The 57,671-nt window shown below is 62.2% G+C and carries 39 protein-coding genes (2 of these 39 only partly in view); 21 read left to right on the top strand and 18 right to left on the bottom strand.

What is annotated here, in order from left to right; genetic code table 11:
* Both ubiA and ACOY6C_RS07920 read right to left on the bottom strand, forming a co-directional pair.
* Positions 1-704, bottom strand: the 5' portion of a protein-coding gene (gene ubiA, locus ACOY6C_RS07925) for a 4-hydroxybenzoate octaprenyltransferase (RefSeq protein ID WP_420904938.1). It extends 169 nt beyond the left edge of the window; 704 of the gene's 873 nt are visible here — the first part of the coding sequence; its start codon is at positions 702-704; the stop codon falls past the left edge of the window.
* Positions 701-1,276: a chorismate--pyruvate lyase family protein gene (locus tag ACOY6C_RS07920; RefSeq protein WP_420904937.1), complete on the bottom strand. Its 576-nt coding sequence runs from the start codon at positions 1,274-1,276 to the stop codon at positions 701-703. The genes ubiA and ACOY6C_RS07920 overlap by 4 nt, the downstream gene beginning before the upstream one ends.
* A 294-nt stretch (positions 1,277-1,570) precedes the next feature.
* Here ACOY6C_RS07920 and ACOY6C_RS07915 point away from each other — a divergent pair, with 294 nt between their 5' ends.
* The 4 genes from ACOY6C_RS07915 to typA all read left to right on the top strand — a co-directional run bounded on the left by ACOY6C_RS07915 (position 1,571) and on the right by typA (position 5,711).
* Positions 1,571-2,308, top strand: coding sequence for an RsmE family RNA methyltransferase (locus ACOY6C_RS07915; protein WP_420904936.1), 738 nt, complete (start codon positions 1,571-1,573; stop codon positions 2,306-2,308).
* On the top strand, positions 2,305-3,336 hold the full coding sequence (locus ACOY6C_RS07910; protein ID WP_420904935.1) for an FAD:protein FMN transferase: 1,032 nt from the start codon (positions 2,305-2,307) through the stop codon (positions 3,334-3,336). The genes ACOY6C_RS07915 and ACOY6C_RS07910 overlap by 4 nt, the downstream gene beginning before the upstream one ends.
* Positions 3,333-3,737 carry a NusG domain II-containing protein gene (locus ACOY6C_RS07905; RefSeq protein WP_420904934.1) on the top strand — a complete coding sequence of 135 codons (405 nt, stop codon included), beginning with the start codon at positions 3,333-3,335 and terminating at the stop codon, positions 3,735-3,737. Before ACOY6C_RS07910 ends, ACOY6C_RS07905 begins: the two co-directional genes overlap by 4 nt.
* 159 nt (positions 3,738-3,896) lie before the next feature.
* On the top strand, positions 3,897-5,711 hold the full coding sequence (gene typA / locus ACOY6C_RS07900) for a translational GTPase TypA (protein WP_420904933.1): 1,815 nt from the start codon (positions 3,897-3,899) through the stop codon (positions 5,709-5,711).
* Between the two features lie 288 nt (positions 5,712-5,999).
* Here the strand turns inward: typA and ACOY6C_RS07895 are convergent, their stop codons facing one another.
* On the bottom strand, positions 6,000-6,311 hold the full coding sequence (locus tag ACOY6C_RS07895; RefSeq protein WP_420904932.1) for a PilZ domain-containing protein: 312 nt from the start codon (positions 6,309-6,311) through the stop codon (positions 6,000-6,002).
* A 333-nt stretch (positions 6,312-6,644) separates the two neighbouring features.
* Here ACOY6C_RS07895 and ACOY6C_RS07890 point away from each other — a divergent pair, with 333 nt between their 5' ends.
* Complete coding sequence (locus tag ACOY6C_RS07890; RefSeq protein ID WP_420904931.1) at positions 6,645-8,720, top strand: TolC family outer membrane protein; 2,076 nt, start codon at positions 6,645-6,647, stop codon at positions 8,718-8,720.
* On the opposite strand, the gene ACOY6C_RS07885 is transcribed toward ACOY6C_RS07890, so the two are convergent.
* Genes ACOY6C_RS07885 through ACOY6C_RS07875 form a run of 3 tightly spaced genes read right to left on the bottom strand, consistent with a single transcriptional unit; the run spans position 8,695 to position 14,735 of the window.
* Positions 8,695-10,044: an HlyD family type I secretion periplasmic adaptor subunit gene (locus ACOY6C_RS07885; RefSeq protein ID WP_420904930.1), complete on the bottom strand. Its 1,350-nt coding sequence runs from the start codon at positions 10,042-10,044 to the stop codon at positions 8,695-8,697. The two genes, ACOY6C_RS07890 and ACOY6C_RS07885, sit on opposite strands and share 26 nt — an antisense overlap.
* A gap of 21 nt (positions 10,045-10,065) precedes the next feature.
* Positions 10,066-12,207 (bottom strand): peptidase domain-containing ABC transporter, encoded by a 2,142-nt coding sequence (locus ACOY6C_RS07880; protein ID WP_420904929.1) that lies wholly within the window; start codon positions 12,205-12,207, stop codon positions 10,066-10,068.
* On the bottom strand, positions 12,204-14,735 hold the full coding sequence (locus tag ACOY6C_RS07875; RefSeq protein WP_420904928.1) for an ATP-binding cassette domain-containing protein: 2,532 nt from the start codon (positions 14,733-14,735) through the stop codon (positions 12,204-12,206). Before ACOY6C_RS07875 ends, ACOY6C_RS07880 begins: the two co-directional genes overlap by 4 nt.
* Positions 14,736-15,111: 376 nt before the next feature.
* Here ACOY6C_RS07875 and ACOY6C_RS07870 point away from each other — a divergent pair, with 376 nt between their 5' ends.
* Both ACOY6C_RS07870 and ACOY6C_RS07865 read left to right on the top strand, forming a co-directional pair.
* On the top strand, positions 15,112-33,552 hold the full coding sequence (locus ACOY6C_RS07870; protein ID WP_420904927.1) for a hypothetical protein: 18,441 nt from the start codon (positions 15,112-15,114) through the stop codon (positions 33,550-33,552).
* Between the two features lie 460 nt (positions 33,553-34,012).
* The gene (locus ACOY6C_RS07865) at positions 34,013-34,804 is read left to right on the top strand and encodes a hypothetical protein (RefSeq protein WP_420904926.1); all 792 of its coding nucleotides are present in this window, start codon (positions 34,013-34,015) and stop codon (positions 34,802-34,804) included.
* A 68-nt stretch (positions 34,805-34,872) separates the two neighbouring features.
* Here ACOY6C_RS07865 and ACOY6C_RS07860 read toward each other — a convergent pair whose 3' ends face one another.
* Positions 34,873-35,568, bottom strand: a complete 696-nt coding sequence (locus ACOY6C_RS07860) for a carbonic anhydrase (RefSeq protein WP_420904925.1) — start codon at positions 35,566-35,568, stop codon at positions 34,873-34,875.
* Between the two features lie 393 nt (positions 35,569-35,961).
* Between ACOY6C_RS07860 and rfbA the strand changes: the two genes are divergently transcribed.
* Both rfbA and ACOY6C_RS07850 read left to right on the top strand, forming a co-directional pair.
* On the top strand, positions 35,962-36,831 hold the full coding sequence (rfbA, locus tag ACOY6C_RS07855) for a glucose-1-phosphate thymidylyltransferase RfbA (RefSeq protein WP_420906105.1): 870 nt from the start codon (positions 35,962-35,964) through the stop codon (positions 36,829-36,831).
* 10 nt (positions 36,832-36,841) lie between these two features.
* Entirely contained in the window at positions 36,842-37,300 is a 459-nt protein-coding gene (locus ACOY6C_RS07850; protein ID WP_420904924.1) for a dTDP-4-dehydrorhamnose 3,5-epimerase family protein, read from the top strand.
* Between the two features lie 6 nt (positions 37,301-37,306).
* Here ACOY6C_RS07850 and ACOY6C_RS07845 read toward each other — a convergent pair whose 3' ends face one another.
* From ACOY6C_RS07845 to ACOY6C_RS07820, 6 genes are all read right to left on the bottom strand, one after another.
* Positions 37,307-37,651 (bottom strand): hypothetical protein, encoded by a 345-nt coding sequence (locus ACOY6C_RS07845; protein WP_420904923.1) that lies wholly within the window; start codon positions 37,649-37,651, stop codon positions 37,307-37,309.
* A gap of 212 nt (positions 37,652-37,863) precedes the next feature.
* Positions 37,864-38,250, bottom strand: coding sequence for a hypothetical protein (locus ACOY6C_RS07840; protein WP_420904922.1), 387 nt, complete (start codon positions 38,248-38,250; stop codon positions 37,864-37,866).
* 158 nt (positions 38,251-38,408) lie between these two features.
* Positions 38,409-38,675 (bottom strand): hypothetical protein, encoded by a 267-nt coding sequence (locus ACOY6C_RS07835; RefSeq protein WP_420904921.1) that lies wholly within the window; start codon positions 38,673-38,675, stop codon positions 38,409-38,411.
* Between the two features lie 304 nt (positions 38,676-38,979).
* Positions 38,980-39,579 carry a hypothetical protein gene (locus ACOY6C_RS07830; protein ID WP_420904920.1) on the bottom strand — a complete coding sequence of 200 codons (600 nt, stop codon included), beginning with the start codon at positions 39,577-39,579 and terminating at the stop codon, positions 38,980-38,982.
* Positions 39,576-40,028, bottom strand: a complete 453-nt coding sequence (locus tag ACOY6C_RS07825) for a CopD family protein (RefSeq protein ID WP_420904919.1) — start codon at positions 40,026-40,028, stop codon at positions 39,576-39,578. The genes ACOY6C_RS07830 and ACOY6C_RS07825 overlap by 4 nt, the downstream gene beginning before the upstream one ends.
* A 191-nt stretch (positions 40,029-40,219) precedes the next feature.
* On the bottom strand, positions 40,220-40,813 hold the full coding sequence (locus ACOY6C_RS07820; RefSeq protein WP_420904918.1) for an NUDIX domain-containing protein: 594 nt from the start codon (positions 40,811-40,813) through the stop codon (positions 40,220-40,222).
* 832 nt (positions 40,814-41,645) lie between these two features.
* Here ACOY6C_RS07820 and ACOY6C_RS07815 point away from each other — a divergent pair.
* The 9 genes from ACOY6C_RS07815 (at position 41,646) to lnt (ending at position 50,794) form a co-directional block, all read left to right on the top strand.
* A complete protein-coding gene (locus tag ACOY6C_RS07815) occupies positions 41,646-42,341 on the top strand; it encodes a cyclic nucleotide-binding domain-containing protein (RefSeq protein WP_420904917.1) in 696 nt (231 codons plus the stop codon).
* Complete coding sequence (locus tag ACOY6C_RS07810) at positions 42,338-42,856, top strand: 2-thiouracil desulfurase family protein (RefSeq protein WP_420904916.1); 519 nt, start codon at positions 42,338-42,340, stop codon at positions 42,854-42,856. Before ACOY6C_RS07815 ends, ACOY6C_RS07810 begins: the two co-directional genes overlap by 4 nt.
* Positions 42,850-43,458, top strand: a complete 609-nt coding sequence (rsmD, locus tag ACOY6C_RS07805; RefSeq protein WP_420904915.1) for a 16S rRNA (guanine(966)-N(2))-methyltransferase RsmD — start codon at positions 42,850-42,852, stop codon at positions 43,456-43,458. Before ACOY6C_RS07810 ends, rsmD begins: the two co-directional genes overlap by 7 nt.
* Positions 43,455-43,958: a pantetheine-phosphate adenylyltransferase gene (gene coaD / locus ACOY6C_RS07800; protein WP_420904914.1), complete on the top strand. Its 504-nt coding sequence runs from the start codon at positions 43,455-43,457 to the stop codon at positions 43,956-43,958. Before rsmD ends, coaD begins: the two co-directional genes overlap by 4 nt.
* Positions 43,955-45,271, top strand: coding sequence for a tRNA (N6-isopentenyl adenosine(37)-C2)-methylthiotransferase MiaB (miaB, locus tag ACOY6C_RS07795; RefSeq protein WP_420904913.1), 1,317 nt, complete (start codon positions 43,955-43,957; stop codon positions 45,269-45,271). Before coaD ends, miaB begins: the two co-directional genes overlap by 4 nt.
* A 123-nt stretch (positions 45,272-45,394) precedes the next feature.
* Entirely contained in the window at positions 45,395-46,423 is a 1,029-nt protein-coding gene (locus ACOY6C_RS07790; RefSeq protein ID WP_420904912.1) for a PhoH family protein, read from the top strand.
* An 82-nt stretch (positions 46,424-46,505) separates the two neighbouring features.
* Positions 46,506-48,785, top strand: a complete 2,280-nt coding sequence (locus ACOY6C_RS07785; protein WP_420904911.1) for an HD family phosphohydrolase — start codon at positions 46,506-46,508, stop codon at positions 48,783-48,785.
* A complete protein-coding gene (ybeY, locus tag ACOY6C_RS07780; protein WP_420904910.1) occupies positions 48,730-49,209 on the top strand; it encodes an rRNA maturation RNase YbeY in 480 nt (159 codons plus the stop codon). Before ACOY6C_RS07785 ends, ybeY begins: the two co-directional genes overlap by 56 nt.
* Positions 49,199-50,794, top strand: a complete 1,596-nt coding sequence (lnt, locus tag ACOY6C_RS07775) for an apolipoprotein N-acyltransferase (protein WP_420904909.1) — start codon at positions 49,199-49,201, stop codon at positions 50,792-50,794. The genes ybeY and lnt overlap by 11 nt, the downstream gene beginning before the upstream one ends.
* Positions 50,795-50,846: 52 nt before the next feature.
* Here lnt and ACOY6C_RS07770 read toward each other — a convergent pair whose 3' ends face one another.
* Complete coding sequence (locus ACOY6C_RS07770; protein ID WP_420904908.1) at positions 50,847-52,172, bottom strand: hypothetical protein; 1,326 nt, start codon at positions 52,170-52,172, stop codon at positions 50,847-50,849.
* A gap of 296 nt (positions 52,173-52,468) precedes the next feature.
* Between ACOY6C_RS07770 and ACOY6C_RS07765 the strand changes: the two genes are divergently transcribed.
* Together ACOY6C_RS07765 and ACOY6C_RS07760 are read left to right on the top strand one after the other, a co-directional pair.
* Entirely contained in the window at positions 52,469-52,663 is a 195-nt protein-coding gene (locus ACOY6C_RS07765; RefSeq protein WP_420904907.1) for a hypothetical protein, read from the top strand.
* A gap of 253 nt (positions 52,664-52,916) precedes the next feature.
* A complete protein-coding gene (locus ACOY6C_RS07760; RefSeq protein ID WP_420904906.1) occupies positions 52,917-53,387 on the top strand; it encodes a hypothetical protein in 471 nt (156 codons plus the stop codon).
* Between the two features lie 89 nt (positions 53,388-53,476).
* Here ACOY6C_RS07760 and ppnP read toward each other — a convergent pair whose 3' ends face one another.
* Together ppnP and ACOY6C_RS07750 are read right to left on the bottom strand one after the other, a co-directional pair.
* Positions 53,477-53,761: a pyrimidine/purine nucleoside phosphorylase gene (gene ppnP / locus ACOY6C_RS07755; RefSeq protein WP_420904905.1), complete on the bottom strand. Its 285-nt coding sequence runs from the start codon at positions 53,759-53,761 to the stop codon at positions 53,477-53,479.
* 52 nt (positions 53,762-53,813) lie between these two features.
* A complete protein-coding gene (locus ACOY6C_RS07750) occupies positions 53,814-54,605 on the bottom strand; it encodes an OmpA family protein (RefSeq protein WP_420904904.1) in 792 nt (263 codons plus the stop codon).
* Between the two features lie 619 nt (positions 54,606-55,224).
* Between ACOY6C_RS07750 and ACOY6C_RS07745 the strand changes: the two genes are divergently transcribed.
* Complete coding sequence (locus tag ACOY6C_RS07745; RefSeq protein WP_420904903.1) at positions 55,225-56,307, top strand: N-acetylmuramoyl-L-alanine amidase; 1,083 nt, start codon at positions 55,225-55,227, stop codon at positions 56,305-56,307.
* A 187-nt stretch (positions 56,308-56,494) separates the two neighbouring features.
* On the opposite strand, the gene ACOY6C_RS07740 is transcribed toward ACOY6C_RS07745, so the two are convergent.
* Together ACOY6C_RS07740 and ACOY6C_RS07735 are read right to left on the bottom strand one after the other, a co-directional pair.
* Positions 56,495-56,914, bottom strand: coding sequence for a response regulator (locus ACOY6C_RS07740; protein ID WP_420904902.1), 420 nt, complete (start codon positions 56,912-56,914; stop codon positions 56,495-56,497).
* A 171-nt stretch (positions 56,915-57,085) separates the two neighbouring features.
* Positions 57,086-57,671: the 3' portion of an RnfABCDGE type electron transport complex subunit E gene (locus ACOY6C_RS07735; protein ID WP_420904901.1), read on the bottom strand. Its footprint extends 26 nt past the window's final position; the window shows 586 of its 612 coding nt (coding positions 27-612); its start codon lies beyond the right edge, outside the window; its stop codon occupies positions 57,086-57,088.

The raw sequence follows: 57,671 nt of genomic DNA, 5'->3' as shown, positions 1-57,671 counted from the left end.
CGCAACCCGACCTCGACCAGCAGACCAAGGGTCACCACGAACAGCAGGCCGGTGGCGGCGATGTCGTATCGGCCGAAAAAGATGGCCGTGGAGTTGACGCCGATTTTCAGATCGTCCTCCCGATCCATCATGGCGTAGATGGTGTCGAAGGCGATGGTCCAGGTCATGGCGGCCCCGAACAGCAGCCAGGTGGTGGGTTCCAGCGTGTGGGCCACGGTCACCCAGGCGATCGGCACCCCCCAGGCGAAGGCGATGCCCAGATAGAGTTGCGGCACCGGGACGAGCCGTTTGGCGAAGGGGTAGGTGACCGCGAGGATCGCGCCGACGAAACAGAGTTGCCATGCCTGGACAGGCAGGGTGAGTCCCAGCAGCAGGGCGATGACCAGCAGTGCGAACAGCAACCGTTTGGCGAGGGTCGGGGTGACGCGTCGGGCGGCCAGGGGGCGGTTGCGGGTGCGGGCGACCAGGGGATCGATGTCGCGATCGGTCAGGTCGTTGGCCACGCAGCCGGCAGAGCGCATCACGAAGGCTCCCAGCGAGAAGATGACCAGCCACCCCGGATGGATCGTGCCGGAGCCGGCGGCGATCACCCCCCACAAGGCAGGCCAGAGCAAAAGCCAGGTGCCGATGGGACGATCGACGCGCATCAGGAGCAGGCATTCGCGCATCCACGGTTTGGGCAGGCGGGCGATCAGACGATTCATCGGGAGAGATCCGTCAGGAAAAGCTCCAGGATGCGACCGCGCGGCTGGCCGGCCACCAGAAACAGGGAGCGACGCAGGATGAAGGGCAGGTCGGCATTCCGACCGAGCCGTTCGGCCAAGGCAGGGGCGCGACAGGCGGACAGTTGCAGATGGCGGCGTTCCACCTGTTCGTCGCGGGCCAGAAAGAGGGATCCCAAGGGTTGATCCCCCACCTCGATGGCCTGTTGGACGTGCGGGTCCATACCGGCCAGGGAGAGCCGCGAGTGGGCGAAGACCATCTCCAGCTCGCCGAGCCGCAGCCAGGCGGCGCGGATCAGAAAGGGCGCGGACCCGGTGGCGAGCCAGTCGGGATCCCAGGGTTCTCCGGATTCGGCGCCGGTCGTGGATCGGGTCTGCTCTTCGAGGCGTACCCGGGATGGCAGACCGGTGAGATTCTCCAGACGCCGCGTCAACGAGTCGGTGCTGGCGAGCAGTTCCCGGTAGCGTGGCGCGATCACCAGGTCAGCCAGCTCCGGAAACGGATCGGGGGGATGCCAGGGCGTCAGAGGCAGCAGTGGAAAGGGCAACGTCATGGAATGGTTTCGATCGGCGCGCAATAAACAAGAATCCAAGAATCCAGGTGGATGAGACCCGCGATGCGTGGTAGTTTAACCCCTGGGGCTTCCTGACGGGCGTTCCCTGGCCCGCCCAATGGCGAAGCCATCGATTCAAGCACGTTTCGAACCGCACTTTCGAAACCGTGCGCATTGAGGGATCCCATTCCCGGAATCCCCCAATACCTTCTAAAAAGTATCCCGGAATGGGTCCGTGGGCAATGTGTCCTCGGTGGAATTGACCCCAAAAATTCGCGATTTTTTGATAACACCATGATCCCGCGACTGTTCGTCCCACACTTTCCGCGCCTCGGCGAACGCATGGCCCTCGACGAGGCCGAGCGGAATCGTCTGCTGCGCACCCTGCGTCTGACACGCGGCGACACGGTGATCCTTTTTTGTGGCGAACCCGGCGAGTGGCGCGCCACGATCGTGGAGACCGGTCCCACGCTGTGGGTCGAACCGGTCGAGTTCGTGCCCGCCTTGAAGGACTCCCCTCTGCGCATCACCCTGATTCTCGGGTTGACCAAAAGCGGCGCGATCGAACTGGCGGTGCAAAAGGCGGTCGAGGCCGGGGTGGATCGCCTGATCCCCCTGATCAGCCGTTATGGGGTCTGCCGTCCGGATGCACGTCAGAGCGACAACAAATCCCGTCGTCTCAAGCGCATCGCCATCGAGGCGGCCCAGCAGTGCGGACGCACCCGCGTTCCGGAGCTTTGCGATCCGGTGGGTTGGTCGGAGCTGCCAGCCTTGCTCACGGAAGGGCCGCGTCTGCTGTTTTGGGAGTCTGCCGGAGAACGGGGAGAGCGGTTGCGCGTGTTGCCCCATCCTGGATCGGCGGTGACCCTGCTGATCGGACCCGAGGGGGGGTTGAGCGCCGAGGAGGTGCGTGTGGCCCGCGAGGAGTTGGGTTTTGTCATCGTCTCCCTGGGTCCGCGGGTGCTGCGCGCCGAAACCGCCGCCATGGCCACGGTGGTGGCCTGCCAGGTGCTGTGGGGGGACATGGGATGAGCAGACGGTTGATCATCGCGGGGATCGTTGGCGCGTTGCTGATCGTGGCCCTGGTCCGCGCCCTGCTCGCCCCCGCTCCGCGCGGCGTTCAGACCGATACCCGTCTGTTGATGGGCACCCTGGTGACCATCTCCGCCTGGGGGGTGGAGAAGGGACGGGCCCAACCGGCCATGAACGCCGCCTTCGCGGAGATGGCGCGCATCGAGGCCCGGATGAGCCGATTCGTGGACACCAGCGAGGTCGCCGGTCTGAACGCGGCGGAACGGGGCACCTGGCAGCCGCTCTCCGAAGAACTGGAGCGGGTGGTGACCTTGGGGATGGAGATCGACGGGTTGTCGGGGGGTGCCTTCGACATCGGCCTGGGTCCGCTTTCGGATCTTTGGGGGTTCTCCCGCGAGCCCCCTCCCGAGACCCCTCCCGAGGCCGCCAGGATCGAGGCGTGGCGTGCCGGACGCGCCACCCTGACGGGTCCGGGCATCGAGATCGACGCCCATCGCCTGCGTCTGGCCAATACGTCGGTGGCTCTCGATCTGGGTGGAATCGCCAAGGGGTATGCCGTGGATCGGGCCATGGAGATCCTGGAACGGGAGGGGGTGGCCCATGCGTTGATCAACGCCGGCGGCGACATGCGCATCGTCGGCGACAAGGGCGGCAAACCCTGGCACATCGGTCTGCGCGATCCCAGGCAGGCCGAGGGCGTGGTGGCGGTGATGGATCTCAAGGGTTCCATCGCCATCTCCACCTCGGGCGACTACGAACGGTTTTTCCTCCACGACGGGGTGCGTCATCACCATATCCTCGATCCGGCCACCGGCCAGTCGGCCCGCTCCGGGTTGATCTCGGTCTCGATCCAGGCCCCCAGTTCGTTCCTGGCCGACTCCTTGAGCACCGCGCTGTTCGTGCTCGGCGAAACCAAAGGGCTGGCCCTGCTGGAGAAATTTCCGGATTGCGCGGCCCTGCTGATCCGCGCGGACGGCAGCCGCATCCAGACCCCTGGCTTCATCGCCGCACCCCCGACCACCCCATGACGCCGCTCGATTTGTTCCGGCGCGCCGTTACGCCTGCGGATCGCTGGCTGATGGGGGTGAGCGCCGTGACGATCCTGGTTTTCGCCATGCGCACCGTGACCACGCCGGGAAAGAGCGCCATCGTCTCGCGGGACAATCGACCGGTGCTGCGACTGGCGCTCGACACGGATGCGAAACACGAGGTGGCCGGACGTCTGGGACCGGTGGTGGTGCAGGTCGAGGGGGGGCGGGTGCGTCTGCTCGAACACCGCAGTCCGCGCATGATCGGCACCCGCGCGGGCTGGATCCAGGGCGCCGGACGCGCCATCGCCTGCGTGCCGTGCGGCATCGTGATTCGCGTGGAAGGGGAAAACCCCACACCTTCCGGGGAAGGCGGGGGGTTCGACGCCATCAGCGAATGACCGGATTGCCGAAAAGCACGGTCGCGGGGGATTGATCTGCCGTTCCATTCTGCCTATACTGATGGGATTTTTTCCATTCGGTGACTTTCGGTGTCAGCCATGGCCCGGATGTTCGCGCCCCATGACCCGTAGAGATCTGTCCAACTAAGGAAACCAATCGTGCTTGATCTGTTGCGCAACATCGCCATCATCGCCCATGTGGACCACGGCAAAACCACGCTGGTCGATAAACTGCTCCAGCAATCCGGAACCCTCGCCCAACGCGGCGAAGTCCAGGAGCGCATCATGGACTCCAACGACCTGGAGCGGGAGCGTGGCATCACCATCCTGGCCAAGAACACCGCCATCCAGTGGCGCGAGTACCGCATCAACATCGTCGATACCCCTGGCCATGCCGACTTCGGCGGCGAGGTGGAACGGGTGCTCTCCATGGTCGATTCGGTGCTGCTGCTGGTGGACGCGGTGGATGGTCCCATGCCCCAGACCCGCTTCGTGACCCGCAAAGCCTTCGACATGGGGTTCAAGCCGATCGTGGTGATCAACAAGGTGGATCGCGACGGCGCACGTCCGCTGTGGGTGCTCGATCGCACCTTCGATCTCTTCGACCGCCTCGGCGCCACCGACGCACAGCTCGACTTTCCGGTCGTCTACACCTCGGCGCTGCAAGGGTGGGCCACCCTCGATCCCGACGTTCCGGGACGGGATATGGAAGCCCTCTTCGAGACCATCGTCGATCGCACGCCCCCCCCCGCCGTGGATCCGAACGGACCGTTCCGCATGCGCGTTTCGGCACTCGACAAGAGCAACTATGTCGGCATCATCGGCATCGGGCGGGTCGAGCGCGGCATCGCGGCGGCCAACAGCCTGGTCACCGTGGCTGCCCCGGACGGCACGCGCCGCAACGCCAAGATCGCCAAGATCTTCAGCTTTCTCGGTCTGGAGAAGATCGAGGTTCCCCTTGCCCGCGCCGGCGAGATCATCGCCTTCACCGGGGTGGAGAACCTCGGCATCTCCGACACCCTCTGCCACATCGAACACGTCGAACCCCTGCCGCCCCTGGCCGTGGATCAACCCACGGTGAGCATGACCTTCCAGGTCAACGACTCTCCCATGGCCGGACAGGAGGGGAAATTCGTCACCAGCCGCCAACTGCGCGAACGGCTCTTCAAGGAGCTGGAACACAACGTCGCCCTGCGGGTCGAGGAGACCGACAACTCCGACCGCTTCCGGGTCTCCGGACGCGGCGAACTGCATCTGTCGATCCTGATCGAGAACATGCGCCGCGAGGGGTACGAACTCGGCGTGTCGCGTCCGGAGGTGATCCTGCGCGAGTTCAATGGCGAGTTCAAAGAGCCCTACGAACTGCTGACCGTGGATGTGGAAGAGGTCAATCAGGGGGCGGTGATGGAGGCCTTGGGCATGCGCCGGGGGGATCTCAAGGACATGGTGCCGGATGGACGGGGCCGGGTGCGGCTCGATTACGTGATTCCGGCCCGCGGCCTGATCGGCTTCCAGACCGAATTCCGCACCATGACCTCGGGCACCGGGCTCATCGCGCGCATCTTCCACGAATACGGTCCGCTCACCCAGCCCAACCTGGGCGCGCGGCGCAACGGGGTGTTGATCTCCATGGATGCCGGCAAGACCGTGGCGTTCGCCCTGTGGAATCTCCAGGAGCGCGGACGGCTGTTCGTGCCGCCGGGGGTGCCGGTCTACGAGGGGATGATCGTGGGCATCAACAGCCGCAATCAGGATCTGGTCGTCAACCCGATGAAGGGCAAGCAGTTGACCAACATCCGCGCTTCCGGCTCCGATGACGCCATTCTGCTCACCCCGTTCCTCAACTACTCCCTGGAGCAGTGCCTGGAGTTCATCAACGAGGACGAGTTGGTCGAGGTGACCCCCAAAAGCCTGCGCATGCGCAAAAAGCTCTTGAAGGAACACGAGCGCAAGCGTTATTCGCGTGGTCTTTGAGGCGCGATTGCGGTTTGCAACAGGTCAGGGCGTGCCGACAGGAGGTGGCATCGCGTCTTCAGACAAGACGCGATGAACACCTCCTCAAGGGACCGGGCATCGAAGATCCGCAGGCTCCATGCCTCCGGAGTGTTTGAATAAAGCCTCGATACATCTTCCAGGCCACCTGGTCATCCTTGTGGCTCTTGTGCTCGATCGGTACGTAGAAACATACCGGACGTCGGCATCCTCGGCATTGGACGGGTGGGAGGGGGCGCGGCATCGTCGCCGCCAGGGACTGCAAACGGCTCAGGCGGCGATTTCCGTGACGGTCAACAGTTGGGAAGCGAAGCTGCCGGGCTGTTCTTCGAGAAAATGGATCGCGATACCGGTTTCGGTGATCCGGGTTACCTTGCACGCCCGGATCGGCGCGGAGTTGAGCGGCATGAGATGCAACAGTCCCAGTTCGTGCAGTTCCACTGTGTTTGGCGCGTAGCCGATATCGAAGTAGACCCCGCTGTCGCTCACATTGACCGTGTTGCCGATGAAGGCGCGCCTCCCCGGCAGCTCCAGAAGCACCCGCGCCAACACTTCGAACCGTTCTGCCCGTTCGTCCGGCATGCCAGAACCTTTCTTGAATGGGTCACTGTTTTCCAAATGGATTCGGGTGGCAGTGTAACCGTTTCTCTTAAGAAAATCCAGCCAATTCCGGCATGAATTGCAATTTTTTCCAGTTATACCCTCTGTTTTTGTCATTTTTTGTTTGATTGGGTTGCTTTTGTGCCTCTGTCCCGTCCGATCCGATCGCCTGCCGCCGAACATTCCGCCACGCCTCCTTGACGCGGGGATCCGTGGATGATTCAAAGAAATCGATCAAACTTGCAAACATGGCTTGATGCTTGCTTTATGGGCAATGAAGGGTGAATTCTTGTTCATGTCAGGGGTGTCAATCGGATGTCGGGTGGCAAGCGTATACGCATGGGGCGGCCTGGATGGGGAGTCGCCCGTTGTCTGGGTGGCCTGTCGTTCATGGTGATCGCCCTGCCGTGCGCCTCGGCCCTGGCCGACTCGATTCCAGAAGCCATGCGTTCCGCCTTGAAGGATACCCCGCGCATCGAAGCGGCACGCCGCTCGCTCCAGGCCATCAAGGAACGCCGGGCCCGAGCCGTGTCCGGCTATCTGCCGACCCTGGATCTCAGCCTGGCCACGGGCAACGAGTGGAGCAACACCACCTCCACCCGTCCGGTGGAAGGGGAGGTGCGGCTGCAACGGGGCGAAATGCAGGTTACTCTCAACCAGCCCCTGTTCGATGGCTTTTCCACCTGGCACCAGGTGGCCGAAAACGATGCCCGCGAGAGTTCCGAACAGGCCGCCCTCGATCAGGCCTCCGAGGAGGTCGCCCTGGATACGGTGCTCGCCTATCTCGAGGTGCTGCGCCAGAGGGAGTTGCAACACCTGCTGCGCGAACAGGAGGAGGTCCATACCCTGATCCTGGAGCGGGTGCGCGACATGGCCCGTCTGGGCATTGTCACCTCGGTGGATGCCGATCTTTCGGAGAGCCGGCTCAAACTGATCATCTCGGATCTGGCCTCTGCGGAAGGGTCGGTGCGCAAGGCCGCGACCCGGTTCCGCCGCATGGTGGGACGGGAGCCGGGCGTGCTCGATCCGGCGCTTTCGCCGGTCGGCTTTCTGCCGAAAACCCTCCAGGAGGCGATCGAATGGGCCACACACCACAATGCTTCCCTGAAACGCTCCAAGGGGGATCTGGAGTCCAGTCGCGCCTCCCATGCCGGCAATTACGCGCGCTATTGGCCCAAGGTGGGCTTGGATCTGGGCTACTCCAACACGGATAATGTCAACGGCACGCGCAGTTACAACGAAAACGTGCGCGCCATGGTGCGCATGAACGTCAACCTCTTTCACGGTGGCGCGGATCTGGCCACGGTGCGGGAGAGCGCCGAACAGTTGGGACGCAGCCAGGGGTTGTACGACGAGGCGCAGGAAACGGTCTACGAAGAGGTGCGTACCGCCTGGGAGCGGATCCGCACCTCACGGGAGCGGTTCGCCAAGCTGGAGGACCATCTGGAGGCCAAACAGCGGGTCACGGCCTCCTACCACGAGCAGTTCAAGATGGGATTGCGGCCTCTGCTCGACGTGCTCAACTCCGAAAACGAGCTGACCGCGGCCAAGAACGCGCTGGTGAACGAAAAATACGAGGAACTTTCCGCCAGTTATCGTCTGATGGCGGCCATGGGGATCCTGCGTGCCTCCCTGCCGGGCGGGGATCCGGACAAGCCCTTGTCCGCGCCGAACCAGGAGATGGTGAACGCGCCGCGACCGTCGGAGATGGCGTCCGCGCCGAACCGGGAGATGGTGAACGCGCCGCGACCGTCGGAGATGGCGTCCGCGCTGAACCGGGAGATGGCGTCCGCACCGCGACCGTCGGAGATGGCGTCCGCGCCGAACCGGGAGATGGCGTCCGCGCCGAACCGGGAGATGGTGAGTGCGCCGCGACAGCCGGCTCTGACCTCCGTCGTTCCGCCGGCTTTGACCTCCGCCGTTCCGCCGGCTCCGCCTCCCGTCGAACGTGTTCCATGGGGGCGGAAACCCGACGAGAACATGACGCCGGTTCGGAATCGCGCCGCGACGGTCGCGCCCCTCCTGCCGACGCCTGTCGAGAACGCTTCCCCGGTGCCGGAGAAGCGCGCGATCATCCCCGCCACCCCCGAAGTCGCCCCCAACGCCGCCATCGAGGCGATGCCATCGCGTGCGTCCGGTTCCTCCCGTCCGATCTTTGCCGCCGAGCCGGTGAATCCTCAGGAGATGCTCGAACCGACCGGAATCGGTGCCGATTTCGAGTTGATCAAGCCGGATCTGGAGGCCGGGTCCGTTTCGCCGCTCTCCTCTCCGGTTCCTTCCGCCTCCCACACCGACATCCCCACCTTGGAAGAGGCCACGGAGCTGTTGTGGCGGGAGAGCACCGCCTTCTCCTCCGAGGTGCCGATCAGCGCTCCCGGAACGCCTCGTTGATCGATGAGTAGATCGGCTTGAGCAGATAGGCCATCAAGGTCTTGCTGCCGGTATGGATGTCGGCCTGCACGGTCATGCCGGGGAGGATTTCGTTCACGCCCGGATGTGAACCGAGGTAGTGCTTGGAGAGCTTCACCTTGCCCTTGAAGTAGGGCTGCTTCTTTTCGTCCATGAAGGCATCCGGCGACACGGATTGCAACTCGCCGGCAATCGTTCCGTAGCGGGCATAGTCGTAGGTCAGAACCTTCACCGTCACCGGTTGACCCACCTTTACATGACCGATGTCGCGGGTGGTGATGCGGATGTCGGCGTGCAATGTGCCGTCGAGGGGCACGATCTTGGCCACCAGTCCGCCGGGCGGGATCACCCCTTTCAAGGTGTTGGCCCCCATCTCCTGAATCACCCCCCGGACCGGCGCGGTGATCACCAGTCTGGTGACGCGGTTTTCCAGACGGGCGATCTGTTCGTCCACCTGGGCCTGCTCGGAGAGGGCGTTGTTCAGTTCCTTCCGGGCTTCGTGGCGGCGCTGCTCCTCGCTCTCCTTCAACCGGCTCCGCAACTCCTGGATATCCATTTTGGTCTGGGCCATGGTGCCCTGATTGCGTTTGATCTCCTCGACGACACGGGTCTTCTCCCGCTTGGTGGAGAGCACCGACAACTGCGAGACCAACCCCTTTTCCAACCCTTTTTCCTGAATCGCCTGTTCCTCTTCCAGCAACTCCTTGCGACGTTCGAGGGGTTCCATCTGGTTGCGCAACTCGCGGATCTGGGTCTCCCGTTGCGCGATCTGACGCAGGATCACCTCTCCGCTGCTGGCCTGATAGTCCCGCTGGCTGTTCAACAGGTTCTCCTGATCCGCGGCCAGGGCCGCATACTCCGGCGCGACCTCGGCGAAATGGGGTATGCGGCCTTCCAGAAAGGATCTTTGCCGTTCGATCAGCAGGGCCAGGGATTGATGACGGGCTTGATACTGCTTGAGTTCCGGTTCGATCGGCGCCGGGTCGAGCCGGACCAACGGATCCCCCTGGGCAACGATCATTCCCTCCTTGACCAGGATCTGTTGGATGATCCCCCCTTCCAGATGCTGGACGTTCTGCACCGGATTGTGGGTGACCACCTCGCCGGGGGCGGGCGCCATCTCCTCGAGCACCGAAAAGGAGGCCCAGACCAGAAAGACCACCACCGCCAGAGAGATCGACGTGCCTGTGGCGCGAATCAGCAGCGGCAAGCCACCCTCTTCCAGGATCATGGATTGGGCCAGAAAGCGTTGTTGACGATTTCCGATCGGGATGTTTTTGGATTCGGTGGCGGGTTCGGAGGACATCGAGATTCGGTTCCGTGGGGGTCAGATCAGGTTTTGGGGAATCTTGGGCAACACCTCGCCGGGTGGTCCGGCGAGTTTCAGATACCCCTGATCGAAAAAGAACAGTTGATCGGCCAGCCGCATGTGGCTGGGACGGTGGGTCACGATAAACACCGTTGCCTTGCCGCGCAACCCATTCACCACTTTTTGGAAGGCTTGATCCCCTTCCCAGTCCAGGGCGCTGGCCGGTTCGTCGAACAAAAACAGTTGCGACGGCTTGAGGTAGGCGCGTGCCAGGGAGAGTTTTTGAATCAGACTCGAGGAGAGCAGTCCGGTGTTGTCGCCGATGCGGGTATCGAAGCCGCGCGGCAGGGCGCGCACATCTTCGAGGGCTCCGGATTTGCGGCACGCCTCTTCCAGTTCTTCCAGGCTGGCGGTGGCGTGGGCCAGACGGAGATTCTGGGCGATGGTGCCGTGGTAGAGATCGCAGCGTTGCGGCACATAGGCCACGGCGTGACGCAGTTCGATGGGGTTCATCTGGCGGATGTCCTGTCCATCGACACGGATGCTGCCGGCCTGGGGAACGTAGAGTCCGGCCAGAAGCTTGATGATGGTGGATTTTCCCGAGCCGTTGCTGCCGACCACCACCACCACCTCGCCCGGTTTCACCTCGAAGCTCACGCCCATCAGGGCCGGTTCGGCCTCGTTGGTGTAGCGCAGGCTGACGCGCACGAAGCTGACCGCGCCCTTGAAGGTCTTGATCGGTTCGATGGGGGCGTAGGCTTCGAACTCCGGCTTGACGTTCATCAGGCCGTCGATCTGCTTGACGCTGGAGCGGATCTGCTCCATGCGGGTCATGGCGAAGAAAATGCTTTGCAAAGGGGCCAGGACGCGCCACACCAGGATCATGGAGGCCACCAGTCCCCCGACGGTCATTTCGGCGGCCAGCACGCGCAGCACGCCGAGGCTGACCGTCACCAGGCCCGAAGCGACCACCAGCAGTTGGGCGATGGTGTTCACGGATGCGGTGATCAGCGAGGAGCGGAAGTTCTGCATGGCCGCCTCGGCGGAGAGTTCCCGAAACCGTTCGAACCACATCTCTTCGGCGCCCAGGTATTTGATGGCGCGGATCTTGTTGAGCACCTCGACCGTGAACTCCTGGTGTTTGGCGCGGGCGCGTCGCGCCTTGGCCCCTTCGTTATCCACCAGGGGGGTCATCACGAACCAGAGCACCAGAAACAGCAGTGCCGTGATGGCGGGGATCAGGGCCAAAGACCCGGCCAGCATGGCCATGACCACGATGAAGACGATGGTGAACGGCATTTCCAGAAAGACCAGGGCCAGGGGACCGGTGAAGAATTCGCGTACGTTGTCGAAATCCTTGACCCGTGCCACCTGGGAGCCGATCGGGGCCCGTTCGGTGTAGGAGGGGATGAGCGAGAGGATGCGCAGAAAGATGGCGCTGCTGACGATGCTGTCCATGTGGGCGCCGACGTGCATGAGGATGCGGGCGCGCATGGCGCGGAGCATCCAGTCGAAGCCCAGGGCGAGCAGAACGCCGATCACCAGATAGACCAGGGTCTGCATGGAGTGGGAGCCGATCACCCGGTCGTAGACCGCCATGGAGTAAAGCGGCGGGGCGATCTGGAGGACGGTGATGGCGGCGGTGAGTCCGACGATGAAGTAGAAATAGCGTCGGAAACGGTTGGTGGCCATGCGCAGCCAGCCGATGCGGTTCTGCTCCAGGGCCATGAGTTCGTGGTCGAAGGTTTTGAAGAAAAAGGCCGATCCCTGGATGTTCATGGGTGGAATCCGACCGATCTGCCCGGTCGCGCCATCGAAAATCAGCCACAGATCCCCGATCTGCTCATAGATGACCATGGCGCCCCGGTCATCGGGCACGAACAGACAGGGCATCAGACGTGGATCGATTTCGGTCAGAGCCATGCGCAATTCATGGCTCTGGAAGGTCAGGTTGGCCATGACGTTGCGCATGGCGGTCAGATCCAGGGATTCGGCGAAGTGAGGCAGGGCCTCGGCCACATGGCGCAGGTCGCCGCGATAGCCGAGGGCGTGCAGCAACGGCACCAGACAGGCCCCGAAGTCCGACAGGCGCGCGAACTCCTCCAGAATGCCGCTCGGCTTGGGATAGTCGATCAGCGACTCTTGCGGACGTTTCATCATGGCTTTTTCTCGCCGGTCTTCAAGAAGGCAAGCTTGGTGATCACGTCCGCGTCGCTCTCCTGGCCAGACGGTGCATGCGGATCCGGAACGTCGCCATTCGTCCCGTCCGTCGCCTGCCCAGCCGGTCTGGCGTGATCCGTTTCCTGAATGGCGTGCCGCGGCGTCGGAGTGTCGCCATGCGTTCCAGCCGTGGCCTGCCGGGTCGGAGCGGTCCCCGGTTTGGTCAGGATCACGGCCAGAGGTTTGGGTTGGCTGGTCGCGGGCGGGGTTTGACCTGCGGTCTTGGCGCGCAACAACTCCCTGAAATTCGGACGCGGGCCGGAAGTCTCGTCAGCCCCCTTGGGTGGTACGGGCAGGCGGACCGGCGTCGGTCTGGTCTGATCCGTCGTGGAGGCCTGTGCCGGGTTCGGATTCGGGGGGGGCGGGCTGCCCGCTTGCGGCGTGCCTGGGGCCGAGGGTGGTTTGATCCGGTTTTCCGGCAAGGTGATCTGGAGCGGGCGCGGGATCGGCGGTCCGGGAGGCGTGGAGGCTTGTTCCGGTTGGGGCCGCGCCGGCGTTGGCGGTTTGGTGGACTGCGGAGTCGGTTCCGGCCTGGCATCGACGCGCCCGGTTTGAGCGGGCGGCGTGACGGGTGCGGAGGCGTTCGTTTTGGGCGTCTGCTGGAGCGGAGTCGCCGTTGGCGGCGTGACGGGTGCGGAGGCGTTCGTTTTGGGCGTCTGCTGGAGCGGAGTCGCCGTTGGCGGCGTGACGGGTGCGGAGGCGTTCGTTTTGGGCGTCTGTTGGAGCGGAGTCGCCGTTGGCGGCATGACGGCTGGCGGCGGCGTGACGGGTGCGGGGGCTCCGGGTGCGGGGGGGCGTGGCACGGCTGGTGGCGGCGTGACGGGTGCGGGGCCTCCGGGTGCGGGGGGCGGGGGTGGTTTGTTCTCCTTTTTCTCCTGCTGCACCAGGGTGCGATCCTGGATCCGGTAGATCCGGTCGGCCAGAGCGACCAGCGAGGGGCGGTGGCTGACCATGATCAGGGTCACCTTGCCGTGAAAACGCATCAACTCCTGCTTGAGTTCCTCGTCCCCCCGGCTGTCGATGGAGGTGTTGGCCTCGTCGAAGAGCACCAGATTGGGGTGGTCGAGGAGTGCCCGGGCGATGGCGATGCGTTGCTTGACCCCTTGCGGCAGGATCTCGGCGGCGCCATCATCGACCAGGGTTTCGAAGCCGTTGGGCATCTTGGTGACGAAATCCAGCAGACCCAACCGGCTGGCGAAGGATTCGGCCTCGGTATCCTTCCAGGGCCGGAACATGGTCAGGTTGTCCATGATCGTCCCTTTGAAGAGAATTCCGGATTGCGGCAGATAGGCGATTTTTCCGCGGACACTGGAGGGATCGAATTCGGCGATATCTCGGCCATCGATCAATACCGCTCCCGAAGAGGGGCGCAACGCGCCTTGCATCAGCCACAACAGGGTGGTCTTTCCGCTGCCGTTGCCCCCGGAGATGGCGATGGTCTCGCCGGGTGCGACGGTAAGGTTGATGTTCTCCAGAATCGGCGGTTTGTCGGGTGCGAAACGATACGACACATCCCGCATCTCCAGCCCTCCGGCCACGGAGTCCAGTTCCGGGGTTTCGGCTTCGGATTCGGGGGGCAGATCGAAGAGGATCGCCAGCCGGTCCCGGGTCACGCGAATCGACTGGAAACGGGCCCAGATGCCGAAGGCGCGCTGCAAGGGTTGGATCGCCTGTCCGGAGAGCATGCTGCATGCGGCCAGTCCACCGATGGTCAGTTTCTGCTCGATGACCATCAGACATCCCAGACCCACCACTGCCACCATGTTGAGTTGCGAAAAAAGCATGCCCAGATTGCCCGAGGTGACCCCGAGCAGTCCCACCTGTTGCGAGACGTTGGAACAGCTCTCCTGCAATTTCTCATAGCGACGCAGCATCATGGCTTCCATGGCCATGGCCTTGATCGAGTGGACGCCGTTGAGAACCTCGATCAGAAAATCGATGCGTCGGTCTTCCCACAGGGTCCGTTTTTGCACGGCATCGTAGAGCCAGCGGCTGATCAGGAAAGAGACGCCGATGAACAGGCCGAAGATGAAGATCGGAATCACCACCAGCCAGCCGGCCAGATAATAGATCAGAACCAGAAACAGCACGGCAAAGGGGAGGTCCAGCAGGGTGAGCACCGCCTGACCGGCGTAGAAATCCTTGAGGGCGTGAATGCCGTTGATGCGTTCCAGGTGAGCGCCGGAGCCTTGGCGTTCGATATGTCCGAGGCTGGAGGCGAGCAGACGGTAGACGGCGGTGCATCCGGCCAGATGTTCGAATCGGGCGCCGAGCCAACTGCCGACGTAGGATCGGACCATTTTCAAAATGGCCTCAAGCAGAATGGCGGTCAAGACGCCGGTCGTGAGAAGTCCCAGGGTGGTGATTGCCTCAAAAAGCAGGATGCGGTCATAGATTTGCAACATGGTCAGGGGGAGGGCGAGTGCCAACACGTTCAGGACTGTTGAAGTTATCACCAGGTCAAACATGTTTCGGCCAATCAAGATTTTTGGAACCAAAGTTTTTGGCCACCCAACCCCGTGAAATAATTTTGTTTTTTTCATGCCACAAATATTCTTTCCGTCAGAATTGCATTGCAGGTATATCAAGATTGGCAAGCTTTTACAAACCAACTTCTCTATCACTTATGATCTAGGATAGCTTTTTTCTCTAGCCAATTCAAGCGGTATGAATGTATATTAACAATAAGGAGAAATTTTTTTTGTTTGAAGAACTTGCAAAGTGATTTAGCGTGGAACTTCCGAAGGGAAGTCCATGGTACCCATCATGCAAGTTACAGGTGGGGTGAGGGGGGATCTATCCATCATGCCAGTTTCCGGTCACGTTAACCAAGCGGGTGCGGCCATGTCTGACAATCAGCAAAACGAAAAGGATGAAATCGGCATCGAGGAGGATCGTCAAAATCTCGATGACATGACCGTTCTTCAGGACGTGAAGAGCGTTGACCTGTCCGCCGAGGAGAATCCCAACGAACAGTCCGACACGCTTGCCGAGCAGATGGTGGTGATGGGTAGCGTGCAGATGGGAAGCCGAAAGGATATCGAACAGGCCATCGCCCAGTCGGGATCGGTCGCAGAAGAGTCCAAGCCCTCTGAAAACGAGGATGCCCCTGCCGAACGGGAACAGTCCCAACGTCCCGATCAATCCGCCACCGGTCAGGAGTCCCAGTCCGGCGACACCGGGATTCGTGTCGAGACTGACGTGTCTGGTCAGTCCGCCACGCCTCAGACCGCACCTGACGCCGCGAATACCCAGGAACGGAACACTCCCGCCGCGAATTCGGCGGGAGCGAACGATCAGCCCGATATTCCCTCCGTCGAGGTCGCGCCCCCGGTGGTCGTCGCCCCACCTCCCGCCCCGGAGGTCACCGAAAAACCGGATACCGGCACCTCTTCTCCAGAAGAAAAAATCCCCGAACCCGAGAAAGAACCCGGTCCGATTGATGATGTCCAGACCGTGGCGCGTCTGGATGGCATCACCATGGAGACCTCCGATGTCGTGGGCCAGGAGGACAGTGGCATACCGCTGAACATCGAAGTCAACCAGACCGACTCCAGCGAGACGGTGAAGGTTTACATCGAAGGCGTCCCGGAGGGTGCCACCCTGTCCGCCGGTGAGGATCTGGGCGATGGGCGCTGGGAGTTGCGGGTCGAGGATCTGAAGGATCTGGTGCTGTCCCCGCCGGAAAACTCGGATGTGGATTTTTCGCTGACCGTGCGCAGCGTGGTCACCGAACCGCAAACCGGCGAGACCTCTACCACCACTCAAACCGTGAATGTGGAGGTTCAAGCCGATGCCGACCAGCCAACATTGGCTGTTTCGGATGTTTCCGGCACCGAAGATCAGCCGATCGCCTTGAATATTTCCTCGCTCTTGACCGACACGGACAATTCCGAATCCCTCTCGATCACCATCGGTGGCGTTCCGGATGGTGCGGCCTTGTCGGCTGGTATCGACAACGGCGATGGCACCTGGACACTGACCCCGGATCAGTTGACCGGCCTTGAGATCACGCCTCCGGCCAACAGCGATGTGGACTTCCAACTCACCGTCACGGCGACTTCCACCGAGGCCGAGAACGGCGATACGGCGGTGCGCACTGGGACCATCGATGTCAGCCTGGCGGCGGATGCCGACCAACCGACGTTGGTGTTGAGCGATGCGACCGGCACCGAAGATCAGCCGATCGCCTTGAATATTGCCTCGCTCTTGACCGACACGGACAATTCCGAATCCCTCTCGATCACCATTGGTGGCGTGCCGGATGGTGCGTCCTTGTCGGCTGGTATCGACAACGGCGATGGCACCTGGACACTGACCCCGGATCAGTTGACCGGCCTTGAGATCACCCCGCCGGCCAACAGCGACGTGGACTTCCAACTCACCGTCACCGCAACCTCGACAGAAGCCGAGAACGGCGATACGGCGGTGCGCACTGGCACGATCGATGTCAGTTTGGCGGCGGATGCCGACCAACCGACGTTGGTGTTGAGCGATGCGACCGGCACCGAAGATCAGCCGATCGCCTTGAACATCTCGTCGCTTTTGACCGACACGGACAATTCCGAATCCCTCTCGATCACCATTGGTGGCGTTCCGGATGGTGCGGCCTTGTCGGCTGGTATCGACAACGGCGATGGCACCTGGACCCTGACCCCGGATCAGTTGACCGGCCTTGAGATCACCCCGCCGGCCAACAGCGACGTGGACTTCCAACTCACCGTTACTGCGATTTCTACCGAGGCCGAGAACGGCGATACGGCGGTGCGCACGGGCACGATCGATGTTTCGCTCGCTGCCGATGCCGACCAACCGACGTTGGTGTTGAGCGATGCGACCGGTACGGAAGATCAGCCGATCGCCTTGAACATCTCGTCTCTGCTGACGGATACGGATGGTTCCGAATCCCTCTCGATCGTGATTGGTGGCGTGCCGACCGGTGCCGCGCTCTCTGCCGGTATCGACAACGGCGATGGCACCTGGACCCTGACCCCGGATCAGTTGACCGGCCTTGAGATCACGCCTCCGGCCAACAGCGACGTGGACTTCCAACTCACCGTCACCGCGACTTCCACCGAGGCCGAGAACGGCGATACGGCGGTGCGCACTGGGACCATCGATGTCAGCCTGGCGGCGGATGCCGACCAACCGACGTTGGTGTTGAGCGATGCGACCGGCACCGAAGATCAGCCGATCGCCTTGAATATTTCCTCGCTCTTGACCGACACGGACAATTCCGAATCCCTCTCGATCACCATCGGTGGCGTTCCGGATGGTGCGGCCTTGTCGGCTGGTATCGACAACGGCGATGGCACCTGGACCCTGACCCCGGATCAGTTGACCGGCCTTGAGATCACGCCTCCGGCCAACAGCGACGTGGACTTCCAACTCACCGTCACCGCGACTTCCACCGAGGCCGAGAACGGCGATACGGCGGTGCGCACTGGGACCATCGATGTCAGCCTGGCGGCGGATGCCGACCAACCGACGTTGGTGTTGAGCGATGCGACCGGCACGGAAGATCAGCCGATCGCCTTGAATATTTCCTCGCTCTTGACCGACACGGACAATTCCGAATCCCTCTCGATCACCATCGGTGGTGTTCCGGATGGTGCGGCGCTCTCTGCCGGTATCGACAACGGCGATGGCACCTGGACCCTGACCCCGGATCAGTTGACCGGCCTTGAGATCACCCCGCCGGCCAACAGCGACGTGGACTTCCAACTCACCGTGACGGCGACCTCGACAGAAGCCGAGAACGGCGATACGGCGGTGCGCACGGGCACGATCGATGTCAGCTTGGCGGCGGATGCCGACCAACCGACATTGGTGTTGAGCGATGCGACCGGCACGGAAGATCAGCCGATCGCCTTGAATATTTCCTCGCTCTTGACCGACACGGACAATTCCGAATCCCTCTCGATCACCATCGGTGGCGTTCCGGATGGTGCGGCCTTGTCGGCTGGTATCGACAACGGCGATGGCACCTGGACCCTGACCCCGGATCAGTTGACCGGCCTTGAGATCACGCCTCCGGCCAACAGCGACGTGGACTTCCAACTCACCGTCACCGCGACTTCCACCGAGGCCGAGAACGGCGATACGGCGGTGCGCACTGGGACCATCGATGTCAGCCTGGCGGCGGATGCCGACCAACCGACGTTGGTGTTGAGCGATGCGACCGGCACGGAAGATCAGCCGATCGCCTTGAATATTTCCTCGCTCTTGACCGACACGGACAATTCCGAATCCCTCTCGATCACCATCGGTGGTGTTCCGGATGGTGCGGCGCTCTCTGCCGGTATCGACAACGGCGATGGCACCTGGACCCTGACCCCGGATCAGTTGACCGGCCTTGAGATCACCCCGCCGGCCAACAGCGACGTGGACTTCCAACTCACCGTGACGGCGACCTCGACAGAAGCCGAGAACGGCGATACGGCGGTGCGCACGGGCACGATCGATGTCAGCTTGGCGGCGGATGCCGACCAACCGACATTGGTGTTGAGCGATGCGACCGGCACGGAAGATCAGCCGATCGCCTTGAATATTTCCTCGCTCTTGACCGACACGGACAATTCCGAATCCCTCTCGATCACCATCGGTGGCGTTCCGGATGGTGCGGCGCTCTCTGCCGGTATCGACAACGGCGATGGCACCTGGACTTTGACCCCGGACCAGTTGACCGGCCTTGAGATTACGCCTCCCAACAACAGCGACGTGGACTTCCAACTCACCGTCACCGCGACCTCGACAGAAGCCGAGAACGGCGATACGGCGGTGCGCACTGGGACCATCGATGTCAGCCTGGCGGCGGATGCCGACCAACCGACATTGGTGTTGAGCGATGCGACCGGCACGGAAGATCAGCCGATCGCCTTGAATATTTCCTCGCTCTTGACCGACACGGATAATTCCGAATCCCTCTCGATCACCATCGGTGGCGTTCCGGATGGTGCGGCCTTGTCGGCTGGTATCGACAACGGCGATGGCACCTGGACCCTGACCCCGGATCAGTTGACCGGCCTTGAGATCACGCCTCCGGCCAACAGCGACGTGGACTTCCAACTCACCGTCACGGCGACCTCGACAGAAGCCGAGAACGGCGATACGGCGGTGCGGACTGGGACCATCGATGTCAGCTTGGCGGCGGATGCCGACCAACCGACATTGGTGTTGAGCGATGCGACCGGCACGGAAGATCAGCCGATCGCCTTGAATATTTCCTCGCTCTTGACCGACACGGATAATTCCGAATCCCTCTCGATCACCATCGGTGGCGTTCCGGATGGTGCGGCCTTGTCGGCTGGTATCGACAACGGCGATGGCACCTGGACCCTGACCCCGGATCAGTTGACCGGTCTTGAGATCACCCCGCCGGCCAACAGCGACGTGGACTTCCAACTCACCGTCACCGCGACTTCCACCGAGGCCGAGAACGGCGATACGGCGGTGCGCACTGGGACCATCGATGTCAGCCTGGCGGCGGATGCCGACCAACCGACGTTGGTTCTCTCGGATGCCTCGGGCACGGAAGATCAGCCGATCGCCTTGAACATCGCGTCTCTGCTGACCGACACAGACAATTCCGAATCCCTCTCGATCACCATCGGTGGCGTGCCGACCGGTGCCGCGCTCTCTGCCGGTATCGACAACGGCGATGGCACCTGGACCCTGACCCCGGATCAGTTGACCGGCCTTGAGATCACCCCGCCGGCCAACAGCGATGTGGACTTCCAACTCACCGTCACGGCGACCTCGACAGAAGCCGAGAACGGCGATACGGCGGTGCGGACTGGGACCATCGATGTCAGCTTGGCGGCGGATGCCGACCAACCGACATTGGTGTTGAGCGATGCGACCGGCACGGAAGATCAGCCGATCGCCTTGAATATTTCCTCGCTCTTGACCGACACGGATAATTCCGAATCCCTCTCGATCACCATCGGTGGCGTTCCGGATGGTGCGGCCTTGTCGGCTGGTATCGACAACGGCGATGGCACCTGGACCCTGACCCCGGATCAGTTGACCGGTCTTGAGATCACCCCGCCGGCCAACAGCGACGTGGACTTCCAACTCACCGTCACCGCGACTTCCACCGAGGCCGAGAACGGCGATACGGCGGTGCGCACTGGGACCATCGATGTCAGCCTGGCGGCGGATGCCGACCAACCGACGTTGGTTCTCTCGGATGCCTCGGGCACGGAAGATCAGCCGATCGCCTTGAACATCGCGTCTCTGCTGACCGACACAGACAATTCCGAATCCCTCTCGATCACCATCGGTGGCGTGCCGACCGGTGCCGCGCTCTCTGCCGGTATCGACAACGGCGATGGCACCTGGACCCTGACCCCGGATCAGTTGACCGGCCTTGAGATCACCCCGCCGGCCAACAGCGATGTGGACTTCCAACTCACCGTCACCGCGACTTCCACCGAGGCCGAGAACGGCGATACGGCGGTGCGCACTGGGACCATCGATGTCAGTTTGGCGGCGGATGCCGACCAACCGACGTTGGTGTTGAGCGATGCGACCGGCACCGAAGATCAGCCGATCGCCTTGAATATTTCCTCGCTCTTGACCGACACGGACAATTCCGAATCCCTCTCGATCACCATCGGTGGCGTTCCGGATGGTGCGGCCTTGTCGGCTGGTATCGACAACGGCGATGGCACCTGGACTCTGACCCCGGATCAGTTAGCCGGCCTTGAGATCACGCCTCCGGCCAACAGCGATGTGGACTTCCAACTCACCGTCACGGCGACTTCCACCGAGGCCGAGAACGGCGATACGGCGGTGCGCACAGGAACGATCGATGTTTCGCTCGCCGCCGATGCCGACCAACCGACGTTGGTGTTGAGCGATGCGACCGGCACCGAAGATCAGCCGATCGCCTTGAATATTGCCTCGCTCTTGACCGACACGGACAATTCCGAATCCCTCTCGATCACCATCGGTGGCGTTCCGGATGGTGCGGCCTTGTCGGCTGGTATCGACAACGGCGATGGCACCTGGACCCTGACCCCGGATCAGTTGACCGGCCTTGAGATCACGCCTCCGGCCAACAGCGACGTGGACTTCCAACTCACCGTGACGGCGACCTCGACAGAAGCCGAGAACGGCGATACGGCGGTGCGCACTGGGACCATCGATGTCAGCCTGGCGGCGGATGCCGACCAACCGACGTTGGTGTTGAGCGATGCGACCGGCACCGAAGATCAGCCGATCGCCTTGAACATCTCGTCGCTTTTGACCGACACGGACAATTCCGAATCCCTCTCGATCACCATCGGTGGCGTTCCGGATGGTGCGGCGCTCTCTGCCGGTATCGACAACGGCGATGGCACCTGGACCCTGACCCCGGATCAGTTGACCGGCCTTGAGATCACGCCTCCGGCCAACAGCGACGTGGACTTCCAACTCACCGTCACGGCGACCTCGACGGAGGCCGAGAACGGCGATACGGCGGTGCGTACGGGCACGATCGATGTCAGCCTGGCGGCGGATGCTGACCAACCGACGTTGGTGTTGAGCGATGCGACCGGCACGGAAGATCAGCCGATCGCCTTGAATATTTCCTCGCTCTTGACCGACACAGACAATTCCGAATCCCTCTCGATCACCATCGGTGGCGTTCCGGATGGTGCGGCCTTGTCGGCTGGTATCGACAACGGCGATGGCACCTGGACACTGACCCCGGATCAGTTGACCGGCCTTGAGATCACGCCTCCCAACAACAGCGACGTGGACTTCCAACTCACCGTCACGGCGACCTCGACAGAAGCCGAGAACGGCGATACGGCGGTGCGCACGGGCACGATCGATGTCAGTTTGGCGGCGGATGCCGACCAACCGACGTTGGTGTTGAGCGATGCGACCGGCACGGAAGATCAGCCGATCGCCTTGAATATTTCCTCGCTCTTGACCGACACGGATAATTCCGAATCCCTCTCGATCACCATCGGTGGCGTTCCGGATGGTGCGGCGCTCTCTGCCGGTATCGACAACGGCGATGGCACCTGGACACTGACCCCGGATCAGTTGACCGGCCTTGAGATCACGCCTCCCAACAACAGCGACGTGGACTTCCAACTCACCGTCACGGCGACCTCGACAGAAGCCGAGAACGGCGATACGGCGGTGCGCACGGGCACGATCGATGTCAGTTTGGCGGCGGATGCCGACCAACCGACATTGGTGTTGAGCGATGCGACCGGCACGGAAGATCAGCCGATCGCCTTGAATATTTCCTCGCTCTTGACCGACACGGACAATTCCGAATCCCTCTCGATCACCATCGGTGGTATTCCGGATGGTGCGGCGCTCTCTGCCGGTATCGACAACGGCGATGGCACCTGGACCCTGACCCCGGATCAGTTGACCGGCCTTGAGATCACCCCGCCGGCCAACAGCGACGTGGACTTCCAACTCACCGTGACGGCGACCTCGACAGAAGCCGAGAACGGCGATACGGCGGTGCGCACGGGCACGATCGATGTCAGCTTGGCGGCGGATGCCGACCAACCGACATTGGTGTTGAGCGATGCGACCGGCACGGAAGATCAGCCGATCGCCTTGAATATTTCCTCGCTCTTGACCGACACGGACAATTCCGAATCCCTCTCGATCACCATCGGTGGCGTTCCGGATGGTGCGGCGCTCTCTGCCGGTATCGACAACGGCGATGGCACCTGGACTTTGACCCCGGACCAGTTGACCGGCCTTGAGATTACGCCTCCCAACAACAGCGACGTGGACTTCCAACTCACCGTCACCGCGACCTCGACAGAAGCCGAGAACGGCGATACGGCGGTGCGCACAGGAACGATCGATGTTTCGCTCGCCGCCGATGCCGACCAACCGACGTTGGTGTTGAGCGATGCGACCGGCACGGAAGATCAGCCGATCGCCTTGAATATTTCCTCGCTCTTGACCGACACGGACAATTCCGAATCCCTCTCGATCACCATCGGTGGCGTTCCGGATGGTGCGGCCTTGTCGGCTGGTATCGACAACGGCGATGGCACCTGGACACTGACCCCGGATCAGTTGACCGGCCTTGAGATCACGCCTCCGGCCAACAGCGACGTGGACTTCCAACTCACCGTCACGGCGACCTCGACGGAGGCCGAGAACGGCGATACGGCGGTGCGTACGGGCACGATCGATGTCAGCCTGGCGGCGGATGCTGACCAACCGACGTTGGTGTTGAGCGATGCGACCGGCACGGAAGATCAGCCGATCGCCTTGAATATTTCCTCGCTCTTGACCGACACAGACAATTCCGAATCCCTCTCGATCACCATCGGTGGCGTTCCGGATGGTGCGGCCTTGTCGGCTGGTATCGACAACGGCGATGGCACCTGGACACTGACCCCGGATCAGTTGACCGGCCTTGAGATCACGCCTCCCAACAACAGCGACGTGGACTTCCAACTCACCGTCACGGCGACCTCGACAGAAGCCGAGAACGGCGATACGGCGGTGCGCACGGGCACGATCGATGTCAGTTTGGCGGCGGATGCCGACCAACCGACGTTGGTGTTGAGCGATGCGACCGGCACGGAAGATCAGCCGATCGCCTTGAATATTTCCTCGCTCTTGACCGACACGGATAATTCCGAATCCCTCTCGATCACCATCGGTGGCGTTCCGGATGGTGCGGCGCTCTCTGCCGGTATCGACAACGGCGATGGCACCTGGACACTGACCCCGGATCAGTTGACCGGCCTTGAGATCACGCCTCCCAACAACAGCGACGTGGACTTCCAACTCACCGTCACGGCGACCTCGACAGAAGCCGAGAACGGCGATACGGCGGTGCGCACGGGCACGATCGATGTCAGTTTGGCGGCGGATGCCGACCAACCGACATTGGTGTTGAGCGATGCGACCGGCACGGAAGATCAGCCGATCGCCTTGAATATTTCCTCGCTCTTGACCGACACAGACAATTCCGAATCCCTCTCGATCACCATCGGTGGCGTTCCGGATGGTGCGGCCTTGTCGGCTGGTATCGACAACGGCGATGGCACCTGGACACTGACCCCGGATCAGTTGACCGGCCTTGAGATCACGCCTCCCAACAACAGCGACGTGGACTTCCAACTCACCGTCACGGCGACCTCGACAGAAGCCGAGAACGGCGATACGGCGGTGCGCACGGGCACGATCGATGTCAGTTTGGCGGCGGATGCCGACCAACCGACGTTGGTGTTGAGCGATGCGACCGGCACGGAAGATCAGCCGATCGCCTTGAATATTTCCTCGCTCTTGACCGACACGGATAATTCCGAATCCCTCTCGATCACCATCGGTGGCGTTCCGGATGGTGCGGCGCTCTCTGCCGGTATCGACAACGGCGATGGCACCTGGACACTGACCCCGGATCAGTTGACCGGCCTTGAGATCACGCCTCCCAACAACAGCGACGTGGACTTCCAACTCACCGTCACGGCGACCTCGACAGAAGCCGAGAACGGCGATACGGCGGTGCGCACGGGCACGATCGATGTCAGTTTGGCGGCGGATGCCGACCAACCGACATTGGTGTTGAGCGATGCGACCGGCACGGAAGATCAGCCGATCGCCTTGAATATTTCCTCGCTCTTGACCGACACGGACAATTCCGAATCCCTCTCGATCACCATCGGTGGTGTTCCGGATGGTGCGGCGCTCTCTGCCGGTATCGACAACGGCGATGGCACCTGGACCCTGACCCCGGATCAGTTGACCGGCCTTGAGATCACCCCGCCGGCCAACAGCGACGTGGACTTCCAACTCACCGTGACGGCGACCTCGACAGAAGCCGAGAACGGCGATACGGCGGTGCGCACGGGCACGATCGATGTCAGCTTGGCGGCGGATGCCGACCAACCGACATTGGTGTTGAGCGATGCGACCGGCACGGAAGATCAGCCGATCGCCTTGAATATTTCCTCGCTCTTGACCGACACGGACAATTCCGAATCCCTCTCGATCACCATCGGTGGCGTTCCGGATGGTGCGGCGCTCTCTGCCGGTATCGACAACGGCGATGGCACCTGGACTTTGACCCCGGACCAGTTGACCGGCCTTGAGATTACGCCTCCCAACAACAGCGACGTGGACTTCCAACTCACCGTCACCGCGACCTCGACAGAAGCCGAGAACGGCGATACGGCGGTGCGCACTGGGACCATCGATGTCAGCCTGGCGGCGGATGCCGACCAACCGACATTGGTGTTGAGCGATGCGACCGGCACGGAAGATCAGCCGATCGCCTTGAATATTTCCTCGCTCTTGACCGACACGGATAATTCCGAATCCCTCTCGATCACCATCGGTGGCGTTCCGGATGGTGCGGCCTTGTCGGCTGGTATCGACAACGGCGATGGCACCTGGACCCTGACCCCGGATCAGTTGACCGGCCTTGAGATCACGCCTCCGGCCAACAGCGACGTGGACTTCCAACTCACCGTCACGGCGACCTCGACAGAAGCCGAGAACGGCGATACGGCGGTGCGGACTGGGACCATCGATGTCAGCTTGGCGGCGGATGCCGACCAACCGACATTGGTGTTGAGCGATGCGACCGGCACGGAAGATCAGCCGATCGCCTTGAATATTTCCTCGCTCTTGACCGACACGGATAATTCCGAATCCCTCTCGATCACCATCGGTGGCGTTCCGGATGGTGCGGCCTTGTCGGCTGGTATCGACAACGGCGATGGCACCTGGACCCTGACCCCGGATCAGTTGACCGGTCTTGAGATCACCCCGCCGGCCAACAGCGACGTGGACTTCCAACTCACCGTCACCGCGACTTCCACCGAGGCCGAGAACGGCGATACGGCGGTGCGCACTGGGACCATCGATGTCAGCCTGGCGGCGGATGCCGACCAACCGACGTTGGTTCTCTCGGATGCCTCGGGCACGGAAGATCAGCCGATCGCCTTGAACATCGCGTCTCTGCTGACCGACACAGACAATTCCGAATCCCTCTCGATCACCATCGGTGGCGTGCCGACCGGTGCCGCGCTCTCTGCCGGTATCGACAACGGCGATGGCACCTGGACCCTGACCCCGGATCAGTTGACCGGCCTTGAGATCACCCCGCCGGCCAACAGCGACGTGGACTTCCAACTCACCGTCACCGCGACTTCCACCGAGGCCGAGAACGGCGATACGGCGGTGCGCACAGGAACGATCGATGTTTCGCTCGCCGCCGATGCCGACCAACCGACGTTGGTGTTGAGCGATGCGACCGGCACGGAAGATCAGCCGATCGCCTTGAATATTTCCTCGCTCTTGACCGACACAGACAATTCCGAATCCCTCTCGATCACCATCGGTGGCGTGCCGGATGGTGCGGCCTTGTCGGCTGGTATCGACAACGGCGATGGCACCTGGACACTGACCCCGGATCAGTTGACCGGCCTTGAGATCACCCCGCCGGCCAACAGCGACGTGGACTTCCAACTCACCGTCACCGCGACTTCCACCGAGGCCGAGAACGGCGATACGGCGGTGCGCACTGGGACCATCGATGTCAGTTTGGCGGCGGATGCCGACCAACCGACGTTGGTGTTGAGCGATGCGACCGGCACCGAAGATCAGCCGATCGCCTTGAATATTTCCTCGCTCTTGACCGACACGGACAATTCCGAATCCCTCTCGATCACCATCGGTGGCGTGCCGACCGGTGCCGCGCTCTCTGCCGGTATCGACAACGGCGATGGCACCTGGACCCTGACCCCGGATCAGTTGACCGGCCTTGAGATCACCCCGCCGGCCAACAGCGATGTGGACTTCCAACTCACCGTCACCGCGACTTCCACCGAGGCCGAGAACGGCGATACGGCGGTGCGTACGGGCACAATCGATGTCAGCCTGGCGGCGGATGCCGACCAACCGACGTTGGTGTTGAGCGATGCGACCGGCACCGAAGATCAGCCGATCGCCTTGAATATTTCCTCGCTCTTGACCGACACGGACAATTCCGAATCCCTCTCGATCACCATCGGTGGCGTTCCGGATGGTGCGGCCTTGTCGGCTGGTATCGACAACGGCGATGGCACCTGGACCCTGACCCCGGATCAGTTGACCGGTCTTGAGATCACGCCTCCCAATAACAGCGATGTGGACTTCCAACTCACCGTCACCGCAACCTCGACAGAAGCCGAGAACGGCGATACGGCGGTGCGCACGGGCACGATCGATGTTTCGCTCGCCGCCGATGCCGACCAACCGACGTTGGTGTTGAGCGATGCGATCGGCACCGAAGATCAGCCGATCGCCTTGAATCTGACCTCGGCCCTCAAGGACACCGACGGCTCGGAGTCCCTATCCATCACCATTTCCGGCGTCCCGACCGGTGCGATGCTTTCCGCCGGTGTCGATCATCACGATGGCACCTGGACCTTGACGCCAACGCAGTTGACCGGCCTGAAAATCACCCCGCCGGCCAACAGCGACGTGGATTTCACCCTGACCGTCACCGCCACCTCTACCGAGGCCAACGGCGGGGATACCGCTTCGGTCGCGGATTCATTCACGGTGACGGTCAATCCGGATGCGGATCTGGTCACCCTCAACATTCCGCAGGTGACCGGATCCGAGGATACGGCGATTCCGGTCAATCTGTCCTTCTCTTTGCAGGATCTCGACGGTTCCGAGATCGTGACCGGGGATATCGTGTTGACGGGTGTGCCGGCGGGCACGAGCTTCAACATCGGTGAGGCGGGATCGGGTCAGACCTGGGTGATTCCTCAGAGTGCGTTGCAGGTGGCAAGCTCCCAGGATGGTCATCCGGTCTCCTGGAACGTACCGGGTTTGACCGTGACCGGCGTGGCCAACTCCAACATTGATTTCCAACTGGGGGTCAAAGTCACGACCACGGATGGGGTTGATACCCAACTGACCACGGGCATCCTCGACATCGACCTGATCGGTGTGGCCGATGGCGTGCAGAACCTGACCGGCGTGGCGGGTATCGGTTCGGAGGACAGCTATGTCTACTTCAATTCCGGCGTCAACGCGCCGCAGTTGAGTTCCGCGCTGATCGACGCCGATGGTTCGGAGAAGATCAGCTATCGTCTGACCTTCGACAAGACCATGGGAGCCGTGCAGGTCAAGGTGGGCACCACCTGGACCAATGTCACCAAGGATGCACAGGGCGGGTATACCGTTTCCGGCACCGATGTCGCCAGTGGCAACGTGCGTTTCCAGGGGCCGAGCAACTACGATGGCAACGTGCAGATCACCGCGAATGCCTATACCACCGACTATGCCGAGAATGGTACCACGGTGGATAGCGTTTCGAGCAACCAGACCGTCACTTTTGGGGTCAATCTGGGTGCGGTGGCCGATGGCGCAAGCTTCTCCGGCACCACCGGCGCCACCGTGAACGAAGATCAGGTCGGACCGTTCGATCTGGATGTGGATATCAGCCTGTCGGACAAGGATGGTTCGGAAAGTCTTTCGGGCGTGGTCACCTTGCAGTTCGACGCCACCAAGCTGCCCGCCGGCTCGACGTTGAGCATCACCGGCGATCCGGGCAACTGGGTTCAGAATCTGGGTGGGGGCAAGTTCACCATCGCCCAGGCTGCCCTGTCGCCCACGGCCTATACCAGTGGCGTTCCAACATCGTGGCACATCAACAACCTGAAACTCAACACCACGTTGTTGTCCAATTCTGATACGGATATCCCGCTCACGGTCTCCATGACCACCGTCGAGGCCGCCAACGGCAACACCAAGATCTCTTCGACCTCCAGCGCGGTGACGGTGAAGGCGATCGCCGACTCGCCGACCATCGTGTTGAGTTCGGCGGGGGGCGACGAGGATCAATGGATCCCGATGAACGCCAGCATCGCCTTGAACGATACCGATGGCTCCGAAAAGTTGATGGGTGACGTGTTGATCACCTCCAACGATCCGGATGCCCAGGGTGCCAGTCTGCGGGTGGGTGGCGTGTCGATCCAGGGTTCGACCAGTGGCGGGACGACCACCTGGTCGGTGCCGCAATCTTTGTTGACCACCACCGCGACCAATGCCGGAGGCAAGGCGATCGCCTGGAATCTGAACGGTCTGGAGATCAAGCCGCCGCATGACAGCGACGGGGATATCTCCCTCTCCGTGACCGCCAAGGTGCTCGACAACGACAACAGCAACACCTCGTTGACCGCCAATCTCACCGTGGCTGTGGACGCGGTGGCCGATGCGCCGATTCTGACCCGTGGCACGGCCATGGGGACCGAGGACAAGCCGATCGCGTTGAATCTTTCTGCGGCTCTTTCGGATACCGACGGATCGGAGAGTCTGGTGATCACCATTGCCAACGTACCCAACGGCGCGACCCTTTCGGCGGGCACCGACAATGGCGATGGCACCTGGACCTTGACTCCGGCGCAGTTGACCGGCCTGACCATCACGCCGCCGCACGACTCCAACGCCGACTTCAGTTTGCAGGTCACCGCGCGGTCGATCGAGGCCGCCAATCAGGATGATGCCACCACGGTGATCAACCAGACCGTGCGGGTGATTGGCGATGCCGATGCCGCCCACATCCCGAACGTGCTGAGTGCCAGCGGCGTCGAGGATGCGGTGGTCGGAGGCGGGGTTCCGAACGGTTCGGTGCAGTTGGATCTCTCCGGGGTGACCCTTTCGGATGTGGATGGTTCGGAGAAACTCTCGGTCGTCATCGGTCATTTGCCGGAAGGCTCGCGGCTTTGGTTGCCGGATAGCGCCTCGGGTGGAATCTCCTATGTCGGCGGGGGACGCTGGGCGGTGGATTCGAACCATCTGGATGAGCTGCGGATTATTCCCAAGGGGGATTTTTCGGGCAGTTTCAATCTGGATGTGCGCATCGTCACCACGGAGAACGATGGCGACAAGTGGGTGGCCGATCGCACCATGACCGTCACCGTGACCCCGGATCCGGATGCGCCTTCATTGAATCTCCATGGGGGCGGTCTGGAGGATACGGTGGGCGGCGTGCCGCTGAGTCTGGGCATCGCCACCACCGATCACGACGGTTCGGAGAATATCACGGCGGTTTCGGTTTCCGGTCTGCCGGCGGGCATTACCCTGACCGGTGACGGGATTATCTCCGGACCCGACGCTCAGGGGGTCTACCAGATCGATCCCAACCAGACCAGCGGATTGAAACTGGTCGGCATGGCCGAGAACTCCAACGTCGATTTCGACGTGCAGGTTTCGGTTACCGTTACCGACGGCGCGGTGAGCGAAACCACCACCCGCACGATGAATATCGATCTGGTCGGCGTGGCCGACGGGGTGGAGAACCTGTTGGTCGGGGATGTCTCGGGTGCCGCCGCTGAACCGATTCCGTTGTCGATCAATTTCGACATGCTCGACACCGATGGCTCGGAGAGCGCTTCCTACGTGCTTTCCGGGGTGCCGGATGGCGTGGTGTTGATGAAGCCGAACGGTTCGGGTGGCTGGGAGATGGCCGGCATCAACGCCGGGGACGGTTCTTGGATCGTGCAGTCGGACGACATGAACGGTCTGGCGATCCGCACGCCTGGCAGTTCGACGAGCGGTTCGTTCGATTTGACCGTGACCGTGGTGACCAGCGAGAACGACGGCGATGTGAATACCGACGCGGCACGCACCTTCCATGTCGATTATACCGGCAACGGTGGAGGTGGCGGCGGGGGTGGTAATGCGGATGTTCATGCCGAAGGGATCATCCTGACCCAGGGGGCGGGCAACGGGGTCGAGGATACCAGCATGGCGCTGAATCTCTCTGCGGCGCTGATCGATGCCGATGGCTCGGAAACCATGTCCTTCGTGATCGATCCGGACTCCCTGCCCGAGGGGGTGACCATTGGTGGAGGTATGATTCATCCGTTGACCGGCGATCTGGTCTTCACCGCCGACACCATCGGTCAGATGACCCTGACCCCGCCGGAGAATTTCAGCGGGGATCTCACCTTCCAGCTCAAGGCGATCTCCACGGAACTCAATGGTGGCGACAAGCTCATCGAGACCAAGAGCGTGGCCGTGCATATCGACGCCGTGAGCGATGGACCGGTGATCCAGGTTTCCAACGTCAGCGGCGACGAGGATTCGGCCATTCAGATGGGGGTGTCGATCAGCCTGCCGGACTCCGACGGTTCGGAGCAGCTCTCCGCAGGCGCGTTGCTGGTGTCGGGCCTGCCGGCGGGCGCGGTCCTGAGCATCGGTTCCGCCGGTGCGCAAGCGGGAACCTGGGTCATTCCTCAGGCCAACCTCGCCGTGACCGCCACCAACGAACACGGCGACCCGATCGCCTGGGATGTGCCGGGACTCACCGTCACCCCGCCGCCGAACGCGCATCAGGACTTTACCCTCACGTTCAGCATCGCGGGCGGCGAGATCGGCGGGAGTGAGGTGCTTTTTTCGGCCAATGTTCAGGTGGATGTGAACGCCGTGGCCGATACCGCCCAGTTGCAGGTGACGGATCTGACCGGCGCCGAGGATATGGTGTTGCCGATGACCGGTCTGGTGGCGGCGTTGACCGATGTGGACGGCTCGGAGAACCTGTCGGTGGTGATCGCCGGGGCCGGGAACGGAGTCTTTTTCGACAGCACCACCGGTCTGGTGGTTGGCACGGACAACGGGGATGGCTCCTGGACCTTTACGGCGGGTGAGCTGACCCATCTGAGTCTGGCCATGCCGGTGGACTGGTCCGGAGGACTCAATCTGACCGCGACCGCCTTCACCATGGAGAACGACAACTTCGATCTGGCCCAGGTGTCGGCGCAGTTCAACGTTGCGTTCGCCTCGGTCGCCGACGAACCGGTGATCACGGTTCTCGATGCCACCGGCAACGAGGAGTCCGGCATCGCCTTGAGCATCGCGGCCAGAACCACGGACATCGATGGTTCGGAATCGCTCGCGATCACCATCTCCGGGGTTCCGACCGGCGCGACGCTCTCTCATGGCACCGACAACGGCGATGGCACCTGGAGTCTGGCCGAAGGGGATCTGACCGATTTGACGATCACCCCGCCCGCCAACTTCAACGGCACGTTGAATCTCGGCGTGGCGGTCCATTCGATCGATCCTTACACCGGCTCGGTATCCGCCGATGTGGTCGATACGTTAAGCGTTCAGGTCAATGCGGTGGACGACGCCTCGTCCCTGGCGATCAACGCGCCGAGCAGCTTCGGCGCCCTGCCGTCGAGCGGCGGCGTGACCTTCAAGGTTGCCCCGGACATCACCATCACCGACATCGACAGCACCCATCTGTTCGGCGCGGTGATGAACATCAACGGCATCCAGTCCGGTGATACGCTTTCCCTGTCCGGCTACACCTTGATTCCGGTTTCGACGAACGTTTGGCAGATCTCCGGCCTGAACATTCAGCTTGCCAGTTCCACCAGTGGCTCGGTGACTACCTGGACCATGAGCGGCAAGGAGTCCCTGGCCACTTATGAATCGCTGCTCGAGTCGGTGAGCCTGACGGCCACCAAGGATGGCAACCACACGGTCAGTTTCCAGGTGATGGGATCGGACGGGGCCGCCAGTGAACTGCAATCCATCGATGCCATTGTCACCAAGAAGATGGTCTCCGGAACCACCAATGCCGACACCCTGAACGGTACCACGGGCAATGACTGGCAGTCGGGTCTGGCCGGCAACGACACCCTGAACGGTGGGGATGGCAACGACGTGTTGCAGGGCGGAACCGGGGACGACACCCTGAACGGCGGCGCGGGCAACGACGTGTTGCAGGGCGGGGATGGCAACGACACCCTGAACGGCGGGGATGGCAACGACTGGTTGCAAGGCGATGCCGGCAACGACAATCTCCAGGGTGGGGATGGCAACGATCTGTTGCAGGGCGGAACCGGGGACGACACCCTGGCCGGTGGTGCCGGGATCGACAATCTCCAGGGTGGGGATGGCAACGACACCCTGACCGGCGGGGATGGCAACGATATCCTGGCCGGCGGGGCCGGCAACGACATCCTCGACGGTGGCGCGGGCAACGATGTGATGACCGGTGGGGATGGCAACGACATCTTCATCCTGCGGGCCGGCGGGGGCAGCGAGTCGGTGCAGGGCGGAATCGGCGCAGGCTGGACCGATGCCGTGCGTCTGGAAGGGGTCAATGCCGCGCCGAGCACCCATCTGGCCAATGTCGGGGATTGGACCCTGGAGACCCATGCCGATTACCATGTGGTCACCGGCGGTGCGATCGAGTTCGATTCCGGGGATGCCTCGGGGGTGATCACCTTGTGGGATGGCAGTCAGATCGCCTTCGAGGGGATCGAGCGGATCGAACGGGTGTGATGAGGTTGTTTGGCAAAGGCCAAACACAAACAGCCGACGCGGGCCATGGATGGCCCGCCAAATTGCGCAGCCATTTGTCCAGGCACGGTTCGAGTCTTTTCAACCGTGCTTGTTGGGTGACTCCATGGTGGGAATCACCCAACAGCCTCTGAGAATCCGATTGCCCCCCGGAACGCCGTGTTTGGGAGTTTCGGGGGGGCTGTCTGCCTTGTCTGGTGCCTGCCTTTTTCAATCAGCCATCCACGCTCCTGTTGGGGCGCGCCTGAGACCGTCCATGTCACGGCTGTCTCTTTACCTGTACGATCCCCATGTTTATAGTGAGGCGCTGTAACTTGCATGATGGGGGGAGAATCTCCTTACCCGTGGACCTTCCTGGCGGGAGTTCCACGGGTAAGGTTCCCGGTGACCTTTCGGAGGGCATCGGCATGGGATGACGACCGGAGAGACGTGCGAGGCAAGCATGCACAACGATACACGAGAGACCGCCATCGCGGTGATGCGACCCGGCGAATGTCGGGCCTGGATCGGTCAGGCGGTGGCCAGCCTGTCCGAGGTGCGCGCCCGGCTGACGCAAGGGCGCATGGTGATTGTCGGCGGGACCACCACACGTCATGTGGTGACGGCCCTGACCGGCGCCGATCCGGGCCGCGATGCCTTCGCGGTCGGCTGGATCCGGGATGGTTTGTTGGGCGAAACCCCCAGGGAGGGGCGCGGACCGGGACCGTTTCTGTTCGAAAATGGCCAGGTGTCACGCGGTTGGCCGGCGCCGCTTCTGGAGAGGTTCGAAGCCGGTGACATCTACATCAAGGGGGCCAACGCCATCGATCCGGCGGGGAACGTCGCGGTGCTCATGGCCTCGCCCACCGGGGGCACCATCGGCGCGGCCATGGCGATTCTCATGGCGCGTGGCGGGCAGTTGATCATCCCGGTTTCGTTGTCCAAACTGATCCCCTCCGTGGCGACGGTCTGCCGATTGACCGGTCAGGGTCGCACCAGCCGCGTCATGGGCACGCCGGTCGGCTATATGCCGATTCTGGCCGGATCGGCCACGGTCATCACCGAAGTCGAAGCGGTGTCGATCCTGTCGCAAGGGTTGGTGAAGGCGACACCGGTGGCACGCGGCGGGGTGGATGATTGCGAAGGTGCGCTGGTGTTGGCCCTGGAAGGGCCGGGGCAGGCGGTGGAGAGGGTGATGGAGCGTATGGAAGAGTGGCGTCGGGATTTGGCCGAGGGGTCCGGCGATCCGGCGTGATGATGCGTCGTTACGGCATGGGGTGAGGTTGCCCCGTTGTCCTTTCCGGCAACGGGGCAGGGGATGCCTCAGGAGAGCCACTCCAGGGTGCCGTTGTCGATGTGATAGACCGCGCCCACCATCTTCACCTTGCCTTCGTGGCGCAGATGGGACAGTTCCTGGCTGTTGGCCAAAAGATCCTGGATCGACTGGCTGACGTTTTCGCGGATCGCATCCTGAATCAGTTCTTCGCCCTTGAGTCCCTTGGCCTTGGCGCGCTCGGCGGCGGGAATGATGTTGTCCACCAGTTTCGGGATGCTGCCATCCACCTTGGCCCCTTCGACCACCGCCGTGACCGCGCCGCACTTGGTGTGGCCCAGCACCAGGATCAACGGCGTGTACAGATGGCCGGCACCGTATTCGGCGGTGCCGATCTCATCGGTGTCGGCCACGTTGCCCGCCACGCGAATCACGAACAGATCCCCGATGCCGCGATCGAAGATATGCTCCACCGGCACGCGGGAGTCGGAACAGGAGATGATCGTCACGAAGGGCGCCTGCCCCTTGGAGAAGGTTTCGGCAATGCGCGCCGGGGTGAGATTGGGACGTTCCGCCTTGCCGGCCAGGAAACGGGCGTGCCCTTCCTTGAGGAGTTTCAGGGCCTCCTCCGGGGTCATGCCGGGCCCCTTGCCGCCGGCCAAGGCGAGTTGGGGCAGGGAGAGGGCGCCCAAACCAACGGCCATGCCCGCGAGCATGTCGCGACGGGAACAGAGTTTCTCACACATAATGGTTTTCTCCAGGTCGTTACAGGTTGGTATGGCATTTTCCCGCTTGACTCTTGGGGAGTAAAACGGTTGGAGGGGTGAGGGGTTCCCCCCATCATGCAAGTGTTGTGTCGGATTCGGTAGGGTGAATCCAGAGCATGTCAAGCAGAGTATTTTGTTTGCGGGTAAAACACAATATCCATTGAAATGATCCAACCTCGTCGTTAATGTGAGCCGGTGGTTTGGAGGGGATGCCTGGGTTGGGTGCGGGAATGTGGGCCGCTGGTTGGAGGAGATGCCTGGGTTGGGTGCCGGCCTGTCAGCCGGTGGTTGGAGGGGATGCCTGGGTTGGTGCGGGAATCGATCTTGGATGGCGGGTGAACAAAAAGCATGGGCAAGAAACATTCCGACGAGGTGCGACGCAAGGGGATCATCCTGGCTGGAGGTTCGGGAACCCGGCTCTATCCGGTGACGCGCGCGATCTCCAAGCAGTTGATGCCTGTCTACGACAAGCCGATGATCTATTATCCCCTGACCACTCTGATGCTGGCGGGGATTCGCGAGGTGCTGGTCATCTCCACGCCTCAGGACACCCCCCGTTTCGAGGAGTTGCTGGGGGATGGCTCGCAGTGGGGGATGACCATTCGGTATGCGGTGCAACCCTCGCCGGATGGCCTGGCCCAGGCCTTCATCATCGGTCGTGAGTTCGTGGACGCTCAGCCGAGCGCATTGGTCCTTGGCGACAACATCTTCTACGGTCACGATCTGGTCAAGCAGTTGCGGCATGCCCATGGGCGCACGCATGGGGCGTCGGTGTTCGCCTATCGGGTCCAGGATCCGGAGCGCTACGGCGTGGTGGCGTTCGACGCGGAGGGGCGGGCGATCAGCATCGAGGAGAAGCCCAAACAGCCCAAAAGCCATCATGCGGTGACCGGACTCTATTTTTACGACGAACAGGTGTGCGACATCGCCGCTTCGATCCGCCCTTCGGCGCGTGGCGAACTCGAGATCACCGATGTCAACCGGCGCTATCTGGAGCAGGGTGAGCTGTCCGTGGAGATCCTGGGACGGGGCTACGCCTGGTTGGATACCGGCACCCATGACAGCCTGTTGGACGCGGCCAGCTTCATCGCCACCTTGCAGAATCGTCAGGGGCTGATGGTCGCCTGTCCAGAGGAGATTGCCCTGTTCAACCGCTGGATCCGGCCCGACGAACTGCGTCTTCTGGCCGAACCGCTGGCCAAGAGCGGGTACGGCCAGTACCTGTTGAACCTGTTGCGTTAGAGTTGCCGACATGCCGATCCGAGTGACGACAACCGACCTGCCCGGCGTGGCGTGGATCGATCCCCAGATTTTTGGCGATGCGCGAGGATTCTTCTTCGAGAGTTTCAATCAGCGCGATTTTCAGGCCGGAGTGGGCGTGGCGGTGGATTTTGTCCACGAGAGCCAATACCGGGCCGTGACCGGCCAGAGTCTGTCCATGCCGGATGCGTCGCGAGCGGGCTGGTTGTGGCGGGTGACCGAGGGGGTGTTGCGCGTCACCGTCCAGGATGCTCGTCCGGATTCGCCTACCTATGGCGTGAGCGTGCGTGGATGCATTGACGCCCAGGGGATGCGGCAGGTTTGGATTGCGCCCGGCATGCAATTCGATTTGCAGGTGGCGAGCGAGCGGGCGGCGTGGATCGGCAAATCCACCGGCGAGGCCGGGGAACGGGATTGGATGCTAGGGACCAGTCCGGATCAGGAGGGGTGAGGCGGGTCAGGGCGCGCGCGGATGCCCGGTCTGATTTATGGGTTTGAACTGCGACTCCAGCATCTCGGCTTGACGGTTGTTTTCGCGGGTATCGTAGCGTTTCTGTTTGGCTTTTTCCCGGAATGCCTCTTGGGCGCGATCCTGTTCCAGCATGATCTCCAACTCCAGGACGCGCATTTGTCGTTGTGACATGCGCGTGAACTGGATCATCGCCACCAGCAGCACCACCACGCCGACCACCACCGAGATCATTTTGGCCTTGTTGCCGCCACCCGATCCTCCGCCACCCTTTTTGGATGAGGATCCCTCGGAGCGTTCGACGCCTTCATCACCACTCGTCTCTTCTTCCATGCGTCATCTCCGCGAACCGATCATGCGTGGTATCGCTTCGAGCGATCCACGGTCGGGTGTGAGGGGTGTTCCCCGTCGTGCCAAGTCAGATGCCATCGATGGTCTTCTTTTGTCAGAATACTGGTATGGCCGAACACGGACAAGCGTTTTTCGTGCCAGTTCGAACCGTTGGTAGTCCGACAGGGGGGGGGCGTGTCGCGCGGGAGGGCGGATCAGGCCAGATCGTGCCAGGTGTGGGTTGGGAGCAAGGTGGAGATCCGTCCGCTGCCCTGACACCAGGGGCAGGGGTCGGACAAGCCCTGCTCGTCGAGGACCAGAAGACGACCGGAACCGCCGCACTCCTCGCAGGTTTCTGCCTCCAGACCAATAGGGCTGGCGGCTTTTTTGTTGGCGGCCTTGGAGGTTGTATGGGGGTCGAGGGCCTGCTGACCGAGTTGGGTCAGGTCATAGCTGATCGCCATGGCCATGGGGGCGTCGTTGAGGGCCAGTTGAATCCATCCTCGCGACTTGAGCGAGGAGAGTGTGCCCAGATGCAGTTTGACGGCGCGTCGTTCCTGAATGGTCTGGAGCGCTTTTTTTTGTGCGGGGGTGACGTACATGGAGGGCGTTCGTAGGGATCTTCGGGAGAGGGTCGGAAGGGGGCGCACTCCGAGAAAATGGACGGGATGGGGGATGTCGCCTTGCCCCCCGATCGTGGAACGCCCGAAAGGGCGCCCCACGGTCATCATCGAATTGCGCCCTGATCCGAGGGGCGCTTTTAGGAGGAGGAACGGTTTCTCCAGAAGCGGATCTTGCCACAGGTCTTGCATTTGGTGACGTTTGCCAGCAGATGGATGATCCCCAGGGTGATGAACAGGGGGACGATGATGCGACTGGCGGCGATGACGGGTCCGAATTGCAGGTCGTTGCGGATCAACTCGCCAGGGTTGTCCAGGATGCCATGGACGGTAAATCCCATGATGAGCATGGCACCCAGGATGATCAGGCCTCGACTGCTTACCAACGGTTGAGCGTTTTGATTCATGTCGGCCTCCTTCCTTTGTAAGTTTGCGCTTACCACCATGAATTTCCCCAGGAGCTTCATGGTGAGGGGGGTGAGGATGACTTCCCCTCTTGTATAGAAGATCGGTCGAAGATAGTGGGGAGTTTATCGCAAAAGCAAGGAAAAATTAATTGCCGATAAATTTTCTTGTTAGTAAAACGTCGTTTATATTGTAAAGGATTGTAACGCATTTTTTGATTGCATGAGCAGCCATTTCCGTGGCGGAGGATTGGGGGTTGACCGTGGGGTTGGCTTGGGTCTGTGGCAGGCGTTTTCGTGGGCGATTCTAAAGAGTCAGGATGATTGCGTGATTGCTTTGGATGTTATCGCTTGATGAAAGTGGTCGAAATTGGGCGCCGAGGGCGAGCAGTGCCTGGTGATACGGAGTTGCGTCTGGCGGGATGGTGGGGGATGGGGTGGCATGGAACAGGGTGATCGGGTGGTCGCAGCCGGCCAGTCCGGCGGCCAGTCGCAAGGATTGGCGGTGATCGGTTTTGTGGTCATTCAGGAGGATGGCGATTTTTTTGAGGCCAGGGGTGCCGGGTTGGCGTGGCCAGGTCAGCTTGGGGATGGAGAGGGTCAGGCTGCTCTCCCGGATCCAGCGTCCGAGGGTGGCCAGTCCGGCGGGCTGGATGCCGGGCAGGGGGGGAGGACCGTGCAGGGTTTGGTGATCGTGGGCGCAGAAGGAGGCTTCGTGACCGGCTTCGAGCCAGGCGTTCCAGAGCGGGCGATCGACCAGGTGGACTGCCTGGTGGAGGAAAAAAAGTTTCAGCCGCCAGGGGGGGGTGAGGCGGCTGTTCGGGAGATTCTGCCAGTCGTCCGGCGTGGGCGGGTCGAAATGTGCGCGGGTGACGAGCAGCGTGATGGATTGGAGCGGATGAGTCACCAGTAGCGGCCCGCTCCGGCGACGGCGATGGTGATCAGGCCGAGGATCAGGTTGATGAGCACCCGTTTGCGCAACCGTTCGATGTAGAGGCCGGCCTCGGGGAAGAGGCATTCTTTTTCCATGCGGCGCATGGCGCGGAAGTCGCGGAAGAAGATGACCCCGAAGATGGCGATCATGGTCCAGCCGGTTCCCTCCATGATGTGGATGTGGGGAGCGACGTTGGCCATGCCGCCGAACCCCTGGAAGATCATCCAGTAGCCGGTGAGTGGCAGGAGCAGGACGCAGACCCAGACCACGGTCATGAAGCGGGTGAGGATGCGGGACCAGAGTCCGACGCGGGCCGGGAGTTCCAGGGAAAGCGCGGCAGGGCGGACGATCCAGAGGGCGAAGAACATGCCGCCGACCCAGAGGGTCGCGGCCAGGAGATGAAGAAGCAGGGCGATGGGCATGGTGGTGGTCGGTGATTGATGGCCGGTTAAGGGTGGGGTGGGATCGGATTCAGGATTTTTTGGAATGTGTGGTTTGGACCGTTGAAAAATCGTAACGATTCAGGACCCCCGCGATTGCAGGGACGGGGGACCGCAAGATCCCCGTCAGAATCTCACAGAATGAACCCAACCGCTTCGCCATGCAACGGCCCTCATGCATCCCCCCGACGCAGGGCATCGCGGTTGGCAATCAACCACTGTATGGCCAGAACGGCAATCGCCGAGTTGAAAACCTGCCCTTCAAACCACGTCAAGGCTGTGGCATACGGCACGACGACAGGCAAAATGTCTTCATTCTCATGCTCCAGGCCCCCGCCAGCCTCCCGCGGACAGGTGGAGTCGAAAAGCCCGCAATACAGATGAATCCGTTCGCTGCTGCCACTCGGACTCAAATAAAAGGAGCGAATCAAGCGCAGATCATACGGGGTCCAACCGGTCTCCTCCAACGTCTCCCGCATGGCGACGGCTTCGTGATCGCTCTGGGCGCCACAAGAACCCGCCACGATCTCCGTGCACCAACCGGACTCGCCGCGCAAAAAAGGACCAGGGCGAAACTGTCGGATCAAGCCGAGTGCGTCTGCCTTGGGATCATACAAAAGCACGGCTGCCGCATCCCCACGCTCCAGGATCTCCAGGGAAGCCTCCGAACTCATGCGCCCGTCGAAACGCTGGTAACGCAGAACCAGTCGTAATAATTTGAAAAAACCTTTATACAGTTCGGTGCGATCGATCAGTTCAATTTTCATGGCGACCCGGTATGATGATGCGTTGAGAGCGCAATCCAGAGTGGATTATCGCAAGGCAAACAAGAAGTGCGATTTTTATACATCCTGTGAATGAGATCGCTTTTCAATAAAAATCGCCTGAATCCTTGCCAAATCGGACACAATGTGTCATGATTTGTTACATGAGTGTTGGCTCGATCATTGCAACACTTATCCTCAATCGGTTTCGTGCCGAAAAGGGAATCATGGCCGATCCAAAACAGGTCATGGTGGTTTGTCCGGATTCCGGGGCTGGATAGCGTTCGAGACGGGTCTCCCTTCTCGGCGCTCCAGCCCGACGGATCCTCCCGATGCCGGCACGGCAAGCCGCATGACTCCTTCTGGATTTATCAGGGATTGGGCGAGAATCCGTGATATCTCCGTGAAGGGACAAGCAGTCCATGACCACGCTTGAATGGATCGCAGTCGGACCAGGGGATTATAACCCCCCCGCGCCCGACGTCAACAGGGTGCTCATCTTGGGCATGACCGGTCGCGCCGCGTGAGTCGTACCTTTCATCCGGCGTTTCGAAGTCGGTCATCCCCTGGATTGAGTCATGAGGATCGCTCGCGCCCCGGCACGGGCGACCCCGGTTGCACGCGCTTCAAAAGCGTGAGGCAGTGGATCGCTTGCGGTCGAACGGGACCCATGCGGCAGATTTTGCCTGTTCTCTTGCCTGGAATGTGTTAACATGACTCCGACCCGATTGGTCATGCAATCCTATTTGTGGATTGCATGGTTCGGGGTGGGGGCTTGACCCCACAGGCTTGTTCGCGTGGCGGGACCTGTTCATGGGGTGCGAGGCGGGGGCGGATGCGTGCGTTATCGGATCTGAATACAGGCAGCTTGTTGGCGATTTTTAAGCAGATCGACTTTTTCGACCCTTTCGACGATCGGGAACGCCTGCTGTTGGCCGGGCGTCACACCCACCTGGTCGCCTATGAGTTGGGCGAATGCCTGATCCAGGAGGGCAGTTCCGAGGAGCGCAGTCTTTTTCTGTTGCTCGCCGGAGAGGCCAGCGTGGTGAAGGAGGGTGCCCGCATCCCGGTGGCATCCCTGGCTCCCGGCGACTTCTTCGGCGAAGTGGCCTTTCTCACCGATCGTCCCCGCACCTCCAACGTCATCGTCCATCCGCCGGAACACGACGCGCCGGAGGTTCCGGCCATTCCCCATCTCTTCGACGTCGGTCTTCCCGAGGCTATCCGGGCGGCAACGGCCCTGGCGCTGCGTTTCGACCCGGCATTGATGAACGTCGCCGACGCCTTGCTGCGCATCAAGATCAAGGACCAGATCATCCGCCATCTGACCCGACGGGTCGATCTGATGCATGCCAAGGTGGTCGAAATCACCGGTCGCGACCCGCAACTCTCCGTGGACGACGAACTCGAGGGCGAACTGCGCGAGCGACAGCATGCCCCGCTCGCCGAACGCGAACGGACCAAGGATCGCCTGATCGAGCAGCTCGCCGCTTTCCTCGACGAACTCAACAACGCTCTGGTGGCCTGTTGAAAAGCCGCGTGCCGATCGCCCGCAGGCGACGTATCGCCATCAGCGCCTGTCTTCTCGGTCTGCCGGTGCGCTACGACGGAGGTCACAAGGCCTGGCCGCTGATCGAACCCCTGATCGCCTCCGGCGCGATCCTCATGCCCTTCTGTCCGGAGAACGAATCCGGTCTGGGGGTGCCTCGCGAGCCGATGCGCCTGGAGGGGGATTCCGACCGGCCCACGCTCCGTACCCTCGAATCCCGCCTCGATCACACCCGACGCCTGATCGCCTGGTCCGAAGAGCGGCTGGAACTCTATGCCGATGCCAGGGTGTCGGGATTCATCTGCAAGGCCCGCTCCCCCTCCTGTGGGGTGCATGGGGTGCCGGTGCACGACGCCGATGGTCAGCCGACGGGGGAGGGCATGGGACTGTTCGCCCGCGCCTGTCGGGCGCGCTTCCCCCATCTGCCCGTCGAGGAGTCCGAACGGTTGGGGGATTGGTCGCGGGTGGTCGCCTTTCTGGAGTGCGAACCGTGCTGAAGATCACCGGCGGGTCGTTGCGGGGACGTCTGTTGACGCTGCCCGAGGATGACCGGGTGCGTCCGACCACGGCGCGGATGCGCGAGACCCTTTTTTCCATGCTCGGGACCAGGGTGGAGGGGGCCTGGGTGCTGGACCTGTTCGCCGGCGGGGGAACGCTGGGCATCGAGGCGTTGAGCCGGGGGGCGCGCGGGGCGTTGTTCGTGGAGCGGGACGAGGCGGTCGTTGCCCTGATCCGGAAAAACCTGCTCTCCCTCGGTCTGGAAGCGCGTGCCGAGGTGCGGCGCGATACGGTGCCCGGCACCGGGATCGTCGAGTCGATCCGCCGCGCGGCGCTGTCCCGCTTCGCCGACTGGCCCGGATTCGATCTGGTTTTCATGGATCCTCCCTACCACTCCGGACTCCTGGCGCCGACCCTGGCGATGGTCGCCAACGCCACCCTTTTGGCCCCCGATGCCGTGGCCGTCGCCGAACACGAAACACTGGCCGTGGCAAAAGGGGTTGCTCCCGCGTGGCGTCCGATGCACAATCGTCGTCAGGGAGAGTCCCAGGTCTCTTTTTGGCGGTGGCGCGGCGAGGTCGCGGAAACAGGGAGGTCATGAACAGAATCGCAGTCTATCCGGGAAGCTTCGATCCCGTGACATTCGGTCATCTGGACATCATCCGGCGCGGAGCGCGGCTTGTCGATCGCCTGGTGGTGGCCGTGGCGGTCAACAGCGAGAAAAACGCGCTCTTCACCGGCGACGAACGAATCGGCTTTCTCCAGGAGGCGGTGGTCGGCATCCCCGGTGTCGAGGTGTGTCGCATGGATGGCCTCCTGGTCGATTTCGTGCGCCATCTCAACGCCCATTTCGTGCTGCGAGGCCTGCGCGCCGTGGCCGACTTCGAATACGAGTTCCAGATGGCCTGCATGAACCGGCAACTGAGTTCGGACGTGGAGACGGTCTTTCTGGTCTCCGGCGAGGAGACCATGTTCCTCTCCTCGCGGTTGGTGCGCGAGATCGCCGGCATGGGCGGTGACGTGACCCGCTTCACCCCGGCGGGGGTGATTCCGGAGTTGCGGCGGCGCATGATGGCCCGGTTGGGACGGGGGCCGGCTTGAAAAAGCTGTTCATCAAGAACTACGGCTGTCAGATGAACGTCCATGACGCGACCCGCATGGCCCAACTGCTGCACGACTCCCTGGGCTATGCCACCATCGACGCACCCGACGAAGCCGATCTGATCATCCTCAATACCTGTCACATCCGCGAAAAAGCCGCCGAAAAGCTCTTCTCCGAACTCGGACGGTTGCGCAAAACCGTGGTCTCGCGCGACGCGATCTTCGCGGTCGGCGGCTGCGTCGGCCAGGCCGAGGGGGATAATGTCTTCAAACGGGCTCCCTTCGTGCGTCTGGTCTTCGGCCCCCAGAATTACCACCGCCTCCCGGAGATGCTCGACCGCCTGGAGAAACAGGGCGGACGGGTGGGGGATTACCAGGAGTCGGTGGATACCAAATTCGATGCCTTGCCGGCCATCCTCACGCCGGGCGTCATCGCCTCGGTGGTGGTTCAGGAGGGATGCGACCGCTTCTGCACCTACTGCGTGGTGCCGTTCACCCGTGGACGGGAGTGGAGTCGTCCGGTGGAGGCGATCTGCGAGGAGGTGACCGCCCTGGTGGCCGGCGGCGCGAAAGAGATCCATCTCCTGGGCCAGAACGTCAACGCCTACCGCGCCCTGGCCCGCGACGGGATCACCCACGATCTGGCGCTCCTGATCCGGCGCGTGGCGCTCATTCCCGGCGTGGCGCGGATCCGCTTCGTCACCTCCCATCCGGCGGACATGAACGACGATCTGGTGGAGATCTTCGCCGAGGTCGAAAGTCTCTGCCCCTATCTGCATCTGCCGATCCAGAGCGGTTCGGATCGAATCCTTGGGTTGATGGAGCGCGGACACACCGCCGCCGGGTATCTGACCTGGATCGACAAACTGCGTCGCGCCCTGCCGGATATCGCCCTGGCTTCGGATTTCATCGTCGGTTTTCCAGGGGAGAGCGAAGCGGATTTTCTGGCAACCCTCGATCTGGCCCGTCAGGTGGCCTTTGATCACGCCTATTCGTTCATCTTTTCGGCCCGTCCCGGCACCGTGGCCGCGGGCATGGGCGATCACGTCCCCCTGCCGGTCGCCCAGGAGCGTCTGGCCCGGCTCCAGGAGGCGCTCGGCGCCTCCCAGTTGGCGAAAAATCTCGCCCGCGTCGGGTGCGAGGAGTCGGTGCTGGTGGAGGGGATCTCCAAGCGCGATGGAGGGGAGTTGACCGGTCGCACCGGCCACAACCGTACCGTCAATTTCCCCGGCACCCCGGAGCGGATCGGCCAGATCGTGCGCGTGCGCGTCACCGACGGGTTGGCCAACTCCCTGCGAGGACAGTTGATCTGAATGTCCGCGTCCTCCTTTTCGTCCGACGAGACGAATTCATTTCAGGATCCTACCCACACAGCCGTAAATGGACGTGATGGGGGCAACTCTTCCCCGAATCATCCAACCTGTCACGACCGTTCGGTGGCGCATGAGGACGTCATGCCGGGCGGGGTGGGCGTCGAACCGGTGGACGGGGGAGAGGGGCTCACCCTCACCTTTCCGGACAATCGGCTGACCGTCCTGTTGTTCGGGGCCTTCGATGCCCATCTGCACCGTCTGGAGGCGCGGCTCGGCATCGCTTGCTATCCGGTCGGAAACCGGGTGACGCTGATGGGACCGCCAGAGATGCTGGAGCGGGCGCGCGGTCTGCTGACCGTGCTTTATGGCGCGCTCGAGATGGGACAACGGGTGGACGAGGCGCGGGTCGAGGCCGGGATTCTGGCCCTGGAGCGCCCGGAAGATGGGCCCGATCCCCTGGACGAGGCCGCGGTCCTCAAGACCCCCTTGCGGGAGATCCGTCCGCGCACTCCGCGTCAGGCCGATTACATCCGCGAACTGACCCGGCGTCCCCTGGTGTTCGCCATCGGTCCGGCGGGCACGGGCAAGACCTATCTGGCGGTGGCCGCGGCGGTGCTGGATTTCATCGAGGGTCGGGTGGGGCGCATCGTCCTCACCCGACCGGCGGTGGAGGCCGGGGAGCATCTCGGGTTTCTGCCGGGGGATTTGCAGGACAAGGTGGATCCTTACCTGCGCCCCCTGTATGATGCGTTGTACGACATGCTCGGTTACGAGAAGGTGGAACGGATGCTCGGACGCAACCAGTTGGAGATCGCACCCTTGGCCTACATGCGCGGACGTACCCTGGCCGAGGCGACCATCATTCTGGATGAGGCGCAGAACACCACCATCGAGCAGATGAAAATGTTCTTGACCCGTTTGGGAGAGGGTTCGCGGGTGGTGGTGTCGGGCGATGTCACGCAGGTCGATCTGCCTTCCAACCGCCGTTCCGGACTCTCGCACGCCCTGGAGGTGCTCAAACGGGTGGAGGGGATCTCCTTTGTCTGGTTTACCCACCGGGATGTGGTACGCCACCCCCTGGTGAAGCGGATCGTGCAGGCCTATGAAGAGGCGGCGACCCGGGAAGGGATGGCGGCGGGCCGGTTGGCATGAGCAGGTTGGTTGCGAGGGTACGATGGGAACGGAACGGGTGAAATTGGGAGAGCGTTCGCGGGGTCGTCCGACGGATCGCCCGATGTTGCCTTCCTGGACGACGCTGTTGGATCTGGCTCTGTTTATCGTGGTGGTCGCCATGCTCACGGTGATTTTTTCACCGGTGGTGTTGCGGCCTCTCTATCTGCCGGAAGTGGGCGACATCGCCACCCGCGACATCAAGGCGGATCGCGATATTCTGGTCGAGGACGCGGTAACCACCAAAAAACGGCGTCAGGAGGCGGCTGCCGCGGCGGTGCCGGTCTACGACTGGGATCCGGGCGTGATGGAGACCGTGGCACGGCGCATCGGCGAGCACCTGAAATGGCTCGACGAGTCGCGCGGCGCGGCGGTGTCGCGGTTGGATTGGGACAAACTGCGCGATACCTTTTCCGAGCGCATCGAGGAGGTGATCGACGAACAGGCCTTCTCGGCGCTGGTGGCCACCAAGGATCTGATCGGCCTCTCCAACGAGATCGGCGCCTGGCTGACCGAACACGCCCAGATCCGCGTGGTGAGTGGTCCCGAGGTGCTCAACGACCTGGCCCACAATCCGTTCGTGATCCACTCCATGGGGGATGAGGAGATTCGCACCTCGGGGAGCGGCGCTGCCGGCCTGATGGATCTGATCGGCATGCGACGCATGCTCGAGAAGTCCGGCGAGGACCGTTTCACCCATTTGCCGGGTGTGATGCGCAAGTGGATCATGGAGCAGATCAGCGTCAACATGCGACCCACGCTGGTGCTCAATCTGGCCGAAACCCGCACCCGTCGCGAACTGGCCGCCGCCGGGATCGATCCTGTTTTCTATCGGGTACGACGCGGCCAGTTGGTGATCCAGGAGGGGGCCGAGGTCACCGATGCCGCCCGTTTGAAGATCGAGGCCCTCAACCAGACCCGTTGGACCGGCAAGATGGCCCTCAACCTCATGGGACTGGCCATGGCGTTGATTCTCCTCATGTGGCTTGGACGCCGCTTTCTCGTCACGACCTCCGCAGACTTCCCGCGCGATCGCAAAACCCTCTATATCCTCGGCACCATCCTGCTGATCACCTCGCTGCTCTCGAGCCTTATCTTCACCATGGGGCAGGGGTTGACCGATTTCTTCGGCCTGCCGGCGCGACTGGCCAACTATCTGCCCATCACCGCGCTCGGGTCGGCCATGGCCTCCCTCACCATTGGCGCGCGGGCCGGGATTCCGGGCGGCGCGATGCTGCTCGGGGCGATTCTGTCGTTTCTGTCGGCCATGGAATCGGATGGCGGGTTGCCGATCTTCCTGTACTTCATGGTCGGCTCTCTGGCGGGTGGGGCCACGCTGCGGGTCTGTCGCAAACGCTACGACGTGTTGATTTCCGGCTTCTGGATCGGCCTGACCCAGGCGTTGGCCGTTCCGGCGGTGGAACTGCTTTCGGATCGCATGCCCTCCCTGGACTGGCTGGCCGGAGGCGCCGTCGCCCTGACCAGCGGCATGCTGATCGGATTGTGGGGACTGGCCCTGATTCCGCTGTTCGAATACCTCTTCGACATCACCACCGACTCCCGGTTGCTGGAGTTGGCCAGCGGGGACCATCCGCTGCTCAAGAGCCTCTCCCTGCGCAGTCCGGGCACCTACCACCATTCGGTGATGATGGGCAATCTCGCCGAGGCCGCCGCCGAGAGCATCAATGCCAATCCGCTCCTGGCTCGGGTCATGGCGATGTATCACGATGTCGGCAAGATGAACAAGCCCCACTACTTCGTGGAAAATCAATCCGGCGAGAACCGTCATGATCACCTCTCTCCGTCCATGTCGGTGCGGGTGATTCAGGGGCATGTGAAGGATGGGGTGGAGATGGTGCGCGAGTACAAGCTCGGCGGACCGATCCTGGAGGCGGTGACCACCCATCACGGCACCACCTTGTTGCAATATTTTCACAACCGCGCGGTCAATCAGGCGGCCAAGCGCGGAGAGAAGATCGACGATGCCGATTTCCGCTATCCCGGTCCCAGGCCGCAATCCAAGGAGGGGGGAATCCTGATGCTGGCCGACTCGGTGGAGGCGGCCTCGCGTACCCTGAAAACCCCCTCGCCGGCGCAAATTCAGTCCCTGGTGGCGCGCATTGTCGCCTCCAAGATCGCCGACGGGCAGTTGCAGGAGTGTCGGCTCACCCTGCGGGAGATCTCCCGCATCGAAGATGCCTTTACCCGGGTGTTGACCCTCGGGTTCTACCATCGCCGGATCGAGTATCCGGATCAAGTCAAGAAACGCACGGAAGGAGCGCGTCATCATGTCGGCCACGGTTCTGGTAAACCTGTCGTCCCCTCTGTGGCCCGCGGAGGATGAGGAGCGGGTCGCCCGCGCGGTGCATGCCACCCTGGAGGCGGAAGGACGCGCGGGCGAGGAGATCGAGGTCGGGGTGCTGCTGACCGATGACGCGGAATCCCGGCGCATCAATCAGGAGTTTCGCGGGCTGGACCGTCCGGCCAACGTGCTGTCGTTCGCCATGGAGGAGGGGGAGGCGTTTCCGGATCCGGAGAGTGGCGCGGTGTTGCTGGGGGATGTGGTGATCCCCTTCGAGACCACGCTGCGAGAGGCCGGAGAGGCGGGGTTGGCGCCTGGGGATCGTCTGGTCCATCTGGTGGTGCATGGGGTGCTGCATCTGCTCGGTTACGACCACGAACGTTCCGAGTCCGAGGCCGAGCGTCAGGAGGCGCGCGAGGTGGCGATCCTGGCCGGCCTGGGCATCGCCAACCCGTATGAAATCTGATACCCTGCTCGGACGGGCGATCGCCCGGTTGCAAATCCGTTCGACGCGGAACGCTCTTCTGGCTTTCCTGGCCGGCATGCTGGCGATGTGGGGACTGCCGCCCGGTCCGAATCCGCTTTGGGCCGTGCTGGGCGTGGCCATCTGGTTGCGCCTGCTGGAAAACACCGCTTCCAAACGGGGAGCGTGGCTCGGATTCCTGTTCGGGCTGGGCCACTTCCTGGTGGGACTCGACTGGCTCTGGACCAGCCTGCACGTCTACGGAAAAATCCCCTCGCCGGCAGCCCTGTTGGTGATCGTGCTGCTGGCTGCGGTGCTCGCCCTTTATCCCGCCCTGTTTGGCGCACTGTTCGCCAGGCTCAACGCCCGTCCGTTGTTCATTCTCGCCGTCGCGCCTGCCTTGTGGGTGGTGACCGAATGGTCGCGGGCCCATCTGTTCAGCGGTTTTTTCTGGAATCCCCTCGGCCAGACCTGGGATGCGGCGCCGATCCTGTTGCAACTGGCGGATCTGGGCGGGGTCTATCTGCTTTCGGCGTTGACCCTGTTCCTGGCCGCTGCGGTTGCCTGGATCTCCCGTCCGGAGAGCTGGCAAAGGCCGGCTGGGGTCGGCGCGGTGCTTTTGTTGGCCATCGGGGTGTGCGCCGCCGGTTACGGGTATGGGGCGTGGCGCTGGCAAAGCCTGGCCGATGCCGAAACGTTGCCCGAAGCGGCGCGAGAATTGCGCGTCGCCCTGGTGCAGGGCAACATCGCCCAGGATCTCAAATGGGCGCCCGAACGACAGAAGGAGTGGCTGGAACGCTACCTCGATTTGACCGCCGGGTTGAATCAGCCGGTCGATCTGGTGGTCTGGCCCGAGACCGCCGCCGCCTTCTTTCTCCAGGCATCCCCCAGGGAGCTGGCCAGGATCGTGGAAGTCAGTCGCGGCATCGACGCACCGATCCTCACCGGCGCGCCGATGTATGATCGCATGGATGAGCGTACCCTGCGCTTTTTCAACAGCATGGTCATTATCGGCTCGGAAGAGATGGGGGATTTCGACTACCGCTACGACAAACACCATCTGGTGCCGTTCGGAGAGTACATTCCGTTTCGCTCCCTGGTGCCGGATTCGGTGCATAAACTCACCCACGGCAGCAAGGATTTCACCCCTGGTCCCGGCCCGGAGCTGTTGCGCTGGGAGATGGGGGATATCGGTCCCCTGATCTGCTACGAGGTGATCTTTCCGGACGAGGTGCGTCATCTGGCGGCGCAAGGGGCCAGATGGTTGATCAATCTCACCAACGACGGCTGGTTCGGCGAGTCGGCCAAGCCGCAACATCTGGCCATGGCGCGCATGCGCGCGGTGGAAAACCGTCTGCCGATGATCCGGGTGGCCAATTCTGGCATCTCGGCGGTCATCGATCCTCTGGGACGGGAGCTGGGACGGATCCCTTCCAACGAACAAGGCGCTCTGGTGGTCACCCTTTTCGCCGGTCCCGGTGGGAGCTTCTGGTCTGGATACGGTCACCTGTGGCCGGCCTTCTGGGCCGGGGTGTGTCTGATTTTCTGGGTGGCCGGTCGCATCGGGCGCGGATCCGAACCGCGTTGACAGGGGGATCAGGCCCGTTTGAAACCGGGCGGGCAATGCGTTATGAAATAACTTATTCGCATACCTCGAGGATCCGGTCCTGAAGCAGCAGCGCGTCGAGCAGATTCTGGCTGGCCAGGCTGGGAAACCCGGCGGATTGAAAGGGACCGAAAAAAAGCGGGAACGATCCGGCCAGCGCGCCGTGCATCGGCGAGTCGAAGCCATCGAGCACCTGGATCCCCTTGAGAAAATCCACCAGCCGGTGACCCGCCTCCAGAAAGGTGGTATCGCCCAAGGTCTGATGGAGCCGGAAACAGACCACGGAGAGCTGGGCACTGCCGGTCAGACAGGCGGCGGACGAGGCGTGAGACCAGTCGGCCCGCCATCGGCCCGGCAGGAATCCATCGGATCGGATGAGGCGCACCATCGGCAACGTGCCGCGCCGCGCCGCGTCGATGAGGGTGGTGTCGTTGCTGGCGATGCCGGTTTCGAGCAACCCTTGCAGCGTCTGGGCGATGGCAAGGGTCCGGGGAGCCGACTGCCGCGCGGGATCGTTGCGCGCGAACCAGCCATTTTCCTGTTGCAGGGTCAGGGTGTTTCGGGCCAGTCGCAGCGCCGCATCCCGGTAACCGGGAATCCCGTTTTGCATGCCGAACCGATACAACCCCCAGGCCATGAGCACCTGGTTGGCCTGGAGCGTCCGGAGCGACGGGGGTGTCTGCTCCTCGACCTTCAGGCGGGTCAGCAGAAAGTCGGCGGCGCGGCGCGCGGCCTGTTCGATGCGCAGGTCGGGTTCGTGTTCGAGCAGTGCGGCAAACCCGTGCAACATCTGGCCGGTGGTGAGCAGCGGCATCGATCGGGAGGAATCCGGCGTGGTTTGTATCGCGCCGGAGGGCCGTTGGAGATCCGCCGCCCAGCGGGCCATGGCCAGCACCCGTTCACGCATCACGGCATCGGAAAAGCGGAGCGCGTAATCGAGGAGCGAGGCCAGAACGGCACCGGTGCTCTCCGGACAGGAGGGGCGCCAGCCAGGGCTTGGAAGTGGGACGGCACCGGGGCTCTCCGGACAGGAGGGGCGCCAGCCAGGGACCGAAGGCGGGTATTCCGCCGGGTCGCAGGGGAAATATCCCTCGGAGATCCCATCATCGGGCGTGGCCTCCCAGGCGCGGACCAGCCATTCGGCGGTGGCGTGGGCCCGTTGCCGGCAGGCGCCGTCTACGGGTTGGACGCTGCCGGTGAAATGGCGGAGTTGATCGTGCCAGGCCACGCGGGCGAACGCCCGGTGGCGGGGCAGGCGTCCCAGGCGTGCCAGATGGTGCCGCAGGTTTTGGAAAGGTCCCCGGAGCCAGGCGGATCCGAGGAGAGCGAGCAGCGTGCCGGTGCGGAGCGTGGTGTTCATGGGGTGTGACGGCGGGTGGGGTGAAGCGGTTGGGTGGTCATGGGGGAATTCTAGCGGCAATGTCAGGCGGTTGCCATGCTTTTCCGCATGGGGAGCGTTGGGGGGATCGGGGCGTGGGGGCACGGCGGGCGTGTTGGTCACCCGGCGGATGTCAGGGCGGCATGGTCTGTTTATTGCTTGGTTCGAAGTGTCATTGTCAGCCGTGGAACCCCTGTCAGGAGCTTCACGGTCGGGGGGTAATGAGATTCTCCCCCCATCAGGCACGTTTGAGGCGATGGTTGGAGAGGAGATCGCACATGTTCGAAACCGCGGATTGGATGCGCATCCAGTTGGATCTGATCAAGGGGGTTCCCGTGGCCTATCAGAGTCTGTTGACCCGTTTGCAAAAGGAAGGGTTGAACGAAATGGAAGGCGGGGTGGATGGGCCGCGTCTTTCCCGGTTGCGCGGCATTCTGGACGAGTGCTGCGATCGGTTCGTGATGCGCGCCTGATTCGGGTGGGGCGCCGCCCGCCTGATCAGACCTTGCCGTGGCACGCGCATCGGCGGGCACCCGGGAAGCACATGACCGCAGACAGATTGCCTTGATCAGACCTTGCCGTGGCACGCGCATCGGGGGCACGGTCGGGGGAAAAGGGGTTCTCTCTCTCCCCATCCTGCAAGATTATCTTGAAGAGCCGCGCAAGCCGGATTAACATGGGCTTTTTTTCCAAGATCATTCGGGCGGGATGGGAGTGCCGGTTGCAATGGGTGTGGAGATGGCGGTCTTGAGCGGCGAGAACGTAGAACTTCCTTTTCACCGGCGCCTGGAAGGTCGTTTTGACGGGATGATTCGTCTGGCGGATCTCACGGTGCTCGGGGAGGCGGTCGCCCGACACGACGGCTGGTACGTTCTCGAACCGCGCGAGCCCTTCCCGGAGCAGCCCATCGATGGCACGGCGGCCAGTGCGCATCTGCAAGATCTGGTCGCCGAGATCCTGCGCGAGGAGCGTGGCGTGTGGACCACCATGGTCTATGTGCAGAGCTTCGAGGATCCGCGCATCATCAAGGTGTTTCACCCGCGCCGCGCCGGTTGTGGCTGCGGTGGTGGTGGAGGGATTCTCCCCTGGAAGGTCTTCACCCGTTTCAAGCCCGAGCCGGTCCCGGCCTGGGAGTCCACCATCTGCGCCACCCCCTCCGGCGAGCGCACCGCCTCGTGGTTCAAAAAGCTTTTCTGATGTACCCCTCCTCTTCCCGACCTGAACCGTGGAACCTTTCGGGAGTCCCACGGTCCAGGGTCGGTCCGACGTCGTGACCCGATGACGAATCACGCCCCATAGGTGCACAGATAGGCCGTATCCACCGCCACTTTCAGCTGGAATTTGGCGTTGGCCGGCACGATGAAGCTCTCGAACGGCTCAAAGGTGCGCCACTCCGACGCGCCGGGCAGCATCACGGTCAACGCGCCGCTGACCACGGTCATGGTCTCGAGCTGACTGGTGCCGAACTCGTATTCGCCGGGCACCATCACGCCGACCGTGGCCGGAAGGGTGGCGGTCTGGAAGGCGATCGACTTGACCGTGCCACCAAAATACTCATTCACTTTCAACATGTTCTTCTCCGGTTTGCATGCATTGAATTGAGAACGGCTCTTGCCTGTCCGCTTACGGCAGGGGCCGCAACACCACGCGCCGATTCTTGGCGCGTCCCTCCTCGGTATCGTTGGAGGCGATCGGTTGTTCGAATCCCAGCCCGATCACCTGCAACCGCCCGACCTCGATCCCGCGTCCGGCCAGATGATCCCGCACCGCCTCGGCGCGGCGCCTGGAGAGGCGTTCGTTGGATTGGGCGGAGCCGATGCGATCGGTATGTCCCTGAATCTCCACCCGCAGGGTCGGATTCTCCTTCATGACCCGCGCCACCCCGTCGAGCAGAGGGTGGTCGGCGGCGGCGATCGCATGACGGTTGGTGGCGAAACGGAGATTTTCCAGCACCCAGCAGCCCGTCTCGTTGACCTTGGCACCGCTCGGGGTGTCGGGACATTGATCCCGATCATCGGGCACCCCATCCCCGTCCCGATCGAGGGGACACCCCTTTTCATCGACCTCGACCCGCTTCGGGGTCTGTGGACAACGGTCCAGGTCATCCGTCACCCCGTCGCCGTCGCTGTCCAGGGAACACCCCTCCGCATCGACCGGCACCCCCTTCGGGGTGGCCGGACAGCGATCCTTGCCATCTTTCACCCCATCGCCATCGGCATCGTTCAAATCGTCGCAATGGTGGACCACCCCCCGGAAATAGCAGGGGGTACCCTGTGTCATGGTGGTGAGGAGGGTCGGGTTGGCCCCCAACTCGGGATCTGGCGCCAGCGCACCGGAACAGCCGCCCAAGAGCAACGGGATGGCGACCCACCTGGATACACCCACCAGGCGCGTGACGAATCGGGATGGTCTCATCGGAAGCGCGCACTCCTCGTGGCAGTGGTTCGGGCGTGGATGGCTGGAAGCGTGCTTGCCAGGCTGGCCAACGCCGGGTCGGATCGATTCGTGCGTTCCGGGTCACGCGGTCATGGAGCCTGGATCCACAAAGAAAGCACGGACAAAGGCCCATTCTAGCACGCGCGATTGGCGAAATCCAGCCGATCGACTCGGCTTATCCATTCGATAATCCGATCAAAAAGAAGCTCTTGGCGCTTTTGACATGCCAGAAAGGCCGGCACGCCAACGCCGTCATGGTTCCACCATCCGATAATCTTTGGCCAGGATGCGCGCCATTCTCCGCAAGAACGACACGCGGGGCCAGAAACCATAAGCGGAATCGGTATTTCCAGGATGATCTCACGGTGGAATGTCAAATGGAAAAATGCCGGCATGCCACTTGCTAAAGTACCGGCAACCTCGCAATCGTTACTGGGAATTCTGGAACAAGGTTTGATTAATTAGTTGAAATTAAATAACTTAATAAAAATTACGTTAAATTATTGTCACATTTGGCAACAAAACCATGCAAAAGCAGGGGTCAAGCTCCCAACGCTTGCCCCGCGTCTTGAAAAAGGCACACGAAGGAGACCGGATCATGTTGGACAGACGATTTGTTCTCAAGGCTTTGGCTCTCTCCATGGGCGGACTGCTCCTCCCTGGATCGATGGTGCATGCGGCCATGTCCAGACCGCGCATCACCGATGTGCGATTTTCCACCACCCCCAACCGCACCCGCATCATCTTCTCCCTGAATCAGGAGATCAAACACTCCCTGGCCACGCTGCGGGATCCGGATCGGGTGGTGCTCGACCTCCAGGATACCGAACTCTCTTCGGATCTGAATCTGCTCTCCTTCACCGATCCGATCGTGCGCAAGGTGCGGACCGACTCCCTGGGAAACGGCACCATGCGCGCCGTCTTCGAGTTGCAGGACGATGCCAGCAGCCGGGCTTTCCTGCTCAAGGACAAGGAGGGTGGGCGTCCCCGTCTGGTGGTCGAGTTCACCGCCACCGATACCCGGGATGAGGCGGATGCCGGCACGGCGCAACCGAACCGGCTCGAAAGACCGCTGGTGGCACGCAAGGGCAAGCGGGATATCGTCATCGTGCTCGACCCGGGACATGGGGGGATCGATCCGGGCGCCATCGGCGCAGGTGGCGTCAAGGAGAAGGATGTGGCCCTGTCGGTCGCCCGGCAGGTGGCCCGCGAGATCAATGCCACTCCTGGTTACAAGGCCTTCCTCACCCGCAACGAAGACCGTTTCGTGGGGTTGAGCCGTCGCTGCGCCATCGCCCGCAACCACAAGGCCGATCTCTTCATCAGCCTGCATGCCGATGCCTTCCATATCCCCTCGGCGCGTGGGGCCTCGGTCTACTGCCTTTCCGAGCGGGGACGCCGCAATCCGGTTCCCGCCAACCAGAAATCCCTGATGCTCGGCAATACCCTGCTTTCGGCCATCGCCAGCACCCCGAGTCTCTCCCTGCATTTCAAGACCATCAAACAGGCCCGCTTCGCAGTCCTCAAGACCCAGGAGATCCCTTCGGTTCTGGTGGAAATGGCCTTCTTGAGCAACCGCCAGGAGGAGATGCTTCTGCGCAAAAGTTCCCATCAGGCATCCCTGGCCAAGGCGGTCACGGTCGGTGCCAAGAATTTCGTGCAGAAGACCGGGTTGGTGTAAGCCTGTTGAAAAAGAGGGCCATTTCAAGCGTCATAGAGGGTGTTGAACGGTTAAAATATTAACAAAAGTAATAAAATCCTCCAAAAAAACGGGGTGAGACCGATGGTTCTCACCCCTTGATCCTTCCTGCCTGTACAGGCAATCGGTCGAGGAGCGCGGCGCGCACCAACCGATTGCCACCCCCTGGTCAATCGGCTTTCCACCAATCCTTGGGAATCAGATTCAGCTCGCCGAGTTTCACCAGCAACTTGCCACGGGTGATCGGCTTGTTGAGGTAATCGGAGCAGCCGCCCACGTCGAAGGCTTCGGTGATCTCGGACATGGCATCGACTGCGGTGACCATGATGATCGCGGCGCGGTTGTCATCCGCGACCTGATACTCCCGTTCCAGGGCCCGCATTTTTTTGAGGGCCTCCTGGCCATCCATGATCGGCATCATGATGTCGAGCAGCACCAGATCATAGGGGGTGCCGTCCACCAGTTCGGCCTCGAAGATCTCCACGGCCTCTTGTCCGTTGGTCGCCACGTCGCAGTGGGCGAATGGCTTGAGAATGTCGGCGAGAAGCGAGCGATTTTCCGGGATGTCATCCACGATCAAGACGTTCATGTTGTGCCTGGCATTCCGAGATCGGAGAAAGGTTACGGATTGTTACAAAGTTCATCAGATATATTCATAGCAAACCTATCCGTTATCGGCAAGTAGAAATCCGCAAAAAGCAACCGGGAATGGTCAAATCCATTCCCGGTTGGAGCCGACGTGGAGCAGGAGCCCGACGGATCACTTTTTGGCCGTGGCGCGCTGATCGATCCACTTTTGCCACACCAGAATGAATCCCAGGGCAATGAAGGCGCCCGGCGGAAGAATGAAACCCAGTGCCGGTTGGTAGTCGAGGGGCATGATCTGCTGACCGAGCCATTGACCCGAACCGAGCAGTTCTCGCACGCTGCCAAGCAGGAACAGAGCGAAGGTGAAGCCCAGGCCGGTGAAGACCCCGTCGAGAATCGAGCCGATGACCGAGTTTTTGGAGGCGAACGCCTCGGCGCGTCCCAGGATGATGCAGTTGACCACGATCAGCGGGATGAAGAGTCCCAGCACCTTGTGCAGATCGTGCACGAAGGCGTTCATGGCCAGATCGACGATGGTGACGAACGAGGCGATGATGATGATGAAGGCCGGGATGCGCACGTCGTTGGGAATCACCTTGCGCACCATCGACACCACCATGTTGGAGCCCACCAGCACGGCGGTGGTGGCCAGTCCCATGCCGATGCCGTTTTCCGCCGAGGTGGTCACGCCCAGGGTCGGGCACATGCCGAGCATCTGGACAAAGACGCCGTTGTTTTTCCAAAAGCCGTTGACGATG

The sequence above is a fragment of the Candidatus Magnetaquiglobus chichijimensis genome, from assembly GCF_045865675.1.
In the GTDB taxonomy this organism is placed as follows: domain Bacteria; phylum Pseudomonadota; class Magnetococcia; order Magnetococcales; family Magnetaquicoccaceae; genus Magnetaquiglobus; species Magnetaquiglobus chichijimensis.
The sequence above is the reverse complement of the archived record's forward strand: the minus strand, read 5'-3'. Positions and strand labels throughout refer to the sequence as shown.

Excerpts from the sequence above, each read along its gene's own strand:
- ACOY6C_RS07920 (WP_420904937.1), bottom strand. The coding sequence starts at position 1,276 with ATGACGTTGCCCTTTCCACTGCTGCCTCTGACGCCCTGGCATCCCCCC.
- ACOY6C_RS07915 (WP_420904936.1), top strand. The coding sequence starts at position 1,571 with ATGATCCCGCGACTGTTCGTCCCACACTTTCCGCGCCTCGGCGAACGC.
- ACOY6C_RS07910 (WP_420904935.1), top strand. The coding sequence starts at position 2,305 with ATGAGCAGACGGTTGATCATCGCGGGGATCGTTGGCGCGTTGCTGATC.
- ACOY6C_RS07905 (WP_420904934.1), top strand. The coding sequence starts at position 3,333 with ATGACGCCGCTCGATTTGTTCCGGCGCGCCGTTACGCCTGCGGATCGC.
- ACOY6C_RS07895 (WP_420904932.1), bottom strand. The coding sequence starts at position 6,311 with ATGCCGGACGAACGGGCAGAACGGTTCGAAGTGTTGGCGCGGGTGCTT.
- ACOY6C_RS07890 (WP_420904931.1), top strand. The coding sequence starts at position 6,645 with ATGTCGGGTGGCAAGCGTATACGCATGGGGCGGCCTGGATGGGGAGTC.
- ACOY6C_RS07885 (WP_420904930.1), bottom strand. The coding sequence starts at position 10,044 with ATGTCCTCCGAACCCGCCACCGAATCCAAAAACATCCCGATCGGAAAT.
- ACOY6C_RS07880 (WP_420904929.1), bottom strand. The coding sequence starts at position 12,207 with ATGATGAAACGTCCGCAAGAGTCGCTGATCGACTATCCCAAGCCGAGC.
- ACOY6C_RS07875 (WP_420904928.1), bottom strand. The coding sequence starts at position 14,735 with ATGTTTGACCTGGTGATAACTTCAACAGTCCTGAACGTGTTGGCACTC.
- ACOY6C_RS07870 (WP_420904927.1), top strand. The coding sequence starts at position 15,112 with ATGTCTGACAATCAGCAAAACGAAAAGGATGAAATCGGCATCGAGGAG.
- ACOY6C_RS07865 (WP_420904926.1), top strand. The coding sequence starts at position 34,013 with ATGCACAACGATACACGAGAGACCGCCATCGCGGTGATGCGACCCGGC.
- ACOY6C_RS07860 (WP_420904925.1), bottom strand. The coding sequence starts at position 35,568 with ATGTGTGAGAAACTCTGTTCCCGTCGCGACATGCTCGCGGGCATGGCC.
- ACOY6C_RS07850 (WP_420904924.1), top strand. The coding sequence starts at position 36,842 with ATGCCGATCCGAGTGACGACAACCGACCTGCCCGGCGTGGCGTGGATC.
- ACOY6C_RS07845 (WP_420904923.1), bottom strand. The coding sequence starts at position 37,651 with ATGGAAGAAGAGACGAGTGGTGATGAAGGCGTCGAACGCTCCGAGGGA.
- ACOY6C_RS07840 (WP_420904922.1), bottom strand. The coding sequence starts at position 38,250 with ATGTACGTCACCCCCGCACAAAAAAAAGCGCTCCAGACCATTCAGGAA.
- ACOY6C_RS07835 (WP_420904921.1), bottom strand. The coding sequence starts at position 38,675 with ATGAATCAAAACGCTCAACCGTTGGTAAGCAGTCGAGGCCTGATCATC.
- ACOY6C_RS07825 (WP_420904919.1), bottom strand. The coding sequence starts at position 40,028 with ATGCCCATCGCCCTGCTTCTTCATCTCCTGGCCGCGACCCTCTGGGTC.
- ACOY6C_RS07820 (WP_420904918.1), bottom strand. The coding sequence starts at position 40,813 with ATGAAAATTGAACTGATCGATCGCACCGAACTGTATAAAGGTTTTTTC.
- ACOY6C_RS07815 (WP_420904917.1), top strand. The coding sequence starts at position 41,646 with ATGCGTGCGTTATCGGATCTGAATACAGGCAGCTTGTTGGCGATTTTT.
- coaD (WP_420904914.1), top strand. The coding sequence starts at position 43,455 with ATGAACAGAATCGCAGTCTATCCGGGAAGCTTCGATCCCGTGACATTC.
- ACOY6C_RS07785 (WP_420904911.1), top strand. The coding sequence starts at position 46,506 with ATGTTGCCTTCCTGGACGACGCTGTTGGATCTGGCTCTGTTTATCGTG.
- ybeY (WP_420904910.1), top strand. The coding sequence starts at position 48,730 with ATGTCGGCCACGGTTCTGGTAAACCTGTCGTCCCCTCTGTGGCCCGCG.
- lnt (WP_420904909.1), top strand. The coding sequence starts at position 49,199 with ATGAAATCTGATACCCTGCTCGGACGGGCGATCGCCCGGTTGCAAATC.
- ACOY6C_RS07770 (WP_420904908.1), bottom strand. The coding sequence starts at position 52,172 with ATGAACACCACGCTCCGCACCGGCACGCTGCTCGCTCTCCTCGGATCC.
- ACOY6C_RS07765 (WP_420904907.1), top strand. The coding sequence starts at position 52,469 with ATGTTCGAAACCGCGGATTGGATGCGCATCCAGTTGGATCTGATCAAG.
- ACOY6C_RS07760 (WP_420904906.1), top strand. The coding sequence starts at position 52,917 with ATGGGTGTGGAGATGGCGGTCTTGAGCGGCGAGAACGTAGAACTTCCT.
- ppnP (WP_420904905.1), bottom strand. The coding sequence starts at position 53,761 with ATGTTGAAAGTGAATGAGTATTTTGGTGGCACGGTCAAGTCGATCGCC.
- ACOY6C_RS07750 (WP_420904904.1), bottom strand. The coding sequence starts at position 54,605 with ATGAGACCATCCCGATTCGTCACGCGCCTGGTGGGTGTATCCAGGTGG.
- ACOY6C_RS07745 (WP_420904903.1), top strand. The coding sequence starts at position 55,225 with ATGTTGGACAGACGATTTGTTCTCAAGGCTTTGGCTCTCTCCATGGGC.
- ACOY6C_RS07740 (WP_420904902.1), bottom strand. The coding sequence starts at position 56,914 with ATGAACGTCTTGATCGTGGATGACATCCCGGAAAATCGCTCGCTTCTC.